62 protein-coding genes and 3 pseudogenes (1 of these 65 only partly in view) are annotated in these 54759 nt (G+C 50.8%); 12 read left to right on the top strand and 53 right to left on the bottom strand.

Translation table 11 applies throughout. From position 1 onward, the window contains the following. Window positions 1–144: the beginning of a helix-turn-helix transcriptional regulator gene (locus ABUA09_RS08045; RefSeq protein WP_002584957.1), read on the bottom strand. Its footprint begins 213 nt before the window's first position; 144 of the gene's 357 nt are visible here — the first part of the coding sequence; the start codon lies at window positions 142–144; the stop codon falls past the left edge of the window. Between the two features lie 398 nt (window positions 145–542). Between ABUA09_RS08045 and ABUA09_RS08040 the strand changes: the two genes are divergently transcribed. The 6 genes from ABUA09_RS08040 (at window position 543) to ABUA09_RS08015 (ending at window position 5248) form a co-directional block, all read left to right on the top strand. After that, window positions 543–728: a cysteine-rich KTR domain-containing protein gene (locus tag ABUA09_RS08040; protein WP_003431289.1), complete on the top strand. Its 186-nt coding sequence runs from the start codon at window positions 543–545 to the stop codon at window positions 726–728. Between the two features lie 16 nt (window positions 729–744). Then, the gene (rlmN, locus tag ABUA09_RS08035) at window positions 745–1728 is read left to right on the top strand and encodes a 23S rRNA (adenine(2503)-C(2))-methyltransferase RlmN (RefSeq protein ID WP_002584956.1); all 984 of its coding nucleotides are present in this window, start codon (window positions 745–747) and stop codon (window positions 1726–1728) included. A gap of 473 nt (window positions 1729–2201) precedes the next feature. After that, complete coding sequence (locus ABUA09_RS08030) at window positions 2202–2639, top strand: sigma-70 family RNA polymerase sigma factor (RefSeq protein ID WP_002604474.1); 438 nt, start codon at window positions 2202–2204, stop codon at window positions 2637–2639. After that, complete coding sequence (locus tag ABUA09_RS08025; RefSeq protein WP_002604473.1) at window positions 2623–2865, top strand: helix-turn-helix domain-containing protein; 243 nt, start codon at window positions 2623–2625, stop codon at window positions 2863–2865. Before ABUA09_RS08030 ends, ABUA09_RS08025 begins: the two co-directional genes overlap by 17 nt. 458 nt (window positions 2866–3323) lie before the next feature. Then, window positions 3324–3497, top strand: a complete 174-nt coding sequence (locus tag ABUA09_RS08020; protein WP_002604472.1) for a transposon-encoded TnpW family protein — start codon at window positions 3324–3326, stop codon at window positions 3495–3497. A 77-nt stretch (window positions 3498–3574) separates the two neighbouring features. Further along, complete coding sequence (locus ABUA09_RS08015; RefSeq protein ID WP_002604471.1) at window positions 3575–5248, top strand: recombinase family protein; 1674 nt, start codon at window positions 3575–3577, stop codon at window positions 5246–5248. On the opposite strand, the gene ABUA09_RS08010 is transcribed toward ABUA09_RS08015, so the two are convergent. From ABUA09_RS08010 to ABUA09_RS07995, 4 genes are all read right to left on the bottom strand, one after another. Next, the gene (locus ABUA09_RS08010) at window positions 5241–5441 is read right to left on the bottom strand and encodes a recombinase family protein (RefSeq protein ID WP_349949270.1); all 201 of its coding nucleotides are present in this window, start codon (window positions 5439–5441) and stop codon (window positions 5241–5243) included. The two genes, ABUA09_RS08015 and ABUA09_RS08010, sit on opposite strands and share 8 nt — an antisense overlap. 120 nt (window positions 5442–5561) lie before the next feature. Next, a complete protein-coding gene (locus ABUA09_RS08005; protein ID WP_349949269.1) occupies window positions 5562–5756 on the bottom strand; it encodes a transposon-encoded TnpW family protein in 195 nt (64 codons plus the stop codon). Then, the gene (locus ABUA09_RS08000) at window positions 5753–6604 is read right to left on the bottom strand and encodes an ATP-binding protein (RefSeq protein ID WP_349949268.1); all 852 of its coding nucleotides are present in this window, start codon (window positions 6602–6604) and stop codon (window positions 5753–5755) included. The genes ABUA09_RS08005 and ABUA09_RS08000 overlap by 4 nt, the downstream gene beginning before the upstream one ends. Beyond that, the gene (locus tag ABUA09_RS07995) at window positions 6601–7329 is read right to left on the bottom strand and encodes a replication initiator protein A (RefSeq protein WP_349949267.1); all 729 of its coding nucleotides are present in this window, start codon (window positions 7327–7329) and stop codon (window positions 6601–6603) included. The genes ABUA09_RS08000 and ABUA09_RS07995 overlap by 4 nt, the downstream gene beginning before the upstream one ends. Window positions 7330–7850: 521 nt before the next feature. On the opposite strand from ABUA09_RS07995, the gene ABUA09_RS07990 reads away from it, so the two are divergent. Together ABUA09_RS07990 and ABUA09_RS07985 are read left to right on the top strand one after the other, a co-directional pair. Further along, a complete protein-coding gene (locus tag ABUA09_RS07990) occupies window positions 7851–8129 on the top strand; it encodes a type II toxin-antitoxin system RelB/DinJ family antitoxin (RefSeq protein WP_022180030.1) in 279 nt (92 codons plus the stop codon). After that, window positions 8126–8416 (top strand): type II toxin-antitoxin system mRNA interferase toxin, RelE/StbE family, encoded by a 291-nt coding sequence (locus tag ABUA09_RS07985; RefSeq protein ID WP_195615463.1) that lies wholly within the window; start codon window positions 8126–8128, stop codon window positions 8414–8416. The genes ABUA09_RS07990 and ABUA09_RS07985 overlap by 4 nt, the downstream gene beginning before the upstream one ends. A 41-nt stretch (window positions 8417–8457) precedes the next feature. Here the strand turns inward: ABUA09_RS07985 and ABUA09_RS07980 are convergent, their stop codons facing one another. Together ABUA09_RS07980 and ABUA09_RS07975 are read right to left on the bottom strand one after the other, a co-directional pair. Further along, window positions 8458–10095 carry a relaxase/mobilization nuclease domain-containing protein gene (locus tag ABUA09_RS07980; RefSeq protein ID WP_349949266.1) on the bottom strand — a complete coding sequence of 546 codons (1638 nt, stop codon included), beginning with the start codon at window positions 10093–10095 and terminating at the stop codon, window positions 8458–8460. Next, on the bottom strand, window positions 10067–10468 hold the full coding sequence (locus ABUA09_RS07975) for a plasmid mobilization protein (RefSeq protein WP_349949265.1): 402 nt from the start codon (window positions 10466–10468) through the stop codon (window positions 10067–10069). Before ABUA09_RS07975 ends, ABUA09_RS07980 begins: the two co-directional genes overlap by 29 nt. 1308 nt (window positions 10469–11776) lie before the next feature. Here ABUA09_RS07975 and ABUA09_RS07970 point away from each other — a divergent pair. Together ABUA09_RS07970 and ABUA09_RS07965 are read left to right on the top strand one after the other, a co-directional pair. Then, window positions 11777–12148, top strand: a complete 372-nt coding sequence (locus ABUA09_RS07970) for a BlaI/MecI/CopY family transcriptional regulator (protein ID WP_279204488.1) — start codon at window positions 11777–11779, stop codon at window positions 12146–12148. Further along, window positions 12145–14139 carry a M56 family metallopeptidase gene (locus tag ABUA09_RS07965; RefSeq protein WP_279204490.1) on the top strand — a complete coding sequence of 665 codons (1995 nt, stop codon included), beginning with the start codon at window positions 12145–12147 and terminating at the stop codon, window positions 14137–14139. The genes ABUA09_RS07970 and ABUA09_RS07965 overlap by 4 nt, the downstream gene beginning before the upstream one ends. Before the next feature lie 110 nt (window positions 14140–14249). On the opposite strand, the pseudogene ABUA09_RS07960 reads toward ABUA09_RS07965, so the two are convergent. The 4 genes and pseudogenes from ABUA09_RS07960 to ABUA09_RS07945 form a co-directional block, all read right to left on the bottom strand. Beyond that, window positions 14250–14528: pseudogene (locus ABUA09_RS07960) on the bottom strand (VirB6/TrbL-like conjugal transfer protein, CD1112 family); the annotation flags it as partial. Window positions 14529–14543: 15 nt separating this feature from the next. Then, a pseudogene (locus ABUA09_RS07955) lies at window positions 14544–14627 on the bottom strand (Maff2 family mobile element protein); the annotation flags it as partial. A gap of 90 nt (window positions 14628–14717) precedes the next feature. Continuing rightward, entirely contained in the window at window positions 14718–16388 is a 1671-nt protein-coding gene (locus tag ABUA09_RS07950) for a recombinase family protein (RefSeq protein WP_349830776.1), read from the bottom strand. Then, window positions 16389–16586, bottom strand: a complete 198-nt coding sequence (locus ABUA09_RS07945; protein ID WP_349949264.1) for a hypothetical protein — start codon at window positions 16584–16586, stop codon at window positions 16389–16391. It abuts the gene before it with no gap. Between ABUA09_RS07945 and ABUA09_RS07940 the strand changes: the two genes are divergently transcribed. Next, a complete protein-coding gene (locus ABUA09_RS07940) occupies window positions 16560–16799 on the top strand; it encodes a tweety protein (RefSeq protein WP_349949263.1) in 240 nt (79 codons plus the stop codon). The genes ABUA09_RS07945 and ABUA09_RS07940 overlap by 27 nt on opposite strands. A gap of 28 nt (window positions 16800–16827) precedes the next feature. On the opposite strand, the gene ABUA09_RS07935 is transcribed toward ABUA09_RS07940, so the two are convergent. From ABUA09_RS07935 to ABUA09_RS07900, 8 genes are all read right to left on the bottom strand, one after another. Beyond that, window positions 16828–18165: a virulence-associated E family protein gene (locus ABUA09_RS07935; RefSeq protein WP_349949272.1), complete on the bottom strand. Its 1338-nt coding sequence runs from the start codon at window positions 18163–18165 to the stop codon at window positions 16828–16830. Next, window positions 18134–18778, bottom strand: coding sequence for a CHC2 zinc finger domain-containing protein (locus ABUA09_RS07930; RefSeq protein ID WP_349949262.1), 645 nt, complete (start codon window positions 18776–18778; stop codon window positions 18134–18136). The genes ABUA09_RS07935 and ABUA09_RS07930 overlap by 32 nt, the downstream gene beginning before the upstream one ends. Window positions 18779–18843: 65 nt before the next feature. Next, window positions 18844–20424, bottom strand: coding sequence for a MobQ family relaxase (gene mobQ, locus ABUA09_RS07925; protein ID WP_349830861.1), 1581 nt, complete (start codon window positions 20422–20424; stop codon window positions 18844–18846). 184 nt (window positions 20425–20608) lie between these two features. Next, on the bottom strand, window positions 20609–21127 hold the full coding sequence (locus ABUA09_RS07920) for a signal peptidase II (RefSeq protein WP_016218015.1): 519 nt from the start codon (window positions 21125–21127) through the stop codon (window positions 20609–20611). Between the two features lie 31 nt (window positions 21128–21158). Further along, entirely contained in the window at window positions 21159–21479 is a 321-nt protein-coding gene (locus tag ABUA09_RS07915; RefSeq protein ID WP_349826471.1) for a TfoX/Sxy family protein, read from the bottom strand. A 294-nt stretch (window positions 21480–21773) separates the two neighbouring features. Further along, window positions 21774–22070 (bottom strand): DUF3847 domain-containing protein, encoded by a 297-nt coding sequence (locus ABUA09_RS07910; RefSeq protein ID WP_002594808.1) that lies wholly within the window; start codon window positions 22068–22070, stop codon window positions 21774–21776. Beyond that, window positions 22063–22404 (bottom strand): replication initiator protein A, encoded by a 342-nt coding sequence (locus ABUA09_RS07905; RefSeq protein ID WP_003020305.1) that lies wholly within the window; start codon window positions 22402–22404, stop codon window positions 22063–22065. The genes ABUA09_RS07910 and ABUA09_RS07905 overlap by 8 nt, the downstream gene beginning before the upstream one ends. Continuing rightward, window positions 22401–22589: a hypothetical protein gene (locus ABUA09_RS07900; protein ID WP_275241749.1), complete on the bottom strand. Its 189-nt coding sequence runs from the start codon at window positions 22587–22589 to the stop codon at window positions 22401–22403. The genes ABUA09_RS07905 and ABUA09_RS07900 overlap by 4 nt, the downstream gene beginning before the upstream one ends. Before the next feature lie 483 nt (window positions 22590–23072). On the opposite strand from ABUA09_RS07900, the gene ABUA09_RS07895 reads away from it, so the two are divergent. Further along, the gene (locus ABUA09_RS07895; protein WP_349826276.1) at window positions 23073–23879 is read left to right on the top strand and encodes a helix-turn-helix domain-containing protein; all 807 of its coding nucleotides are present in this window, start codon (window positions 23073–23075) and stop codon (window positions 23877–23879) included. Between the two features lie 89 nt (window positions 23880–23968). On the opposite strand, the gene ABUA09_RS07890 is transcribed toward ABUA09_RS07895, so the two are convergent. The 34 genes and pseudogenes from ABUA09_RS07890 to ABUA09_RS07720 form a co-directional block, all read right to left on the bottom strand. Then, on the bottom strand, window positions 23969–24385 hold the full coding sequence (locus tag ABUA09_RS07890) for a 2-thiouracil desulfurase family protein (protein ID WP_016222237.1): 417 nt from the start codon (window positions 24383–24385) through the stop codon (window positions 23969–23971). A 49-nt stretch (window positions 24386–24434) separates the two neighbouring features. Continuing rightward, window positions 24435–24812 (bottom strand): TnpV protein, encoded by a 378-nt coding sequence (locus tag ABUA09_RS07885; RefSeq protein WP_349826275.1) that lies wholly within the window; start codon window positions 24810–24812, stop codon window positions 24435–24437. After that, complete coding sequence (locus tag ABUA09_RS07880) at window positions 24772–25134, bottom strand: helix-turn-helix domain-containing protein (protein ID WP_022742028.1); 363 nt, start codon at window positions 25132–25134, stop codon at window positions 24772–24774. Before ABUA09_RS07880 ends, ABUA09_RS07885 begins: the two co-directional genes overlap by 41 nt. A 190-nt stretch (window positions 25135–25324) precedes the next feature. Further along, window positions 25325–26935 (bottom strand): recombinase family protein, encoded by a 1611-nt coding sequence (locus ABUA09_RS07875; RefSeq protein ID WP_002605633.1) that lies wholly within the window; start codon window positions 26933–26935, stop codon window positions 25325–25327. A gap of 100 nt (window positions 26936–27035) precedes the next feature. Continuing rightward, a complete protein-coding gene (locus tag ABUA09_RS07870; RefSeq protein WP_002605634.1) occupies window positions 27036–27218 on the bottom strand; it encodes a transposon-encoded TnpW family protein in 183 nt (60 codons plus the stop codon). Beyond that, window positions 27215–28072, bottom strand: coding sequence for an ATP-binding protein (locus ABUA09_RS07865; RefSeq protein ID WP_002605635.1), 858 nt, complete (start codon window positions 28070–28072; stop codon window positions 27215–27217). Before ABUA09_RS07865 ends, ABUA09_RS07870 begins: the two co-directional genes overlap by 4 nt. Beyond that, entirely contained in the window at window positions 28069–28827 is a 759-nt protein-coding gene (locus ABUA09_RS07860) for a putative phage replisome organizer (protein WP_002605636.1), read from the bottom strand. Before ABUA09_RS07860 ends, ABUA09_RS07865 begins: the two co-directional genes overlap by 4 nt. After that, window positions 28817–29008 (bottom strand): hypothetical protein, encoded by a 192-nt coding sequence (locus tag ABUA09_RS07855; RefSeq protein WP_006058351.1) that lies wholly within the window; start codon window positions 29006–29008, stop codon window positions 28817–28819. The genes ABUA09_RS07860 and ABUA09_RS07855 overlap by 11 nt, the downstream gene beginning before the upstream one ends. Before the next feature lie 186 nt (window positions 29009–29194). Further along, on the bottom strand, window positions 29195–30817 hold the full coding sequence (locus tag ABUA09_RS07850) for a relaxase/mobilization nuclease domain-containing protein (protein ID WP_002602093.1): 1623 nt from the start codon (window positions 30815–30817) through the stop codon (window positions 29195–29197). Further along, window positions 30789–31187 (bottom strand): plasmid mobilization protein, encoded by a 399-nt coding sequence (locus ABUA09_RS07845; protein WP_002602094.1) that lies wholly within the window; start codon window positions 31185–31187, stop codon window positions 30789–30791. Before ABUA09_RS07845 ends, ABUA09_RS07850 begins: the two co-directional genes overlap by 29 nt. Window positions 31188–31720: 533 nt before the next feature. Next, entirely contained in the window at window positions 31721–31924 is a 204-nt protein-coding gene (locus ABUA09_RS07840) for a helix-turn-helix domain-containing protein (protein ID WP_002602095.1), read from the bottom strand. Next, on the bottom strand, window positions 31914–32360 hold the full coding sequence (locus ABUA09_RS07835; RefSeq protein ID WP_002602096.1) for an RNA polymerase sigma factor: 447 nt from the start codon (window positions 32358–32360) through the stop codon (window positions 31914–31916). Before ABUA09_RS07835 ends, ABUA09_RS07840 begins: the two co-directional genes overlap by 11 nt. 204 nt (window positions 32361–32564) lie before the next feature. Beyond that, the gene (locus tag ABUA09_RS07830; protein WP_349949260.1) at window positions 32565–33332 is read right to left on the bottom strand and encodes a class I SAM-dependent methyltransferase; all 768 of its coding nucleotides are present in this window, start codon (window positions 33330–33332) and stop codon (window positions 32565–32567) included. 50 nt (window positions 33333–33382) lie between these two features. Beyond that, the gene (gene tet(W), locus ABUA09_RS07825) at window positions 33383–35302 is read right to left on the bottom strand and encodes a tetracycline resistance ribosomal protection protein Tet(W) (RefSeq protein WP_349949259.1); all 1920 of its coding nucleotides are present in this window, start codon (window positions 35300–35302) and stop codon (window positions 33383–33385) included. Between the two features lie 847 nt (window positions 35303–36149). Then, window positions 36150–36278, bottom strand: a pseudogene (locus ABUA09_RS07815) (Maff2 family mobile element protein); the annotation flags it as partial. A 226-nt stretch (window positions 36279–36504) separates the two neighbouring features. After that, the gene (locus ABUA09_RS07810) at window positions 36505–36633 is read right to left on the bottom strand and encodes a hypothetical protein (protein ID WP_349949258.1); all 129 of its coding nucleotides are present in this window, start codon (window positions 36631–36633) and stop codon (window positions 36505–36507) included. Continuing rightward, the gene (locus ABUA09_RS07805) at window positions 36626–38413 is read right to left on the bottom strand and encodes a VirD4-like conjugal transfer protein, CD1115 family (RefSeq protein WP_349949257.1); all 1788 of its coding nucleotides are present in this window, start codon (window positions 38411–38413) and stop codon (window positions 36626–36628) included. The genes ABUA09_RS07810 and ABUA09_RS07805 overlap by 8 nt, the downstream gene beginning before the upstream one ends. Continuing rightward, on the bottom strand, window positions 38410–38886 hold the full coding sequence (locus ABUA09_RS07800; RefSeq protein ID WP_349949256.1) for a PcfB family protein: 477 nt from the start codon (window positions 38884–38886) through the stop codon (window positions 38410–38412). Before ABUA09_RS07800 ends, ABUA09_RS07805 begins: the two co-directional genes overlap by 4 nt. Before the next feature lie 41 nt (window positions 38887–38927). After that, window positions 38928–39140 carry a DUF5348 domain-containing protein gene (locus ABUA09_RS07795; RefSeq protein ID WP_349949255.1) on the bottom strand — a complete coding sequence of 71 codons (213 nt, stop codon included), beginning with the start codon at window positions 39138–39140 and terminating at the stop codon, window positions 38928–38930. Window positions 39141–39154: 14 nt separating this feature from the next. Continuing rightward, complete coding sequence (locus ABUA09_RS07790) at window positions 39155–40078, bottom strand: DUF6017 domain-containing protein (protein WP_349949254.1); 924 nt, start codon at window positions 40076–40078, stop codon at window positions 39155–39157. Between the two features lie 213 nt (window positions 40079–40291). Beyond that, window positions 40292–40657, bottom strand: coding sequence for a hypothetical protein (locus ABUA09_RS07785; protein WP_279204972.1), 366 nt, complete (start codon window positions 40655–40657; stop codon window positions 40292–40294). 87 nt (window positions 40658–40744) lie between these two features. Beyond that, window positions 40745–41821, bottom strand: coding sequence for an RES family NAD+ phosphorylase (locus ABUA09_RS07780; protein ID WP_279204970.1), 1077 nt, complete (start codon window positions 41819–41821; stop codon window positions 40745–40747). A 4-nt stretch (window positions 41822–41825) separates the two neighbouring features. Continuing rightward, the gene (locus ABUA09_RS07775; protein ID WP_349949253.1) at window positions 41826–42779 is read right to left on the bottom strand and encodes a sce7725 family protein; all 954 of its coding nucleotides are present in this window, start codon (window positions 42777–42779) and stop codon (window positions 41826–41828) included. Between the two features lie 4 nt (window positions 42780–42783). Further along, window positions 42784–43644: a sce7726 family protein gene (locus tag ABUA09_RS07770; RefSeq protein ID WP_279204967.1), complete on the bottom strand. Its 861-nt coding sequence runs from the start codon at window positions 43642–43644 to the stop codon at window positions 42784–42786. Window positions 43645–44264: 620 nt separating this feature from the next. Next, complete coding sequence (locus ABUA09_RS07765) at window positions 44265–45290, bottom strand: sugar kinase (RefSeq protein WP_195614591.1); 1026 nt, start codon at window positions 45288–45290, stop codon at window positions 44265–44267. A gap of 4 nt (window positions 45291–45294) precedes the next feature. After that, window positions 45295–45939: a bifunctional 4-hydroxy-2-oxoglutarate aldolase/2-dehydro-3-deoxy-phosphogluconate aldolase gene (locus tag ABUA09_RS07760; protein ID WP_195614590.1), complete on the bottom strand. Its 645-nt coding sequence runs from the start codon at window positions 45937–45939 to the stop codon at window positions 45295–45297. 15 nt (window positions 45940–45954) lie between these two features. Then, window positions 45955–47139 (bottom strand): amidohydrolase family protein, encoded by a 1185-nt coding sequence (locus ABUA09_RS07755; protein WP_195614589.1) that lies wholly within the window; start codon window positions 47137–47139, stop codon window positions 45955–45957. Window positions 47140–47157: 18 nt separating this feature from the next. After that, on the bottom strand, window positions 47158–48414 hold the full coding sequence (locus tag ABUA09_RS07750; protein ID WP_033117802.1) for a threonine synthase: 1257 nt from the start codon (window positions 48412–48414) through the stop codon (window positions 47158–47160). 43 nt (window positions 48415–48457) lie between these two features. After that, window positions 48458–48895 (bottom strand): RidA family protein, encoded by a 438-nt coding sequence (locus tag ABUA09_RS07745; protein ID WP_033117803.1) that lies wholly within the window; start codon window positions 48893–48895, stop codon window positions 48458–48460. Between the two features lie 38 nt (window positions 48896–48933). Further along, window positions 48934–49887 carry an ABC transporter ATP-binding protein gene (locus ABUA09_RS07740; RefSeq protein ID WP_058117392.1) on the bottom strand — a complete coding sequence of 318 codons (954 nt, stop codon included), beginning with the start codon at window positions 49885–49887 and terminating at the stop codon, window positions 48934–48936. Next, on the bottom strand, window positions 49868–50893 hold the full coding sequence (locus ABUA09_RS07735) for an ABC transporter ATP-binding protein (protein WP_195614587.1): 1026 nt from the start codon (window positions 50891–50893) through the stop codon (window positions 49868–49870). Before ABUA09_RS07735 ends, ABUA09_RS07740 begins: the two co-directional genes overlap by 20 nt. Window positions 50894–50908: 15 nt before the next feature. Next, window positions 50909–51799 carry an ABC transporter permease gene (locus ABUA09_RS07730; RefSeq protein ID WP_033117805.1) on the bottom strand — a complete coding sequence of 297 codons (891 nt, stop codon included), beginning with the start codon at window positions 51797–51799 and terminating at the stop codon, window positions 50909–50911. Between the two features lie 13 nt (window positions 51800–51812). Next, entirely contained in the window at window positions 51813–52736 is a 924-nt protein-coding gene (locus ABUA09_RS07725) for an ABC transporter permease (protein WP_058117394.1), read from the bottom strand. 106 nt (window positions 52737–52842) lie between these two features. After that, window positions 52843–54405 (bottom strand): ABC transporter substrate-binding protein, encoded by a 1563-nt coding sequence (locus ABUA09_RS07720; RefSeq protein ID WP_243276473.1) that lies wholly within the window; start codon window positions 54403–54405, stop codon window positions 52843–52845. Window positions 54406–54759: the final 354 nt, after the last annotated feature.

Raw genomic sequence — 54759 nt, 5'->3', positions numbered from 1 at the left:
GTTCTCGATATTCGCAAGGTAGCGCGGGGAAATATATAACTCGTCGCTTACCTTTTTGCGGCTCTCGCCGTATTCATTTCTCGCGGCTTTTATAGCTGCCCCGAAAGCCTTAAAGTCGTACAATGGTACGGGTCTTTTTGCCATTTTCATTCACCCTGTTACATTTTACAGTTCACCTTTCTTTTTGGATATGTCCACACAATTCATATCATTAGGTTAAATACTTCCTGTTGTGTATTGACAGTAGACTGATTTTCTGATAAAATAAAATTTATGTAAAAGGAGGCGGCGTTTATGTTGCATAGCATGCGTATTAGATAAGCATTGAAAAAAAGGATTTTCCCATTTTCAACATGGGCTTTTTTGTCATGCTTATTTTGCGGATGCTATACAAAAAACTAACGACGTATAGATATAGTATAGACATAGTGCAAGCTATGCCTTAGTTTTGTTGTACTGCTCTGTGCATTATAAATGCAGGTCAATGCTCATGTTGAGGATTGACCTGCATTTTTTTGTGTAAAAAGGACGAGTGAAATATAATGCTTAAAAAATATTGGATAAAATGTCCGATTTGTAACGGAAAGACGAGAGTTCAAGTATTTCATAATACTGTATTAAAAGATTTTCCTCTTTTCTGCCCTAAATGCAAATTGACGCATATCATTGATGTAGAAAAATTAGAGATTGTAATCAAAAATACAGAAAAACAAACTTTTATTATTTAGAAGAAAGGATATAAAAATGAAACGTTTACCTAAATATACGCCTGCGGAAGTACGGAATGATCCATACGGATTTACTTACAAAGAAATGTCGGAAGTTATTGGCGAGAATGAAGCAAAAGCCTTATATGAAGAATTATATAAGCAATTACCACGCAAAAAAAATCTATCAATGTTGGTAAAAAATATTTGCAAAAGCAGTGATACTGAAAAGTATGTTTACGAACTGAAAGACAACAAATACATTGAAACGGTTTTTATCAAGCGGCGAGATGGTGGAACTGTTTGCGTGAGCACACAAGTCGGTTGTCCTGTTGGTTGTATTTTTTGTGAGTCCGGGCGAAATGGCTTTGTTCGTAATCTAACATCGTCAGAAATCGTACAACAGATTATATTGTTGCGTCGAAAAGTAAACCGTATCGTTTTTATGGGTATGGGAGAGCCTTTATTCAATTATGACAACTTGATAAAAGCAATCCATATTCTCCGAGATAGATATGGGCTCAACTTTCCAACCGACGGCATTACCATATCAACAGTTGGTCCGGTCGATCAATTAAAAAAATTGCGCGAGGAACATCTTAAAATTCAGTTGACAATATCTTTACACGCAGCAACACAATCTGCAAGAAATCGTATTATTCCTCACATGCGCATATATGCTATTGAAGATGTTGTTAAGCAAGCCTTATCCTATTCTGAAAGGCATAATCGCAAAATTGTCTTTGCGTATTTGCTTTTACCGGGTATAAATGACCGGCCCTCAGATGTAAGACAACTTGCAAAATGGTTTCGGGGCAAAAAAGTTATGATTAACGTGTTACAATACAACCCAACAAGCAATTCAAGAATTAAAGCACCACAGAAACGGGAAATAGTTGCATTCAAACATCAATTAGAGCAAGCAGGACTTGAAGTTACTATGAGAGTTTCTCATGGCAGAGAGATTAACGCGGCTTGTGGACAGTTAGCTAACACATATAATAAATTCAAAAAAAAATGATTAAAAGTGCCAGACGCATAGACGCAGAGCCGATAACGCATTAGGTCAAAAAACCTATGTGTTATCGGCTTTTTTATTTAATATTGCGCAAAAGCCGCTGTTCCCTATTATAGAATGGATTGCGGGTAGTGTATTAAAGTCGCCCTTTTTTAAGGATACGGCGGTATCGGGGAGGTATCGCCGTGTCCATTTTTATTTACTGTAACCCGCCTAATGCTTTGCGGTCAAAAAAAGCTATGCTCCGCAAGCGGGATATTCCGGCTATGAATGTGAACTGTCAATACATTTAGCTACTGCTTACATTTCCTTTGCGCCCGTCCGCGTCTTGCGGACGGGCGCATTTTGCTTTTTTCAACTTTTTTCTGAAAAGCGCACTCAAGAGCCATCTCCCGAACGGGTACGGAGCGAAAGGGGCAGAGAGGACAAGCCCTTAACTCCCGTCCTCTACTCCACGCGGGAAGGAGGTGAACTCTATGGAGCTATCTTCTTCCGACAAGGAAAGAATACAACATCAGTACGACGCATTAGCAAAGAAAACTTTGGTCGGCGAAGCGAAAAGCCACCGCCGCACTCTTGCGAAACGCGCAGCACGCGAAGTTACTTTTTCGGATTTGAGCGAAAGCGAACTCGCGCAGCTTTTCACAACGGACGAATACGAAAGCGATTATTTCCGTTTTCAAGTGTCCGGCTTTGATGTACTCGTCAAAAATGAACTGCTTGCCGAAGCCCTTAACGCTTTGCCCGAAAGGAAACGCGACATTATCCTTTTGTCCTACTTCTTGGATATGAGCGACGCGGAAATTGGCGAACTGCTGAATGTTGTACGCACGACGGTTTTCCGGCACAGGAAATCCGCGCTTGCGAAAATCAAACAGTATTTGGAGGGAAAAGCAGATGATGAATACCGTTAGGAAGTCTGAAAATCTGTTGCCGTTCCCTGTCATTTCCGCAGCGGCAAACGGCGACACAACCGCCATGTGCGCGATCTTGAAGCACTACGAGGGTTACATAGCGAAACTTTGTACCCGCACGCTGAAAGACGACGCGGGCAATACCTATTCCTATGTGGACGAGGAAATGCGTAACAGGCTGCAAGTGCGCCTTATTACCCGCACCCTTGCTTTTCATGTAGGATAATCTTTTAGCCCATGCGGGGAGCGTGTCCCCTTTCCACGCTTCCCGTTATGGGCTATTTGTCGTTCCGCAAAAGCATATCCGCTGTTGATGTGCTTTTGCAGGCCGACAAAGCCTATTGTTCTTTGACAAAGAAAGCGGCCTTTGGTGCGCAGCATAACAGGCAAACGGGTACATTCCGTCTGTACCGAGCCAGTCGGCGGGTACGCCATGACAGCTTTTCCCCATAGGGGAAAAGCCGAGCGAGAACTACCGCGCCGTAAAACAGGTTTAGCAGCTTGTGGGCGACGACATACAAGGCGGCACAATGATACTCCCGCGTTGAACACCCTCAAAGTATTGCGCGGCGCACCCATAAGCATGGGCCGGGGTGAAACTCCCGTGAGGTTGCAGCTAACAACCGCCCGTTTTTGCCTTTTGACGAATATAGTTTATCCATACAGGAAAAGGAGGTTTTTCTAATGGATAAAAAACAGACAATTACAACCGAACGCAAAATAGGGAAAATCACCTATCTTGTTCAAGCGTTGCCGAGTGAAAAGGCAACCGATACAATCCATAAAAAGATTGAGAAACTCATTGTAAAGGATTTGCAGAAAAAGCCCGGAAATCCGGGATTTTTAGCGTCCGAGTAGTGCATTAGGCGGCGGGATATGGTATAATGATAGCAACACATTATACCTGTTTATTCGGCTGTCGGAAAGGAGGACTAATGTTACAGTCGAATAAAATCACCGCCCTTTACTGCCGTTTAAGTCAAGAGGATATGCAAGCCGGAGAAAGCGGAAGCATACAGCACCAAAAAATGATACTTCAACGCTATGCGGACGAACACCATTTTTTGAACACAAAGTTTTTTGTGGACGACGGATTTTCCGGCGTGAGTTTTGAGCGCGAGGGGCTGCAAGCGATGTTGCAGGAAGTGGAAGCCGGACGAGTGGCGACGGTCATTACCAAAGACCTTTCCCGTCTTGGCAGAAACTATCTGAAAACGGGCGAACTCATAGAGATTGTATTTCCCGAAAACGGAGTACGCTATATCGCGATCAACGACGGAGTTGACACAGCGCGGGAGGATAACGAGTTTACCCCCTTGCGGAACTGGTTTAACGAGTTTTACGCCCGCGACACAAGCAAGAAAATCCGCGCAGTTAAACAGGCACAGGCGCAAAAAGGCGAGCGCGTCAACGGGGAATATCCATACGGCTATATCCCAGACCCGAACAACCGCCACCACCTTATACCCGACCCGGAAACCGCGCCGATTGTCAAACAGGTTTTCGCTATGTTTGTTAGCGGCGTGCGTATGTGCGAAATCCAAAAATGGCTTGCGGAAAACAAAGTCTTGACGATTGGAGCGTTGCGCTATCAGCGTACAGGACAGGCGCGGTATCAGCGGGCAATGATCGCCCCCTATACTTGGCCGGACAAAACGCTCTATGACATATTAGCAAGGCAGGAATATTTAGGGCATACCATAACCGCGAAAACTCACAAGGTATCCTACAAGTCGAAAAAGACCCGGAAGAACGAAGAAGAACAACGCTATTTCTTCCCAAACACCCATGAGCCGCTTGTTGACGAGGAAACCTTTGAACTTGCGCAAAAGCGGATTGCTACCCGCCACCGCCCGACAAAAGCAGCGGAGATTGATATTTTTTCCGGCTTGCTGTTTTGCGCTGGTTGCAGACATAAGATGTATTACCAACAGGGCGTAAATATCGAGCCGCGCAAGTTTTCCTATTCTTGCGGCGCATGGCGCAACAGGGCAAGGACAGGCAGCGAGTGTACCTCTCATTATATCCGCAAAAACGTACTTCTTGATTTAGTGCTGGAAGATATGCGGCGGGTTTTGCGGTATGTTAAGGAACACGAACAGGACTTTATCTGTAAAGCTACCGAGTACGGCGACATGGAAGCGAGAAAGGCATTAGCGCAGCAGCAAAAGGAACTTTTCAAAGCACAGGCGCGTATGACCGAACTTGACACGCTTTTCCGCAAGCTGTATGAGGACAACGCATTAGGCAGACTGACAGATGAACGGTTTGTGTTTCTAACTTCCGGCTATGAGGACGAAAAGAAATCCCTTGCCGCAAGGATAGACGAGTTACAACAGCAGATCGCAACCGTTACCGAGCGAAAAAGGGATATATCAAGGTTTATTCAGATTGTCGGGAAATACAGCGACATACAGGAATTGACCTATGAAAACGTCCATGAGTTTATCGACCGTATTTTGATACATGAATTAGACCGGGAAACCAACACCCGGAAAATCGAAATCCATTATAGCTTTGTCGGACAGGTTGATACCGAGCAGGAGCCGACGCAAGTTGTCAACCATGACCGCCGCAACATGGTAGATGTAAAAAGTATCGCTATCTAACCCCAGCAAAATTCGTACCGCTCCAACCGTCGTCAGAATAGACCGATACATTCGGAAAATTCCGTTCACGGGCATACCGCGTGAGCATATCCTTCTGATGAATGATGGAATTACTGTCCCCGGCAAGATCATCGTCGCGGCTCAAGCGGCAATAGATGGCGGTGATTTTTTCTTGTGACTGTCTGTTGTTCATAACGATACCTCTTTCAGACAGCCAGCTCATTTGTGGCAATTACAGTATAGCCGATTTTCCTGCCGCAGTAAAGCGGACAATGTAAACTTTTCCGGGTTTTCATCGCAATTCCTCGCTTTCTCAGCCTTCGCAGCCCATTTTGATCAGGCGCTTGATTTTGTCGTTCATATCCTCCTTGCCGTTTTCTTTGAAATGCAGCGTCACGCGGTAGGTGGTGTTGCCCACCCTGCGGGTCATCCTTCCGGCAGAGGAAGGAGCGTCAGGCGTGGGACGGCGCACGATTTCTTTTGCGGTCGCGGTGGCGGTATTGTTCATAGGCACTCCTTCTCCTTCATCATCGTTTTTATTTTTTCCAGCTTACTTTGTGCGGCCTGTCTGCGGAAGTTTGTCCCGGTGAACAGGATCGGGGCGCACATTTCCAGCAGCCGGTCATAAATACGGGCGTGGGGTGTGTCCTGCGGATGCTGCAACTCGTCAAGGCTCAGATTGGTGGTGACGATCAGGGGCTTGCCGCTGCGGTAGCGGCTGTCTATCACGTTGTAGACCTGTTCCAGCCCGTATTCCGTGCCGCGCTCCATGCCGAAATCATCCAGAATCAGCAGCGGATAGCGGCACAGGTGGGCGATGTATTGGTTTCTGCCCTCAAAGCTGCCAGACAGGTCATTGAGAACGGCGGCAAAGTTCGTCATGCGGACGGGAATTTCCTTTTCCATCAGGGCGTTGGCAATACAGGCGGCGAAAAAGCTCTTGCCCGTCCCGACGCTGCCCCAGAGCAGATAGCCGATATTCTCTGAGCGCATCGTATCAAAATTGTCGGCATAAAATCTCGCGTGCTTCATTTGCGGATTCGCGCCGTTGTCCTGAGCAAAGCACCAGTCCCGCAGCTTCGGCGTGTCAAAGCAGTCCTTTTTCAGCTCCTTTACGGCGTTCTCATGCTTGCGCTGCTGGTCGGCCAGCCGCTCTTTTTCATAACGTTTTTGCTGACAGGCACAGTTCGTGGGATGCCGGTCACGTCCGAACAGGGCGGCGTGACCATCTTCAAAATAGGCTTCCTTCGGCGTATGGCACTTGCCGCAGTACAGCAAGCCGTCCTCGCCGGTGTAATCGCCCTCGTCGGGTCTGACTTCCATCACTTTGGAAACAACATCGGTAAAATCGTTCATAGGCTTTCTCCCTCCTTACAGGTGTAATCAGGGATGCCCTGTTTCGGGACACCCTTTGCTTTATCGTTCTCTGCCCACCGTCTGATGGTGGCAGCGTGATTCTGATAGCTTCTGCCTGTGGATTCCATGTAGGAGGACAGCTCGGATATGAGTCTGTCCAGCCTGTCGGGAAACTCCCGCAGCAGCTCGGCGTATTCGGTATCAGTCAGGAAAACATTCTCATACCGCCCGTATGTGGCGGGCGCTTCGCTCTCTCTACTCATGTGGTTCTGATTCAGGTTGCTACTACTCAGGTTGTTAGGGGACAGTTTTCTTTCCATCATAGGGACAGCTTTCTGTCCATCAGTCAGACAGTTTTCTTTCTCAATGAAGGACGGATTTCTGTCTGCCTCTTGGAAAGTTTTCTGTCCGTCTGACGGCAGCTTTACATAGATGCGGTTCGGCTTGGAAAAGCCACTTCTGCGCCGCTCAATCAGCCCAGCGTTCTCCAGCTCGGAAAGGGCGTTTTTCACGGTCATGGGGCTTCTGTCCAGCGCGGCGGCAATCTTCTCTATGGGAAACACAAGGTAAATCCTGCCGCCCTCGTCCAGCCAGCCGTTTGCCTGTGAGAGCGTCGCCCGGTCAAGCAGCAGCGCGTACAGCAGCTTCGCCGTCTGGGTCAGATCTGTTTGCAGCAGGAAACGGGGATATGGCAGATACGGCGGCAGCCGGGTATCCGCTCTCATGTACTCAGTGATGGAATGTCACCTCCTTCGTGGGAATTAGAGGTATAACGAATCGTGACAGCCCTCAGTCGGGCGGTTTCCAGCGTTTTGACCAGTAATGCGGACAAAGAACAACGATTGCCCGGAAGCTTTGCTTGCAGCCGTGGACACACCCACGGCAAAGGGGATTGTAGGAAATGCGGTTTCGGTGGTCGAGGAAGAACGACCATTCCAGCCGCCGCTGTTTACTCATTCTCGGCATTTTTACACTCCTATCTGTCGCCAAAGCGTTATGCTCCGGCAGACGGTCAAACTGTAAATCTCGGTATCATTTTCGGAGATTTTTTGCGCTGTACGCTCCACTTGGAGAACGGGTGGTATTGCGGTATGGGTAAGTCCCTTCGGCGCGTTCTGTGCGCTTTCGGGAGGGGCATTTGCTCCTTTTTGGATTTGAAAACAAATTGTATCTTTTTCGTGCGCTGTATTGTATTTCTCGTGCAGATGGCGTATAATAATAGTGCCAGTAGAAAGGGGATGATTTCATGGCTGGAACTACAACAAACATCAGCATCCGAATGGACAGCGACCTGAAAGCACAGGCTGACGCTTTGTTTTCGGAGCTTGGCATGAATCTCACAACGGCTTTCAATATTTTCGTGCGTCAATCGATCCGGGAGGGCGGGATTCCGTTTGAAATCTCCATCAATCAACCTAACAAGGAGACGATTGCCGCCATGCTGGAAGCGGAAAGGATTGCGAAAGACCCGTCTGTAAAGGGCTATAACGACCTTGACGAGCTTTTTGCCGATCTGAAAAAGTGAGAAAGACAAAGCTGACCGTCAAGCCGACCACGGCGTTCAAGAAGGATTACAAGCTGGCAATCAAGCGCGGACTGCAAATTGAGCTTCTTGAAACCGTGATTGAAACGCTTGCAATGGGAAACACGCTGCCGCCTGAGAACAGAGATCATGACCTGACCGGCAACTGGCGTGGACACCGGGAGTGCCACATTCAGCCCGACTGGCTTCTGATCTACCGCGTTGAGGGCGATGTTCTGGTGCTGACACTTTCCAGAACCGGAACGCATAGCGATCTGTTCGGGAAATGAGCATTGTGCCGCATGGGGAAACCTGTGCGGCATTTTGCTTTTTACCGCTCCTGCTCATGGCTGTGTCCTCGCTTCGGCTGCGGCATCGACATCTGATAGTTGCGCTGCATGGTCATCAGCTCATGCAGCCGGTCGCTTTTCTCGCGGTAATCGTTGTAGCACTCGTTTTTCTCTGAAATGAGAGATTGAATCTCCGCAACGACCTCTTTGCGTTTCGGAAGCTGCTTGGGTGCGCCCAGCTTGTCAAGCTGGCGCTTGGCAGCGTCGTTGATGATAAAATCCGCTTCGTGTGCGGCATAGAATTTCTGCCTGTCCTTTTCTTTGCGGATCGCACGATACTCCTTGATAACGGGATAGGTTTTGCGGTAATTGTCCATTGCTTCCAGCATTGCCTTTTTGTCCGTCACTTTGGCAGCGGCAGCGTCATAGCGGCTGCGTGCTTCCCGTGCTTCCGCACCGGCTGCATCAACAGCGGCGCTCAGCTTGTCCGGGGATAGAAGATCATGCTCCTGCAAGTATAGGAAGGTTTTCGACCACGCCTTGAGATTGTGCATCGTCGCCCAGCGGTCATAGCCGATGCCCTTGCCCTCGGCGCGTTTTGCTTCACGGTCAACCATGCGTCCAACGGAGGAGGCTTGCGGTGCGCTCCACTTCGGGGCAGTCTTGTCGGAAGCACCCTCGTTTGAAGATAGGGTGCGGTCAAGCGGAATACCATCATTTAAGGTGAGGGTATTCTCAGGACGCAGGGTGTTTTGCTCCAAAGCGGCAAGCACGGCGGCCTTGTCAAAGCTATCACCCAGCTTCCGCGCCGTGATGGGCTTTGTACGGTCGGGTGTGAGGTAGGAAAACCGCCCGCGACTCTCCTTGACGGTCACGCCGTATTGCAGGAGCTTTTGCGTAAAATCCTCGACGGTGAACGATTCGTTCAGCGTTTTTCGGATGATCTGACGCAGCTTCTCTTTGTCGGTTTCAAAGCGTGTCGGCTTGGTGGGCTTGCCCTCTGCGGCAAGGGCGGCGTTTTCATGATCCAGCGCAGCCTGTCCCTTTTTCCTCGCCCAATACTCGCGCTCAGTGACGCGGTTTGCGCTGCCGTTCAGAAGATCGATCTGATACAGCCCGGCTTCGTGGCACAGCTCCATGACCTCGGATCTGAAATATTCCATTGCCGCGTCGGTGCAGCGGTGCTTGCATCCGGCTTTCGTGTCGGCGGGTCTGTCCATGTAGGGCAGCAGCGGCACATTTTCGATCCGCAGACTGTTGATGACGATATGCACATGGATGTTGCCGGACTGGTTATGCCCGTCCGGGTGGGTGCAGACGATAGCCTGATGACCGGGAAATTGCTCCCGGCAAAACCTCTCGCCAAGCTCCTGCGCCTTGTCCACGGTCAGCCCATTGTCCGGGCCGTCCCGTGGGTCAAAGCTGATGATGTAGTGGTGGCTCTTTACGTCCTCTTTCTTCTGATTTTTTCCATAGCGGAGGTTGGAGCGCATACAGGCAACCGCAAAATCTTCCTCGCCGCAGTTCAGCGTGGAAATGCGGTAATCCTCTCTCGGCACAAGCCGCCCGTCCGCGTCCAGTGTGGGCTTCATGGTGAACTCGTCGTGCGCAAAGGTCAGGTATTTTTCAGCGTCGCCGTAGTTGGCGTTTTTAGAGCTGATATGTTTGAACGTTGCCAACGGCTTCACCTACCTTTTCCAGAACCTCAAACTTCAAGGCGGCAAGGTCGGAAGCCGCCGCTCGTACTTCTGCCGCAAGCTGGGGATAGGGATTGTGCCAGTCGTTGATGGCGCGGGCGATCTGATTGAGGTTATTCCCAATTCTGCCGTATTCGGCGGTCAGCTTTCCGAGCGCGGCAAGCAGCTCGTCGTTGACCGGGGAAACCGTGACAACGGGGCGAATGCTTGCGCCCTGAATGGCTCTGCGGATAAACTCGGACTGACTGATGCCGTAGGGCGCAAGGCGGGCGGCAAAATCGGCGTATTCATCCTCGGTCATGCGGGTCTTGACAACACGGCTGCGGTGCGGCGTGTCATACCTTTTGCGGGGCATTGGCTTCATCTCCTTTCACTTATCGCCGTTTTCGGGGCAAATTTGCACCCTATTACCGGCTCAAACTCACAAGGGTTTTCCAAAACGGAAAGCCCTTTGCTTTATAACTTCTGCTTTCTCAGACTGCCTGACGTTCTCGGCACTCGCTTCAAGCCCGCAATTTACTCATGCGGCCTTTCATCGGATGGTCTGCGACGGTTGTTATCACGCTCGGACGATCCCGGATGGGGAGTAGCTGCCCTCTGCTGTCATCGCCCACCGGGAACGACCCGGCTTTCCCGAAGCTGACGTTGATCGCTCACTCCCACACGGGAGGTCTTGGCGCGTCCTTCGGTTCGGCTATCGCAGAGAGCTTGTTGCCTGAAAAAACTATTCACTTGTCAAGGAACACCGTGCCGCCGGGGTCAAACTGTTACCGGCTCCGGCACGGGAAGGGCTTTCCGGCTTGGAAGCCCCTCAATTTACAACGGACATTTTTTCTCGAAAACTTGGTACTGCCGGAGAAAAAATTCTGAAAACCTCTCCACCTTACCAAGTGAATCAGCCCCCGGTTTTGTCCCAATGTTTTTCTCCTTCACTTTACAACGGACAAAAATCTGCCGTTTGTTGAGTATGGCGGTGAAGAAAGTTTTCTGTGCTGGCTGCGGGCGCTGGTTTCAGCTCAGGCGATTTTCAAAACCTTGCACGGCGATAGAGCTTGCAAAGCTCTGTCGCTGGGCAAGGTTGCCGCAGTCGTCAGGCTGCGTATAGCAGGGTTTGGGGAAGGCACTCCCCAACAAGATTCCGATGGGACAGAATGAGCAAAATGCGAAATCTGGCACCTCGGTAGAATCTTGCTCTCTGCTGCTCCTAACCTCCCTTCACTTTACAACGGACATCTTTCCGGCAAAAAGCAGGGTGTGTATTTGTAAACATTTTGTGAACAAGTTGCCATCGCCCGCCGTTCGTTGCTGCGACTTTTTTTCTGTTTTTATGGCATCGCAGCAGCGGGATTACGACATACCAATGGTGACATTGGCGTTACCATTAGTAAGGCTCGACCGGAGCGTTTTTCCTCCTCTACCCTTACTACAATTTCAAAAACGCTTTTTGGCCACTTCTGCAAATAAAGCGTTTGCGATAAACCGTCCTGCCCACTATTCACCACTACCGCGGCCTGACGTGAGCGGTTTGGCAAAGTCCAGAAAAAAGGCAGCCGCTTTTTCTGCGGCTGCCTGTGTAACTTTTCTGTGAACTCTATTGACTTTGAATGTCTAATCGTGTAGACTAAACACGAAGTCTACTGTCGTAGACAAGGAGGGCTTGCATATGGAGATACCAAAGATTCATGAGGGTGAATATCGGTTCTGTCTGATTATGTGGGAGCATGAACCAATCGCTGCTGCGCAGCTTACAAAGCTATGTCAGGAACAGTTGGGATGGAAGCGAACCACGACTTATACCGTTATCAAACGCCTTGGGGAACGCGGCGTACTGAAAAATGAAGATGGCATTGTGACCGCTCTTGTATCAAAGGATGAAGCGCAGGCGTGTGAGATCGATGAACTGGTGGAAAAGAAGTTTGAAGGCTCTCTTCCTGCTTTTATCGCTGCCTTTACCAAACGGCAGGATTTATCTAATGACGAACTTGACGAAGTGCAGCAGATGATCGACCGCATCCGAAAGGGGGAAGCAACATGAGCGAACTTTTTCTGAAGATCGTCAATATGAGCATATCCGCAAGCTGGGTTGTGATTGCGGTTTTGACATTGCGGTTTTGCTTGAAAAAAGCTCCCAAATGGGTAAATGTTCTGCTTTGGGGCATTGTCGCTGCACGGATGGTTTTCCCGTTTTCGATTGAAAGTGTACTGAGCCTGATACCGAGCGCAGAAACGATTAGCCCAACCATTATGATGGAGCAGTCACCTTCCGTCCAGACGGGTGTTCCTGCCCTCAATCATGTTATCAACCCAGTAATCAGCGGCTCGTTCACGCCCGCACCGGGTGCCAGTGCAAATCCGCTGCAAATATGGATTCCGGTTTTAGCGGGGATTTGGCTTTTCGGAATAGCAGCCCTTTTCCTCTACTCTGCTGTGAGTTACTGGCGTTTGCGCCGCAAGGTCTGCGAAGCGGTAATCCTGCGGGGCAACATCTATCAAAGCGAGAAGGTTTGCTCCCCGTTTGTGCTGGGAATCATCAGACCCAAAATCTACCTCCCGTATCATATGGACAGCCGCGAGATGGGTCATGTAATTGCCCATGAGCAGACGCATATCTGCCGCAGGGATCATTGGTGGAAGCCGCTTGGCTTTCTGCTTCTGACGATCCATTGGTTTAATCCGCTGATGTGGCTCAGCTATGTCCTGCTGTGCCGGGATATTGAGCTTGCCTGTGATGAAAAGGTTATCGGGGAAATGGGCAATGAGCAACGGGCTGATTATACACAGGCACTTGTGACTTGCAGCGTGGGCCGTCGTGTAATTGCAGCGTGTCCCCTTGCTTTTGGTGAAATCGGAGTAAAGGAGCGTGTAAAGTCCGTGATGAACTATAAGAAGCCCGCATTCTGGATTGTTTTGGCTTCCGTAATTGTCTGCGCTGTGATTGCAGTTTGTTTCCTGACAAATCCAATCGGGTTCCAATTCGATGTGTCAGCCAACACTATTGTTTCTGCAAATCACTTTGATATGAGAAATGCGGACGATCCGGTTGCCATTGAAATGACCCCGGCACAGATCGGTGAGTTAAACTCCCGTCTGGCTGGAGTTAAAAACTGCAAGCGTAGCGATAAATATGCCGGACTGACGCCGGGATATCAGATCAGTGCGCAGATGCAAGATGGAAGTTATATCAGAATCAGCGGATATAGCCTTTCTGATAACACAATGGTGGACATTGAGCAAAGTGGCAAGCGGTATGCGGTGTCGGACAGGGAGTTTCAGGAATATCTGAGCCGAATCTGCGCCGGTGGAGATGTTTCTGCGGCATTCGATTTGCAACCGCTTCGTGTGCAGTATCCGGAATACTTCGATCTGGATGCGTCCGCAGGACTGGATGTCTATGTCTGGCAGATGGCTCCGGACAGTTATTACTTTGGCTTGCTTCCGCATACGGCATCTCCAAGAGACAGCACTGCACAGGAATTGCTGGCGCTTCGCGGTGCAAGTAGTGAGCAAATGCGGTACATCCTTGCCGCGTATGCACTCGATCCGGATGATATCCATGTCATTCCGTGGCAAAATCCTATTTCCAGCTATATCCCGGAGTGCTGGATTGTCACTGAAAACGGAGAAAGTCTGGAAGAAAAACAGGCGCAGTACATAGAAACAGTCAGCGCCATGCTTTTTGGAGAAGGGGACACACTGCTGCATAACGACTACCCGATCTACGATTCCATCGTTTTCGACGTAGATGGAGACGGAATAGATGAGGTCTGCGTTCTCGGTTTTGGGCGAACCTCCGGCCTTTTCACCTTCACCTTCCGCGCCGCAGAGATTGGGGCAGACACGCTGAAATACGATACCCTATTCTGCACGGAATGGTATGATTTATCCTTTATCCGCGGGGACGACGGCGTTGTCCGTGTGCAGGGGATTGACCAGAAGGAACCTCCGCAGACGCACCTGTTTGATATTGCCGTTGTTGATGGCAGCATACAGCTAACCGAGGACGGGCAGAGTATTTCGCGCTATTAAGATCCTCCCCATGATGCAATTTCATATTTTGGTCATTCCATTCTGCCACAAATGAGCTGACCATCGTTGTAATAGCGAGGACTTGAAAGTCCTCGCTATTAGCATACATCGTCGTGCATATTGTTCTTTTCCGTTACCATGCTGATTAGCTCGTAGCACAGGACATAGGTAATGACAAGCCCCGCAATGGGGACTATGACACTCTCCGATAGCGTCCGTATCATGGAGAATATGCCAGCGTTCCACCCTTGCGGGGTCTGCCCTACCTCTGCGGCGATTGTGCCGACTTTCTCGTTTACGTCCCCGAACATAGTTGACAGATTACCGTTGATGGCTCCTATCAGGATTCCTTTTATCCATTCGCTAATCGCGTCAAGTATGCTCTGCATAGGTTAGTCCCGCGCTTAACCGAACAGGCCGGAAAGCAGGGGTACGAGGGTCGCGCCGATCAGGGCAACGCCGCCGCCCGCCATGAGCTGTTTTATCCCCAATTAGGTGTAAAACTCTGCTCGATGGCGGGCGGCGGCGTACAAAAAATCTATATGGTGTTGTTAAGAGAACCGTCCCGGCGGGACAGGTCAGGCAGTGACCTGTTCCACCTCCGGGATGGGTTTGAGATTAAAATGAATTTCGATAGAAATGTGTCTTGTTTTATCTTCGTCAATGCGCTCATGCACGACGATTTCTTTGATTAAGCGGTTGAGGGTGGCTGCGTCCAGCTCTGTGATGTTGGCGTATTCCTGAATGGCTTCCACCCATTGTTTTGCGTCATTGGCAAGCTGGACTTCATCGGACAGCCGCTTTCTGCCCTCGGACACTTTTGTTTTAAGCTCCGTCTGCTCGGTCTGTGTCTTTTCCAGCATGGTGTTGAAATTCTGCTCACTGATACGCCCTGCAATCATATCCTCATAAAGCCGCATGACCATTTTGTCCAGAACCTCAATCCGTTCCTCGTCCCTTGTGAGGGAGCGTTCCATTGCTTCCCGCTGTTCCCGCTGCTCGGCTTCACAGGTATTGGTCAGGCGGTCGGCAACCGCTTCCCCGTCCATCAGGGCAGCTCTGGCACATTCCCGGATTTTCCGCAGCACATGGCTGTAAAGGGTGTCATAGTCAATCCGGTGCTGGGTGCAGTGGTTCTTTCCAAAGGCGTTGTAGGTCTTGCAGGAATAAATCCGCTGGGGATGTTTTGCGTTTGTGTAGCGTATCGTCAGCGACTTCCCACACTCGCCGCATTTTACCAGTCCGGCAAACAGGCTGATTTCATTGGTCTGCCCCGGACGCTGGCGGGATTTCAGCTTATTCTGCACAATGTCAAAGCTCATGCTGTCAATCAGCGGTTCATGCTGTCCCTCCACCACAATCCAGTCCTCCGGCTTCTTTTCCCCAATTGTGCCGATTTTGAAACGGTAGTCTTTTTTCTGGGAAGCAATCGCACCGGTGTAGACGGGATTCATCAAAAGGTCTTTGATAACGGAGAAGTCCCACATATACCGCCCGTTTTCCGGGTCTTTCTTTTCCCATTTTGTGCGGGTATTGCGAAGCCCCCGTTCCCGGTTCCACCATGTGGGGCAAGGGATTTTTTCTTCCTCCAGCCGTCTGCGGATATAGTTCGGACCATGACCGTTTAGGGCATATCCGAAAATCAGCCGCACAATCGGGGCGGTTTCCTCGTCAATGAGCAGATGGTTTTTGTCCTCCGGGTCTTTCCGATACCCAAACGGGGCAAGACACCCGGTAAACTGTCCTTTCTGTGCTTTCAGAAGATAAGAGGAATGGACTTTCTTGGAAATATCCTTACTGTACATCTCATTCAGGATATTTTTGAACGGGGCAATATCGTTGTTATCCCGCAGGGTGTCGATACCGTCATTCATGGCGATATAGCGGACACCGTTTCTTGGGAAAAAGTCCTCAATCAAATGCCCGGTTTGCAGATAGTTACGCCCCAGTCGGCTGAGGTCTTTCGTGATGACAAGGTTGATTTGCCTGCGCTCAATGGCTCTCAACATTCTCTGTAAATCAGGACGATCCATATTAAGACCTGTGAAGCCATCGTCCTGATAGACTGCCACAACCTCCCATCCCTGCTTTTCGCAGTATTTTTCCAGCATATCCCGCTGGTTGGCGATACTGGCACTTTCGCCTTGCAGGTCATCGTCCTTTGACAGCCTGCAATAGACCGCTGCACGATAGCCCCCGGCAAGTGCCGAACCGATTGTTCTGTATTCCATTTCGTTCATCATAGCCATTTACCCACACAATCCAGACGGTATCTGGCTCTTTTGAACCTCATCTTCATTATAGCCTATATCTTTCTTTTTAGCAATATATTCTTTTGTATTTGTCTTTCCGTATTTCTGGGAAATCAGGCTGACGAATACATCGGTTGCGTCCAGTTCCCCGTCAAACACAGTAGTCACATGAATCTCTGTTTTGTTTTTTGCCATAGGCAGTTATCCTCCATACATGAAAATAGCCAGACAGAGGGTGTCGGCAACGAAGTCCGGCAACGGGCTTCAAAAGACCTTGCAAACAATCTCAATCTGGCGATGGTTACTATTTATACTTTTCTTTTATTTTTCTGTTGTTTTGGTTGTTATAAGGGAGAAAAGCCCGGAAATAAGGGGTTTTCCCCGGCAAACGGCTCGGCAACGGGATAGCAACAGGGGGTGCAACGGGCGGTCATTTTCAGAATGGAAGCTCCATCTGTTCTGTGACCTCCACAAAACCATCCATCGTTTTTTCAGACGGGTTGCCGGAGTCCGTTGCCGGGTTTTCACGCTCCCAGCCCTTTTGTCTGCCATATTCGGAAAACATTCTTGGGTTCGGGAAGTACCGCCAGCCGGTAATGCACTGGTTCATAATCTCGTTGATTTCCCGGATTTCCCATTGCTTCGGCTCGTCAAAGGTGTGGTTCAAGGCTTCCTTGTAAAGCTGCTTGGAACAGACCATGCTCCCGGTGTACTTATCAAGATACGCCTGTATCATTCCGGCTTTGGTGTCCTCCGGCATAAAATCCCGCTGGTGTTCTTTGAGATACCGCTGCATGGTGGGGCTGAAAGCCAGCTTGAACCTGCCGCTTCGGTAAATCTCCATAGCTTCTGCCCACATCTGCTCGATATAGGCTCTGGAAGCGGCTTCGTCCTCCAAAATGTGAACCTCCGCCTGCTCCGGGTACACCATGACCGGGATAAAACGGCGGTTGCCTGAACGGTCAAGGGGCAGGAAGTCAAGGGCATTGGAAGTGCCGCCAAACACGCACTGACGGGGGCGGTCTGCCGGGTGGGTTTCATAGGGTATCTTGTAAACCTCTTTCTGCCGGCTTAAAAACGACTTGATTTCCTCAATGCTCTTGGCGTTGGCGGTTGCCATCATTTCCGACATTTCGATAATCCAGTGACCTTGCAGCTTACGGTACACATTGTCATCGTCCAGCTTCCGCAAATCATCGGAGAACCACTCGTCCCGGACTGCCAGCAGACGGAAGAAGGTGGACTTGCCAGCCCCCTGACCGCCTACCAGACAGAGCATGATTTCAAACTTGCACCCCGGCTGAAAGACTCGTGAGACTGCACCCAGCAGGAACAGCTTCAACGCTTCATAGGTGTAATCGTCTGCGTCAGCCCCCAGAAAGTGCCGCAGGCAGAAGCGGATTCGCTCTGTACCGTCCCACACAAGTGTATTGAGGTAGTCCCTGATGGGGTGGTACTTGTTTTCATTCGCCACAATCCCGATAGCGTTATCAATCTTTTTCTCATTGGTAAGCCCGTAGGTTTCTTCCAGATAGAGAAGCAGATATTTCATGTCCGTATCGTTTAAGGCGGTGCTGTCCCTGTGGAAGCCGATGAGCTTTATGATGTCCTTGCGGTCGGTCAGGATGTTGTATGCGATAGCCCCGGAAAGCAGCGGGTCACGCTGGAATACGGTCAGGCAGTTCCGTATGCTCTGACGGACACCGCCTTTCTCGGTGGTTTCCAGCCCCGCCTTGATTTCCTCAATGCTCTGGGGCGGCTGCATGGCGTTCATGGTGTTTTTTAGTTCTTGCTGCGTCTGCGGCTGCAAGCTCTGCCATTCGCTGTTCAAGCTGTATCACATCCTTTCCGTAGTCCGTAATCAAAGCCGCTTTTTCCTCTGTCTCCCCGAACAGCAGCACATCCAGCAGATATTCCACATGGGCTTGCTTCTGTAAGGCTTCCACAAACCGGGGATGAAAGACTTCCTCCGGGGAATGCGGGGCGTAGTCCTTTCTCCATGCCCGGAGCAGATGGAGATAATCAGCAAGAATACGGAAGCAGCGGCTCTTTGCTTCCTGAAACTGTTCCTCCGGGGATTTCTGCCGAGGCTTGGGCTTTTTTGCCTTTCCCGGCGGCTTCCAGTCCTCATAGGAAAGCCCGAAGTCATTTGCCAGTTGTATGGCGGCTTCTTTCTTTCCCAGCCCATACAGGGCGGCGGCAAAATCAATCACATCCCCATCCGCACCGCAGCCGAAGCAGTGGTAACGCCGATCCAGCTTCATGCTTGGGGTTTTATCGTGATGGAACGGGCAGCAAGCCATCCCGTTCCGACCTACATGGATTCCATAATGCTCCGCAGCCTGTCTTGTTGTGACGGACTGCTTCACAGCTTCAAATACATTCAAATCTATCCCTCCTTGAAAATAAGAAAAGCACCTGACATTCTCTGATTGAAAATGGCAAGTGCCTGTTAAAGTTCCATATCCTGTTGTCTGTGTTTCGTCTGCGTCGGGGCGGTTCTTTGTGCCTTTTTCTCGTCTGCCTTATCCTGCAAGACTTCCTTGATAGGCTGCTTCCTGGGCGGCTCTTTGCTTTCCTCTGTGCCGGGTGTGGCTTTCCGTACCCAGTAGCGGATGTCCCGCAGCTTCTTCAAATCCTCCTGTACCTCGGTCAGCGGTACTTTCAGCTCTGCGATTTCGCTAAGAAGCGTTTCCTGCTCCTGTTGCAGCTCATTTTTCGTTTTATCCTTATCGTCCGGGTGCTTGGCAAGATAGGCGGCGGCTTTCGCATATCGGGCAACCTCCGGGTGTTCCTGTTTGAATTTCTCCTTTGTTTTCTTGAAAAATATCTTCTGGTACTTCTCATAGACAGGCTTACATTCCTTGCAGTCTGTCCGGCTGGCAAGAATCCCATCAATCACTTTGCTGCGGGCTTCCTTTGGCTTCATCTGATTGCGGTAATCTGCGGCTGATTTCCCGGAAGATTCCAGAAAGGCTTCTAAGTCCTCCACAGTGGAAAGCCCCTTTTGCCGGAGATAGGACAGGGCTTCGCTGACTGCCTTTAAGTCCTGTGAAGTCCCCCGGTTCTGTCCAGCCCTCGTCCAGTCCTTCCGTTCTTCCTTTCGTATCTCCATGTACTTCATCAGCAGATTTGGAAGAAGTGTCGCTTCCTCCGCCGCTTTTTGTGCAAGCAGTTCTTTCCGTTTTTCCCCCAGCTCGGTAATCCAGCCTTTGAGGTTTTGGATAAGTTGCCGGATGGACTTCATCAGGCGGTTGGCGGCTCTGATTTCCCGGTTCAGGTTGCCGATATTCGTCTGGATACCACGCTTTTCCATCTGCCAGACAGCAGTCCCTTCATGGACAGTGGGGATAATATCAAGCCCCTGTCTGGAATAGGAACGCAAGTCCACACGCTCCGGGCGGTCATTGGCTTCCAGATAGCGGTTCTGGATGACCTCCCATTCATGCCGCCAGATTTCACAATACTTCTGGTCGTTCCAGTCCACCGTATCCTCCTTGTGGCTTTTCCACCTGCCAGACGGAAGTTTGATCCGTTCCCCGTTTTCGTCAAGGTCATAAACTTTGCGGCTCTTGGGAAGCCATTTCCCATGTTCGTCCATTGCCCGCATGGTCAGCAGGACATGGGCGTGGGGATTATGTCCCGGCGGATGGGGGTCATGGATAGCAAAATCAGCAATCATGCCTTTGGAAACAAACTGCTTCTGGCAAAACTCCCGGACAAGAACAGCGTACTGGTCGGGCGGTATTTCTCTGGGGATGCTAAGCACCCACCGCCTTGCAAGCTGAGAGTTCCATTGCTTCTCCACCGCTTCGGCGGCGTTCCATAAGGTATTGCGGTCTGCATATTCCTGTGGGGCATTTGCCGGGAGCAGGATTTCATTGTGGACGATACCACGCTTTTCTGGGTAGTGCTTCACTTGCTGGTCGTATTCACAGAACAGCTTTTCGCCACTCTGGTAAGCAGCGGCGGCAACCGCAGACTGCCGCTGGCTGCGCTGAACAATCGTGATTTCGTTGTGTGGACAGGGCATTTCGTGTCCCTCCTTTCGGTAATTGGTGGATGGGGTGGCGTTTTACCACCTCATTTGGGGCAGAAAAAAGCAGGAGACCTTTTCAGATTTCCTGCTCGGTGTGCCGCTGTGTGGGCGGCGGGTATTTAGTTGTAAAAGTTCGGGGCAAGTTGACCCGATGTATAAGAAATAATAAACCAGAAGTTTACAAGCTAAATTTGTTACAACAAAAATGTAAATACTCTTTAACCGATATTTCTTTGCTATTCAAAATTCCAATAGCAACAAATATAACTTCTGCAACTGTAAGATAGCAGTCTTTCAAATCAAAAATAAAAAGGGTAGGTATCTGCAAAAAATCTAAACTTCCACCCCAAAACAGCTTATCAATCAAGCTACATAAACATCCCGATATGCCACAAATCATTATTATTTTTACCCAAAAACTTATATGTGCTCTTTTTGCCTGATATAGCATATATCCTGAAAAAAAGAGGAACAAAACAAACACATTCAATAAAATGGTAACAAACGGACTTGATAATAATTCGAAGAAATTTCCAGCATAAGATAAACGAGTATTTAGTTCTGGATTAAATCTTAAAACTTTGGCTATTATATCAAATTCGCATTTCATAAATACTTTTGAAATTACTATTTTAACCGTCTGGTCAATTAAAACCAATAATGCCACAGGTATAATAAACGGCTTAAACTTTTCCATCAGTAACACTTCCTCTCAAATTATTATTTTATTATTTCTTCTTTTTCGATTTAGGGGTAGGCAATTCCTCATACATAGCATTAAACAATCCTGTCAAAAACTCTTTATTTTCAACTTCATCTACCAACAACATTTCTTTTGCTCCCTCGTAAGGTAACTCATACGAAACCGTTGGCATATAACTTATTGCTGATTTTACTGGTTTAACAAGTAATCTATCATCATAGATACCGCCTACAATCTTACCACGATAATAAATGACAAATTCGCCCATCATAGCTCGATAGGTAATTTCATTCAAGCCAGATAACTGACCTAAAATAAATTCTAAATATTCTTTGCTGGATGCCATAACTTTACCTCAATTTCTAAATTTATTACTGACTTCATTATACTTTATTGCTTATCGAAAAGATAGCATATTTTATGAAACTTGTCGGCTGGGAACAGCTTGCATTGCAAGGTGTCCCCAGATGGCAAGTCCACAAAAGGGTAGCTGGCGGTAGCCAGCGCAGGGGAAGCGTAGCGTCCCCTGTTTGATTTGGAGCAGACCTTGACTGCGGAAAATCACAGCCCTCCGGCGAGGAGCCTTCGGAGAACGCAATGCACCAACCTCTGGGTGGTGTATAATTGCGCCCTTAGTAAACTAAGGGGTTTCCGGCTTCTCCCGTTCCAGCAGTTTTTTCAATAGTTCCTGCGTGTCCTGCCTGTGAAAAATGAGTTTCAACAACAGCATGACATCATCATCTGTCAGGCGTTCCGGCTCTTGCAGAAAACTTTCCAGCATACCGCCACGAGTACAGAGCCGGTGCGTCCGTTCCTTTCGGGTAAGCTGCTTTAACTGGTGCTGCAATGCCTTTTCATCATTGATGGCTTTCCGCAGTTTCTTTTCGCTTTTCTCCAGCTCCCGGTTTAGCTTTTCCAGCTTTGAGGTATCAGGCAAGGGCAGCGTCCTCCTTTCCCGGTATCAGCACATAAATCCTGTTTGGTTCTCCAACGCCCTGACGCACCCGCATGATAAGTCCGGCAGTTTCCAGTTCATTCAGAGAACGCTTGACCGTCATGGGACTGCGGGACAGGACTGCGGCAATGGCTGTGACAGGGAAGCAGACAAACAGGATTCCGTTCTCGTCCTCCTGCCCTTTGGATAACATAGCGTCCAGCATCCGGCAGTACATGACCTTTGCGGTGCTGCTGACTGGAAATCCTGTCAACGCTCTGGGAAAGGGCATACAGGGCGGCAATGGTGTGTCTATCGTCATAAATTCAAAATTCATTCGGTGTGTTTCTCCTTTTTCTTTGCTCGTTTGGATAAGTAACGGGGGCAGTCAACCACAACCGCCCGGAAGCTCTGCTTGCACCCATGCTGGCATTTCCGGCACAATTCGTTGTAAGTGACACGCCCCCGGTCATTGAGGTAAAAGGAAAGCTCATGCTTCCTCTTTTTGCTCATTCTCGGCATATTGTGTTTCCTCCCGTTTTAGTGTATGGTTTCGGGGCGATTTTCGGCAAAATTACAGCCATAGAGCCGCTTAAAATCTCCCGAAGTATCAGCGATAGGGTAGACTGTCCCCCTATCAGATTGTCGTGTTTCGGTATCATTTCGGTGTCAGTTCGCCAGTTCTCCCCGGTGTCGTTCCTCCCCTGAATCTCACAGCGGCGTATTGCTCCCGTTGGTACGCTCGTTTCGGTCAGGGTTTCTCCACATCCCTGCCAAAAGTCATGGCGCTACATCGCCGGGGAAGCATATCCCACACAGGCTGGTCATTCGATTGGAATAATCCATCGATGAACTACCTGTATCATAGAACATTTTTGTGCCCTGTGCCGTATGTCCACAAAGTAGGAATTAAGGATAAAAAGCGGAAATTTCCACGATTGCGGAAAGTGTGATATAATCCAGTTAAGCGACAGCAATGAAACCGTTGTAAAGGAGCGTGCGCCCATGAAAGGAGCAACAAGCATACAGGAACGCCTTTGGGAACTCCGCAAGGATAAAGGCTTAAATCTGGAAGAACTATCAAAGCTGACGGACATTTCTAAATCAGCTCTTGGAAGTTATGAAAAAGAGAATGTTAAGGAAATCAATCATGGCTATCTTGTCACGCTGGCAGACTTCTATGGGGTTTCCGTTGATTATCTGCTGTGCCGGACAGAGAACCGAGAGCAGATCAACACGCCACTAACAGAGCTGCATTTGAATGATGAGATGGTGGCACTTTTGAAAAGCGGTCGGATTAACAACCGCCTGCTCTGTGAGCTTGCCACACATAAAGATTTTATCAAGTTTCTTGCAGACATTGAGATTTATGTGGATGGGATTGCCACCATGCAGATTCAAAACCTAAACGCCCTTGTCGACACTGTCCGGCATGAAATCATTGAACGGTATCGCCCCGGCGAAGATGACCCGCATTTGAAAGTGCTGCAAGCCGCCCATATCAGCGATGACGAATATTTCAGCCACATGGTTCTGGATGACCTCAATCTCATTATCCGGGATATTCGGGAATCTCACAAAAAGGACAGTGAGAGTGCGCCCCAGACCACCGTTGCCGATGAACTGAAAGAAAATCTGGAAGCGGTCGAAAATTTCAAGGGCAGTCGGGATGAAAAGCTCGTTGTCCTTTACTGCAAGCAGCTCGGTATCAACTATAAAAATCTGTCAGACGAAGAATTTCGCTGGCTGATTCGGATTCTCAAAAAATCAAAGAAAATGGGAACGCCTATCAGCCAGAGGAAAAAACGGTAAAGAAAAAACCGCTGTTGCATGGCTTGTTGGCTCCCATGTAGCAGCGGTTTGTGCTGTGGTTATTCAATTAAAATTTCAAAGTGACAAACTTAAACTTCTTCAACATCAATAACATTATATCCTCTTTGCTTTAATGCCTTCGCAAAAAATCCCATTCCAGAAATTAGTTTTCCAGTAAAGCTACCATCGTATATTTGATTTACACCACAAGTAGGACTTCTGGATTGTAATATAACCAAATCAATATCTTCATTTTGAATTTTTGATAATGCCATTGACACTGCTTTATTATATTCAGAATTAACATCATTTCCATTTTCATCTACTACAATCCCATTCACAATTTCTGCACAAGGTCTAGGAATTTTCATGCCAGCTAATACTTCTGGGCAAATAGAAATAACTTCTTTATCCTTTAAGAAATTGATAACTGCTAAATTTTTATTGTTTTTTCCGTTATATTTACAGTTTGTTCCCATAATACAGGCACTAACTAATACCTTCATATTTATCACCCCAAATTAAATTCATTTACATAATCATTCTACCACACCGTTATGAATAAATCATCTCATGCAAAACAATTTCTTCCGCCCGGTTGTGAATGCTATTGCAACGCTGCACCCATTCCATTTGAGAAGTGCACTTTAATTCCTCGGTCACGCCCTCGGCAGCTTTCATTTGCTCCATGATAGTGTCTAACCGTTCCTGTGCCTGTTCGTTCAGGTCTGCAAGGTATGTCCATAACTCCTCGGTCAAGGTCAATGTGTTCAATCTGGCTGGGTGGACTTCTCTTAAATATTCCCGGTGCATCCGTCCATACTTTCCGATAGGGCGGTGTTCCTCCGGCAGTTTCAAGTCCGGGATGTAATAATCTCCGACAAGGATATAATCAATTCCGTTTTCCGTTATTCTTGGTTTCAATTCGCTCATGTTCCTTACCTCCTGTGGAAGCAGGCTCGTCTGGTACTAACTCAATCACATCGGTAATCTCACAATTCAGCGTTTCGCAGATACGGGCTAATGTATCCATGCTGATGTGCTTTCCCTCTTTGCTCATGTTGGCAATCATATTTGTTGTCATACCAGCGGCAAGCCTTAAATCCTCTTTTCTCATATCACGCTCTAACAGTGTGTGCCAGAGTGGTTTATAGCTGATGTGCATATTGTTTTCCTGCCTTTCTATCCATACCACCGGGGCGGCTGCCCCGGCAGGAACTTTTCTCTTATTATAGCACCAATCTTGTGAAATCACAATTTATTCTTGTATCCTGCCGCTGATACCGTCTGGATTGGTTTTTCCTTTCTTTTTGTTCCCTTTAATTAGCCATGAACTGCTTCATGCCCTGGCTTTTTGCTGATGTGTGATAAAGAAGTAGTAGAAGTGTAAAAAATTTTGCCGTTCCTATCCGGCGTTTGCGCATTGCGCCGGATAGGTCGGGCGGTCATTCGGGCAGGTCTACCTTGCCAACGAAAGAGTAATAAATATCAATGTCCTGTCTGCGTGTGCCGTTCTCGTCATAGCTGCACTCATGCACAACGATTTTCTCCACAAACTCACGCAAAAGGGTAGGGGTAAGTTCTTCAAAGCTGGTGTACTTGCGGACAACATTCATAAACTTTTCTGCGTTTACCGTGGCTTCCTGCGCTTTGGAAAGCTCTGCCCGGATAGCGGCGGCTCTCTCTTTCAGTTCTTTCTGCTCGGCTTCATAGTCTGCCGACAGCTCCGTGAAACGCTCGTCTGAAATGCGCCCGGTCACGCTGTCCTCATACAGCCGCTTGAAGATAGCGGATAACTCGCTGATACGCTTCTCGGCGGCTTCCAGCTCCTTTTTCCTTGCGGCGTTCCTGCGCTTGCCCCCGTCCTCGTTCTGCTCGATCAGCAGCTTCATAAACCGGGCTTCGTGCTTCGCTGCATAGCTGGTGACTTTCCGCAGATTGTCGGTCACTCCGGCGGTCAACAGGTCGGTGCGGATAAAGTGCGCCGTACAGTCACGGGTACGCTTCTTGTAGCTCCCGCAGATATAACAATCCTGCTTGCGGGTGGCGTTCTGGTAACGCTGCTGGTAAAGGACGCTGCCGCAGTCGGCACAAAAGAGTATGCCGGAGAATAAGCCCACTTCATCATAGCGGTTCGGGCGTTTGCGCTGCTTGCGTAACTCCTGCACACGCTCCCACATCTGGGTGTCAATGATAGGCTCATGGTGGTTCTCGAAAATCGCCTGTTTCTCAATGGGGTTCTCTACGCTGTGCTTGGTCTTGTAGGACGGCTTCTCCGTCTTGAAGTTTACCAGACAGCCCGTGTACTCCCTGTTTTCAAGGATATGTACCACGGTATTGGTCGCCCACTTGCACTCATAGCCGGGGTGGTAGCGGCGGGTGCTTCCCGTCCGACGGTATTCCAGCGTTCCCGGCGTGGGGATCTCCTGCTCTGTGAGCATACGGGCTATCTTGGTCGGCCCGTTCCCGGCAAGGCACAAGCTGTAAATCTGCCGCACAACAGGGGCGGCTTCCCCGTCAATGATAAAATTTTCGTCCTCGTCCATAAAGTAGCCGTATACGGGTTTGCTCGTGACGGGCTTCCCGCTCATACCCTTAGACCGTTTTACTGCTTTGATTTTCTTGCTCGTATCTCTCACCAGCCATTCGTTAAAAATGTTCCGCAGAGGGGCAAAATCATTGTCGCCCTGTGCGCTGTCCACTCCGTCATTGATAGCGATAAAGCGGACGCCTTTCTGTGGGAAAATCATTTCCGTATACATTCCCACTTGCAGATAGTTTCGCCCTAACCGTGACATATCCTTGACGATAACGGTGCCGACTTTTCCGGCTTCAATGTCCGCAAGCATGGCTTGAAAACCGGGTCTTTGGAAGTTCGCCCCAGAATAACCGTCATCTGTGTACCATTGCAGATTGGAAAAGCCGTTCTGCTTCGCATAGGTTTCAAGAATACGCTTCTGGTTTGAAATAGAATTGCTCTCACCTTGCAGCTCGTCCTCGTGGGATAATCTCGGATAAAGGGCGGTAATAAGGTTTCGGGTGGTCTGTCTTAACATAGTGTCCTCCATTTCCGACAGCCAGCCCCACTATTCCGTATGACTATCATACCACACGCCGGGGCTGGCTGTACAGTCCTTTCTGCTTCTTTACGTCCCGTCAAATTGCCGATTTTTGTGTAGCAGCTTCCGCTTCCAGCACTTTCAGCATTTTATCGGCGGCGGTGGCGGTGGTGTCCTGCTTGAAATAGCCGGAAACGACAAGGACAGAATTACCTATGCGGATTTCCGTCACGCAATCCGGGCGGCGGGTGCTGCGGTCATTCTTTGGGGTGTTGGTCATAGGCGGCTCTCCTTTCTGTTCATCAGCTTTTTCAGTTGTCCCATTTTCTCCTGCGCCGTGGCTTTTCGGAAGTTGCTCCCGGTAAAGCGGACAGGAGAACACATTTCAATCAGACGGTCATAAATGCGGGCGTGGGCGGTGTCCTCCGGGTGCTGCAAGTCCTCCAGCGTGAGATTAGTCGTGACGATCAGCGGCCTGCCGCTGCGGTAACGGCTGTCAATCACGTTGTAGACCTGCTCTAAGCCGTATTCCGTTCCCCGTTCCATTCCAAAATCGTCAAGGATAAGCAGCGGGAAGCTGCAAAGTCGGGAGATATATTCATTCCTGCCCTCAAAGCTGGCGGCAAGGTCACCCAATATCAATGCAAAGTTTGTCATGCACACGGGGATTTCACGCTCCATAAGGGCATTTGCGATACAGCCCGCAAAATAGCTCTTGCCTGTGCCAACGCCGCCCCATAGCAGATAGCCAATGTTGCGCTCTTTCATGGTTTCCCAGTTCTCCACATAGAAATGGGCGTGTTCCATTTGCGGGCACTTGCCGTTGTCGTTCTCAAACGTCCAGCCCTGCATAGCCGGGTCTGTAAAGCCCCGCCGCTTCAACCGCTCGACAGTTTCAAGGTGACTGCGCTGTTTCTCTGCGGCTTCCCGTTCCTCACGCTCTGCCCGCTGGCAGTCACATTCTGCCGGGTGGCGGTCACGCCCCAGCCATGCGGCGGTTTCTTTGGGGAAATAGCCCTCTTTGGGCTTGTGGCACTTCCCGCAGTATAAAAGCCCGTCCTCGCCGGTGTAGTCCTCCGGCTCCGGCGTGGTGTCGGTCATATTCAAAATCATTTCATCAAATCCATTCGTCATAAGCTCTCGCCCTCCTTACAGGTATAATCGGGTATGCCCTTTTTCGGGGCTTTCTTGGCTGCGTCCTCCTGCGCCCACTTGAAAATCGTGGCTGCATGGCTCTTGTATTTCCTCCCGCTGGAAGCGATATGGCAGGATAGGCGGTCAATGTAATACTCCCACTTGCCGGGAAGCTCTGTTTTCAGCCCGTCAAGCTCCGTATCGGAAAGAATGACATTGTGGTATCTGCCATAGGCGGCGGGGGCGGGGTGTCCCGTTTCTAACTCTCTCTCTTTTTCTATTTCTATATCTATCTCTTTCTCTATCTCTATCTCTGGTGGACAAATGTCCGCTCGATATGGTGGACATTTGTCCGCCCCTGTCTGCGGCAGGGCTTTTTGTTCCTGCAAAGCCAGCCGCGCCCTGCGCTTGCGCTCCCCCTCGGTAGAGGACTGGCCGATTAAAAGCTCAATGTTGCTCATGTAGAGTGCGCCGCTTGGCAAAGGCTCCACAAGCCCCAGCTTCATAAAGATTTTCAAAGCTCTCTCTACGGTACCTACCTGCTGGCGGGTAATGGTCGCAATCATCTGGGCGGTGTAGGGGATATTCTCGTCAAGCTGCAATTTCCCGCCGTTTTTCAGCGATTTCAAGTACAGCTTCAAGAGAATGTTGGAATAGATAACGCCGTCCTGCATACTTTCCAGCAGAACGATTGCATCATCGTCAAAATAGCTCTCTTTCAGCTTGAGGTAGTAATATTTGCGGTTATCTGCCATAGGCTGCGTCCTCCTTTTTCCAGCGTTTGGAATAATAGCGAGGGCATAGTATGATAACCGCCCGGAAGCTCTGTTTGCAGTCACGGGTGCAGCCCCGGCATAGGTCGTTGTAAGTGATACGGTTGCGGTGGTTGAGGAAGAAAGACCATTCCAGCCGCCGCTTCTTGCTCATTCTCGGCAATGGTAAGCTCCTTTCTGCCGTTCCTATCGGTGTAGCGGGATAGGGGGCATTTTCTGTATGTTCTCGGTATCATTTTCGGGCTTTTTCTGCCCTGTAAGCCCCGTTTGGAAGTCGGGGAGTATTGCGGTAAGGGTTCATATCATACCTGTATTTTTGTAGGGTTTCGGTATCATTTCGGGGCGGTCTTTAACGCTCCTGTTCACGCTTTTTCTGCTGGCTCGGTGCGCCCCTTAAAATCTGGTCGATATTGCGTCTGACTGTCTGAAGCTCCTGCGCCCGCTGGCGTTTCTCCCGGTAGTCGTTATATCCGGCGTTCTTCTGGACGGTAAGCTGCTCAATCTCCCTTTGCAGGGCTTTGCTGGCTGGCAGCTTGGTTATTCCATGCTCCCGGAAATAACGGGCGGCTGTGTCCGCTATGATAAAATCGCTTTCGTGCTGTTCCCGGTAGGCTCTCCGGGCTTTCTCCGATTTCTGCGCTTTCAGACCGTCACGGGCGGGCTTCGTGCCGATATAGCCCAAAAGGTTGCGCTGCAATTCCTTTTTCTCCCGGATAGCGGCTTCCAGCCCTTTCAGTCCGGCAAGGCTCTCCTGCGTGGCGGTGTTGGCTGCGGAAATGGCAGCGTCCAGCTCGTCCGGGGAAGAAAAGCCATACTGCTGGTAGAGCATGAGGGTAGCCGACATCTGTTTGAGGTTGTGCATGGTCGCCCACTTCTCATAGCCCCGTCCTTTCCCCTCGGCTCGCTTGGCGGCTATGTCTACCATGCGCTGTACAGCGTCATTGTTCGGGGCGTTTTTCGCTTCTTTTTTCGTCCGTAAGCGGTCTTTGATACTGCCGGGGTATTCCGCTATGGCTGCGGGTTTTTCGGCGGCTCTGGCGGCGTTCTGCTCCAAAACGGAGAGGACAGCAGCCCGGTCAAAATCGTCCCCCAGCTTCCGGGCGGTAATTGGCTTCGTCCTGTCCGGCGTGAGGTAACTTAGCCGCCCCCGGCTCTCCTTGACGGTCACACCATGCCGGAGAAGCAGGGCGGCAAACTCATCAAAGCCGGAAGCAGCGGCAAGGGCTTCCCGGATAGTCCGGCGCAGCTTCGCCTTATCCGTTTCAAACTTGGTCTGCCGGGGCGCGATACCGTCCGCAGCAATAGGGGCGTTGGCTCTGTCAAGGGCAGCCTGTCCTTTCTTCTGCGCCCAATACTCACGCTCGGTAATGCGTTCTTTGCTGCCGTTCAAAAGGTCTATCTGGTAAAGCCCCTCGCTGTGGCACATCTCCATGACTTCGGCTTTCAGATAGTTCATAGCTGCGTCCGTACAGCGGTGCTTGCAGCCTGCTTTCCTGTCCGCTGGCCTGTCCATGTGGGGCAGCATGGGAACCTCCGCAATCCGCAGACTGTTAATGACGATATGCACATGGATATTTTCGGTGTGGCTGTGTCCGTCCGGGTGGGTGCAGACAAGGGCCTGGTGTCCGGGGAAATGCTCGGCGCAGAACTTCTCGCCCAGCTCCTGCGCCCGATCAACGGTCAAGCCGTTGTCCGGGCCGTCCCGTGGGTCAAAGCTGATGATGTAGTGGTGGCTCTTTACGTCCTCCCGTTTCTGGTTCTTGCCGTAGCGGAGATTGGAGCGCATACAGGCAACGGCAAAATCCTCCCCGCCACAATTCAGAGAGGATATGCGGTAGTCTACCCTCGGTATGAGCCGCCCGTCTGCGTCAAGGGTGGGCTTCATGGTAAACTCGTCATGCTCGAATGTGAGGTATTTTTCAGCGTCCCCGTAGTTGGCATTTTTAGAGCTGATATGTTTGAGTATCGCCAACGGCTTCACCTACTTTCTGCAAGACTTCAAACTTCAAGGCGGCAAGGTCGGCGGCGGCTCCCCGCACTTCCTTTTCCAGCCCCCGGTAGGGGCTTCCGTATTCGTTCAGGCTCCGGGCAATCTGGTTTAAGTTGCCGCCGATTTTCCCGTACTCTGCCGTGAGCTTGGAGAGGGCGGCAAGCAGCCCGTCATTGACCGGGGAAACGGTGACAATGGGGCGTATGGTCGCTTTCCGTATGGCTTGCCGGATAAACTCGGACTGGCTGATTTCATAAGCCGCCAGCCGCCCGGTGAAGTCGGCGTATTCTTCATCGGTCATGCGGGTCTTTACCACATGACGGCGGTGGGGCGTATTGTATTTCTTTCGCATGGTCTGTGACCTCCTTTCTCGCCCGACAGGGCGCATAGCAGGGTTTGGGGAAGGCACTCCCCAACAAGATTCCCGCAGGGGCAAAAATAAGCGGAGAGCGAATTTTGGCACCTCGGTAGAATCTTGCTCTGAAAAACTCCGGCGTTCCCCGGCTCCCGTCCTTTCCGCTAACAAAACGTTTCAAAAGGGCTTTGCTACCCGCTATTCCGGCTTATCTTGAAAATTTTCCTTTCACTACCTACAACACCACGCAAAGCAAAATGGACGGAGATTTTTAGAATTTCCCCTCTATTCCCTACAACACCACGCAAGCCGGAATAGGCGGACAATGGCAGTATTTTTTTCTTTGATACCCTCTACGGATAAGTAAGGGATTTTGCCAACTGCGGCGGCTATTTTCCCTTTTGTTTTTTCATACTGGGGATTTTCAAAAATGCCAAACAGGAACGAAAAAAAGCAGCAAATCTGTTGAATAGATTTACTGCTTTCTGGTTGCCGGCGAAGCGGCGGTTATTCAGTTGTAGGCGGTAGGGCTATCTCCCAAAGCGGAACTTGAAAATAGCTGTGAGAAGCGTCTGGGTGATGTAGTCCTCTGTATCTTGGTCTACCCGTCCATTCACACGGGCGGCACATTGTATGCGGCGGCGGTAATACTGCAATACAGTTCCCACCGCTTCCGGCTCCCCGCTGGCGGCTTGGACGATTGTTTCATAGGGGAGAAGCCTATTATTTCTCATATGCCATTCCCTCCATTTCCGCTTGGAGCTGCCGTAGGGCTTTTCGGATATGGTAGCCCGCTGTGCTGCGGCTGCGCCCGTACTGTCTGCCAATTTCGTGCTGTGGAATACGCTTGAAAAAGGACAGGTAAATCATTTCCCGCTCCCGTTCGTCCAGCCGTGACAGGGCTTCCGCAAGTAAACCGCTGCTGAAAATGACCGTATCGCCGCAAAGGGTAAGTATGTATTCCTCGTCCGGCTCCGGGGCTTGGAAATATTCATCTGTCGTGCCTAAAGGGTAGTGCTTTTCGTCTGTGAGGTATTCAAGGGATATTTCTCTTTTGTGCTTCCTGCTCCGTGTCCTCGCTGCGTTGATCGTTGCATTTCGGATAACGACTTTGCAAAAGGCATGGAAAGTGTACTCGATATGTTCCCGATATTCTTCTGTACAGGTCATGGAAAATCCCCCTTTCCTCCCAAAAGGGCTGTGGCTGGTTAGTAGTTGCTTTTTATGATAGTAAGGGGCGGCAGCACTTTAGGCTGTCGCTCCTTGACTGCCTAACTGCAAAACCGGGCGGGGCTGTCAACGGCGGGCGAAGCCCGTTCATCTTGACCGTTGACTGGCTCGGCCGGGTTTGCTATTTATCCGGCAAACTTGAATTTATTTTAAGCTATCACGTTTTACCTTTTTAAGCCTTACTATCATTACCATAGGAATTTCTTTATTGTTTTTGAAACATTCTTCATAAAATCCATCAATGACAAATCCAGCTCTGAAACAAAGGTTAAAAATATCTTGTATGGAACGATGATAATAAATCTGCTCCTCCGGCTGCCCTTCGATCGCTATATCATAGTAACTGTGCGGTGTCATATATTTTTCAGTCAATGTGATAAAACAAGGGTGCTGCGTTGCAAAGACAAAAATCCCGTTTTCCTCCAATAGTTCATAAACAGCCATAAAAAGCGGTTCAATATCCGTAATATCCATAATTGCCATATTAGAAACTGCTTTCGTAAAGGCTCGATTTCTTTTTAATCCTAATAAGCTTTCTCTATTGGTCGCATCCGCCACACAAAATTCAATTTGTTTTGCATATTGTGATTGCCGTCTTTTAGCCAATTCTATCATTTTTTTGCTGTAATCAAAAGCGACAACCGAAGCACCTCTTTGTGCAAGATACGAAGAATAATTTCCATTGCCACACGCAATATCCAAAATGTAATCCGCAGGATTAGGAGATAGAAGTTCCGTTACTTTGGGACGCACTACCTCTCTGTGAAATTCATTAGATTCGTCACCCATTGCATTATCCCAAAATTGTGCGTTCTCCTCCCAGATTTTTTTACTTTCCTCTGTTCCCATGTTCTCTCCCACTCCCCAAATTTGCTTTTTTGCTTCCATTAAATCTTCCTTACTATATTCCATTGTTACCCTCCATAACTTCTGATTGTTGCCGTCTTGACGATTATGTATCTTTACATTACCTTCTGAAACATATGGCGCACCTTGTCCAGGCGGCTGTTTGGACGGCGGGGCTGGATGACCGGCTGACCGACAGCGGCCTGATATCCTTTCAGCTCTGTAAGGCATACGCTCCGCCCGTTGGTGTAAAAGGCCAGATCAGTACGGTATGCCTGTATACAGCGGGCGGGAATCTCGCCAGTAAAGACAACTTCATCCTTTTTTACCTGGGCCGTTTCGATGGTGGCACAGTATTTCGGTGCATCATGATAAGCCCTGGAAAGGTATTCCTGGGGCGCATAGAGGATGAAGGAGAGATAAGGTTCCAGCAGCTGCGTCCCCGATTCCTTCAATGCCTGTTCCAATACAATCGGGGCCAATGAGCGGAAGTCCGCCGGCGTGCTGACCGGACTGTAATAAAGCCCGTATTCAAAGCAAATCTTACAGTCCGTTACGTTCCAGCCGAACAAGCCCTGCTCCAGCCCGTAACGGATACCATCCCTGACAGCGTTTTGAAAACTCTGGTTCAAGTATCCCAGCGAAACCCGGCTCTCGTATTGTACACCGGAGCCAAGCGAGAGTGGTGTAACAGACAGTCCTATGGATGCCCAAAACGGGTTGGGCGGCACCTCGATATGGATGGTGTGGCTGGCTGCTTTGAGCGGCCGCTCCATATAAATGACGGAGGGTTCCTTTACCACTGTTTCAAGCTTGTATTTTTCCGACAGCAAAGCGGAAACAACCTCCAACTGCACCCGGCCCAAAAAAGAAAGAATGATCTCATGGGTGATGGAATCCACTTCGCAACGCAAAAGCGGGTCAGTATCCGCAAGTTGCGTAAGAGCGTCCAGCAGCCGTTCTCTTTGCGCTGCCGTTTTCGGCGCAATCGTCGTCCGCAGCATGGGGAGGGGGTCCTCGCGCCACCTTTTACGAGGGAGCCGGGTTGGGTCCCCTAATACATCGTTTAACCTCACGCTGTCGCTGGGAAGGATAACAATTTCACCCGGATAAGCGGTGTCTGTCCGAACAATTTCCCCTTTGGATGGAATACGCATCTCTGTGATTTTCAGCTTTTCTCTCCCGGCCAGGGCCACCGTATCCCGCAGGCGCAGCGTTCCGCTGTATAGCCGTAGATAGACACGCCGCTGGCCGCAATCTGTATACTCCACCTTGAAAACGCTGCCGCATAGGGCGGCGCTCCCCTGTTCCCCAATCGGTTGGAACAGCCCTGTCACCGCATCCATCAACGGTTGAATGCCAAGGCCCTTTTTGGCGCTGCCATAATAGACCGGGAACAGGGAGGCGTCTTGAACCCGCCGCTGTTCCTCCCGCACAAGTTTTTCCCGGCTGATTGGTTCTCCTGCGATATACTTTTCCAATAATTTATCGTTATTTTCGATGACCGCATCCCATGCTTCTATGTCGGTATTTTCCTCCAGGACTATTTCCGGGGACAGCGACACCGTCTGCTTGATGATAATATCGGCGGAGAGCTTATCCCGAACAGACTGAACCACGCTCTGCAAATCAACGCCAGCCTGGTCGATCTTGTTGATAAAGATAACGGTGGGAATGTTCATTTTCCGCAGGGCATGGAACAGAATACGGGTCTGGGCCTGCACGCCATCTTTAGCGGAGATCACCAAGATGGCCCCATCTAAAACAGCCAAAGAGCGGTACACCTCCGCCAAAAAATCCATGTGGCCGGGAGTGTCCACGATATTGATTTTATAATCATTCCAGCAAAAAGAAGTAACCGCTGTCTGAATGGTAATTCCGCGCTGCCGTTCCAAAATCATAGTGTCTGTTCTTGTAGTTCCTTTATCCACGTTTCCTTGTTCCGCAATCGCTCCACTGGTGTACAGCAGGCTTTCCGTCAATGTTGTTTTTCCTGCGTCTACATGGGCGAGAATTCCAATATTGATTATTTTCATGTGATTGTCCTCCTTTTACAGCCCCAAAAGGGCATAAAAATCCCCAGCAGTAAAATACTTTTACCACTGGGGATTATAATTTGCGGACATACACATATACAGCATACACCTGTTTGTGATTGCTGTTTTTCGGATATGTCAAAATTGATAAGGCAAAAGTATTCTTAAATTGGGTACAAAAAACCAAGCCCCCACAAAAGGGACTATCATAATCCTTTGTTCCCACTATTTGATTATAGTTTTATTTAAGAATACCTTGCCGCATATTTTTTACTCCTTTTTTGGAATGATGCTATTATATCACATTAGTTTTAGGAAAGCAAGTACCTAAAAGAAATTTTTCTTCCCCTTATATGTAACAATCATACCGACTTTCTGGCGTTCAGAATGGTTTCTGCTGTCTGCTGTGGTGTTTGGTTGGAATTGTCCAGCCAAAAGCCGATCCGTGGTGTTGTCTGCATAAATGTATCGTATAAGGTTTCAACCGTAAAGCCGGAATAGCCTGTTTTCTCCCTGTATCGTTCCCTTCCTTTTATTGTTTCCACATCTGGACAAAGAACGACAACCTCAACAGGGTATTTATGCGGCACAAAAAATATGTACATGTAACTAATTCAACACATTTATAATTTGAATAGGGACATTATAGCATTTACTAAATACAAATTCAATGTATACGGAAATAAAGATATAAGGAGTGGGAAGGATTCCGCCGTAGTCGGCATTGTAGGAAAATCCAAAAGTTTAGATTTTCCCACAATGCTTATCTTTTGGTCTTTGGTTCGGAATAGTGTAGTGCTGGCGGTCTATCTCTTGTTTTCGGTTGCTTGCTTCCTTACCGTACATGAGCATTTGCGCCGGGGTTGTCGTTGCCGTAGCCCTCAAGCAGATTGATAACGCCCCAAATGCCGAGGCCCGCGCCCAGCGCGATAACGAGGGTCTGAAGAACACCAACCGCAGAATTGAAAAATGCCATAAAAAGCTCCTTTCCTGCCGCTCTATGCGGCTGCCCCAAGAGGGCAAAGGGCGGTCTTGCCGCCAAAAAAGCCGCCGTATTCTTCCGGCGGCTGCGTGGGTATGGAAAACTGCGCCCGGTGGGGGCGCGTATCATGTGGCCAGTGTTTACGTTTCGGATTGTCTTACCACCTCCTTAAAATCTGCTGGATATGGAAAAGGCGCAGACGGGTTTAGCCGCGCTGCGCCTACTGCCGTTCATAGAGCCTTTCACAGGCGGCGATAAACTGCCGGATTTCGGCTTGCCGCTTCTGCTCCCGCCGCTCCCTGGCCGTCATGGGCTTACGGGCGGGAAAAGGAATGATTTTCTTATTCACTGTCCCCGTCCTCCTGTAATTCCTCCGCGTCGATCTCGTAGTAGTCAAAGACTTCATCAGGCTTGACGATGGCGGGGCGGCGTCTTAGGTGCTTCTCCATGTCAAAGGCGTTTTTCGGGTCTGCGTCGGACAGGTGCTTATATTGCGGGTGCTTCGTTATATCAAACTTATCCGAGAAGAACGGGCGCACCCCGCGCACCTGTAAAATGCACTTGCCGCCGTCCATGACGGCAATTTCGTCCTGCGTCATAAGCTCCTTGCCGAGCTTTTGGTAGTTCAGCCCGTGGGACAGCTCCCGCCCCCGCGTTTCGGACGTGTTGAAGCTGTCAATCGTTTCCTTGCCGAGTATTTCCGAGATTTCTTTTAGCGTGGATTTCTCCTTGCCGCCCAAGAAAAGGGTGGTGTCGCAGTTGCCGACTATGGTATCGGCGTTGTCCTTGTAAATGGCCTTTAGCTGCGACTGGCTTTGCAGGATAATAGACGCGGAGATTTCCCGGCTTCGTATGGTGGCAATGAGCTTTTCAAACTTCGGTATCTGCCCGATGTTCGCAAACTCGTCTAACAGGCAGCGCACATGAACGGGAAGCCGCCCGCCGTACACATCATCGGCCTTGTCGCACAGGAGATTGAAAAGCTGGGTGTAGAGGATAGAAACGACAAAGTTAAAGGTGTCGTCCGTATCGGAAATGATAACGAACAGGGCCGTTTTCCTGTCGCCCAGCGTGTCCAGCTCCATTTCGTCGCTCTCCATCAGTTCGCGCAGCTCCCGAATGTCAAAGGGGGCAAGCCGCGCACCGCAGGAAATAAGGATAGAGCTTCGGGTTTTGCCAGCGGAAAGCAGAAACTTTTTATACTGCCGGACGGCAAAATGCTCTGGGTCTTTTTCTTCCAGCCGTTCAAACATGAGGTCAACGGGGCTTTGAAACTCCGGGTCGTCCTCGCGGGCTTCCGACGCATTTATCATTTCAAGCAGCGTGGTAAAGTTCTTTTCGTCCTCCGGGGCTTCGTACCAGATGTAGCCGATCAGGGCGCAGTAAAAAAGCCGTTCTGACTTCACCCAAAAATCCTCCCCGGATTTCTCCCCGTCGCCCTTGGTGTTGGCAATGATGGTATTTACCAGCTTCAAAATGTCCTTTTCGCTGCGGATATAGGCAAAGGGGTTGTACTTCATGCTCTTGCGGAAATTGATGGTGTTTAGCACCTTGATTTTGTACCCGCCCCGCTGCAAGAGCTTCCCACACTCGACTAAGACGATGCCTTTCGGGTCTGTGACAACATAGCTGCTGTGCATTTGCATAAGCGACGGCTTGACGAAAAAACGGGTCTTGCCGCTGCCGGAACCGCCGATTACAAGGATATTTTTATTCCTCGCGTACTTCGGCTGCTTGGGGCGGCTGTTCATGGTAAGCCGTTCCGTCTGCGTCAGGGGGATATTGTTCTCAAATACGGGGTCTATGTACGGCTTTATGTCCTCTGCCGTCCCCCATCTTGCGGAACCGTACTCAATGCCCTTGCGGTACTTCTTCGCGTTTTTGCCTTTGATGTAGACGGCAAGCCGGATAATGAGCGCACCCGCAAGGCCAATCAAGAGGTCTACCGGGTGGAAGCTGGGCGCGTAGCTGGAAAAGGCGGCGGTGAAGCCCTCGCCCATGTGCAGCAGCTTTTGGCTTGCGTCCGCGCCGGGGGCAAGGCGCACCGCTTCGCCCAGCTTGTCAAAGAGGTAGACAAAGAGAAGATAGGGGGCGTTTAGGATAAGCAGCTTCTTGATTTCCGGCTTCATAGCGATACCTCCTGCTCCTTGTTCTTCACCTTTTGGCGGCTGGCGTTAAGCTGCTTCGCCTTGTCCCGGAACGCCGCCAACGCCTTGCGAATAGACGGCTTTTGCTCCTGCGTCAGCTTCTTTGCGGAAAACTCCTTGAAAGCGGCGGTCAGCACGTCAGCGTCCCGCCCCTTGAAAAACACAAGGTAACGGGGCGGCTGCTCTGTCGTGTCCTTTTTCAGCGCATAATCAATGCCGTACTTCTTCGCCGTACTCTCAAAGGCTTTGATATTGCCGTCGGTGATCTCGATGTTGGAAACGCCTGTGTTCTGCTTCATAAGCTGGCGCAAGGTCTGTTTTCCGTGGGGCTGCTTGCCGATCTGCTGCTTGCCCTTGGCTAACAGGGCTTTCATGGCCTTTTGTAGCATTTCGGCGGTGAGCTTCCCGGTTTTGATATACAGGGCAACGGTTTTTTCGTTGATTTCGTCCTGCATGGGTTGTGTCCCTCCTTTCGCTGTGGTCTATGGGGCGGCGGTCAGGTACGCACCCGCAAGCCGCTCAAATCCTCGGCGCGGATTCCCACGAGATACCAGTTTGCGCCGTACTCAATGCGGGTGGGTTTCCACTTGCGGCCTGTGAACACTTCCAGCGTGTCGCCGCAATGCAGCCCGCCGTAATAGTCCCCAAGGCCAAAGCGAATGTCGTAGCGGTCTGTCCGCTCGTCGAAAATCAAGGCTCCCTGTTTCATGCTGTGCGCTCCTTTCAGATTTGCCCCGTCGCCATATCGTGGGCGACAAGGGAAGTGTAGTAGTTGTTGATGGTGGACGGAGCATTAAAAAGCACCGTCCGTAGGTATTGCTTCATGTTGCGGATTTTCGTTGTGTTCTCCCGCATACAGTCAAGCACAAAGCGGATATGTTCGCTGTCCAGCTTCATAAACTTTGACTTTACCAGTTCGGCGGGGTAGTCGTCCCCGGCAATCCGTACCGTCGTCCTCGCGGTGCAGACGGTTTCCAGCATAATGTCCACAAGTTCGTCCAGCCTGTCCCGGTCAACCTGGCTGTCGGTCACGAGAATGTCATAGCTGATGTTCTCCATGATGGTCTCCCGGTAAATCTCAACCGCGCTCTGTGTTGCCGCTTCCTTTCGCTTCCGTTCCGGCGGCCCTGCCGCCATACGCCCCAAAGGTGAGGGGTCAGGGGAAAGGATAGGAATGGAATCGGTACTTGATAAATCCGTACTTGATTGGTCTTTTTTTGGTAAGTCAGTTCTTGATATATCTTTATTTAATTGCGTTGGATTTTCCTGCGTAGGTTTTTCCAACGTAGGCTTTTCCTGCGTTGGATTATCCAATGTTGGATTTTCCAACGTAGGTAAATCCGATGTAGGCGGCTGCGGCTGTTCGTAGATCACATACTCCGCGCCGCGCAAGCGGCCTTTCGCGTCACGCTCCCTTGACCGCACGATATACCCGGCGCGTTCCAATTCCCGCACCGCTTCGCGGATAGCGTCGATCTTCTCCTTGTTGATAAGGGACAGGCCAGCAAGGGTATAGTCCCAATCTTCGGGAAGCGAAAGCATTTGTGACAGCAGCCCCTTTGCCTTTAGGGACAGCTCTTTATTGCGCAGATGGTGGTTTGACATGACGGTGTAGCCACGGTTGCGCTCCACGCGGAAAACTGCCATAGTGTGATACTCCTTTGCGGTAGATTTGTTACGCAGTAGAAGCGCGATTTTGAGGGGTCAGGTATAAACACCTTGCCCCGCCAAAACCGCGCCCGTAAAGCCGCATGGCGCAAGGCTCTTTATGCCCCTACTGCGTAACAAAGGACATAAAAAAGCGGCGTCTCTTTTCTCCTTGTCGTGGGAGTGAAGAAACGCCGCTGTGAAAATGGATTATTAGGCTTCCGCAAGATAGTCCTTGATGATCTCGCCAAAGTCTGCCGTAAAGGAAAAAATGAAGTATTCCAAAACGGCGGGGTCTGCGTCCATAGGCTCGGCTTCCTCGGAAAACTGTAAGCCCATAAGCCCGTACAGCATTTTGATAATCTTGAACAGCTTGCCGCGATCTGCGGGGGTGTTCATGGTAACAAGGGTGTCCGTCAGGCGGTTGATGGTGTCCATATCGCCGCCCGTCGTTACCCATACCATTTCTGCGAATGGCTGCGTGATAGCTCCGGCAACAAGGTTGATTTTATCCTTGCTGATTTCGCCGGATTGGAGTATAATGCCCCTTGCAGTGAGAGTGTTAGAAGTTGTTTGCATCGTATTTCCTCCTTAACTTTTGATAGGCATAAAATAGCGACCATCAAAATGATGGTCGCTATTTTGCCTCTAATTTCTACCGATCTGTTAAATTGGTTTATAATCATAAGAAATTGATTTTACATCGTATACTTTAGTACTTGTACACTTGAACAATGTAGGGTCAAATACCGCCAGGTTAAATCCTTGTTTACGCATAGTGCTTCCATATTCAATTCCATCATAGCCCTTGCTGCGAATATAGTCGCTTATATACTGGGTGGGAAGATAATCTAATGCATTATCGTTTCTTAAAGGTTTCGAAATCTCCTGTGCAATCATTTTAAGATGTTCAATGTTCATTGCATATTGGGTGAGATCAAAACCATAATCTATTCCAATAAATGGACTAATCTGATCAATGTTAGCGAGGTTAATAACCTCAATATCTTTTAGAAGTTTGAAACGCCCCACTGTAACGTAATCATAGACACCAGCGCGGATTTCATACAATGTAGTTTCTGCTTCATCAGCAAGATACAGTATACTAATTCCTTCAGGATTGACACGCCCTCCTTTTGCTTTATCATTTGGGGGTGCTCCCATTTTTTCGCGTTGATACCCTTTCTCATCATGACATATCCTTGAACGAAATAAAATTTCGCCTTTGCGATGTTGTTTTACAGCGCAACGCAAAAATGTGAAAAGCTTGTCCGTATTAACGAAATCGCTATGAAAGCGGTTCTCCCTCTTGATGCCTTTTACAAAATCCGACCAACAGTTATTTTTCAATATGGAGTTTTCCTCTAAGTACTCACGGTCTTGGCTCTGTCTAATTCCCACAGGGCCATCAAAAAGCTCTGGTTGCTCTCTATATCTAATAGAGCATAGTTTTGTAATCAAGCGATATATAGCGTCAGCCTTTAAGTTAAAAATATTCCAGTTAGTAAATAAGATATTTTTCATTAAGTCTGTTTGACTACGGGGAAAGTCACATGGTAAATTAGAGACAGGTGTATAAATATCCAGCAAGCCATCAAAGAGTTCTGTAATCGTTTCATCTTTACCTATCTCGTAAACTGGAACGTTGTGGTTTCCGCAAAAATCGCAGTTGCCTATGGTCTTATTGCCGCAAATAATTGCCTTAATTTCAGTATCAGTAAAACAATTACTACAACAGAACATACTATTAAACCTCACTCAGATATTTGCCCATCAGTTCAAGGTGGTGCATAAGAGAGAGCTTTTTGACAGTTCCAAGGCCTGGATAAGACTGCTGTTCATAATGTTGCAAAAATGCCTTTAACCCCATCGTAAGTATAACTGGGTGTGGATCAGAATTGAACCATGCAACAAGTTTTGAAACCGCCTCATAGAATTTCAGCGCAGGATTTGTAATATCTTCGTTTGAATCAGAAACAAAGTGCCGAACTCGTAGAGTACCGTCTTTGGCAAAATATACGATGTGAATTGCTACTGCATATGGGGCAAAGCCAGCCTCAAGATATTCGTTGCCTACAACAGAATAATCTGAAAACCCAACAAATCCATCTTCTTTATAGTAAAGATGATCGTCCGAGAAGAATTCATCATCTTCATCCTGATAGTCAGCGTTTCGTTCTTGCTTTTCGAATTTATCATCAAGCAACACTTTGTGGTGACGTATTTTGCGCCTAAAAACGCTTTCGTCTGGCATTAATGCAAAACGCGGCACAATCGTACCAAATGTAGTTTCATACAAGTTCAAATAATCGCGATCTGTATTTATAACAAGAAGCTCCGATTTGTTGATACCTTTTTTGTCCCAAAAGGCCAGTAAAGATTTTGCATTTCTTTGCATAATTAAGGATTTGATAATAGCTGGATTCTCGTATTGCTCTGTAAATCGCTGTTTATACACAGCTTCCTTTGTTTCGTCTTGAACGTCCTGCCAGTCAGACATAAATGTACCAACAGCGGGGTTGCGAATAATTGCAATCGAGTGATTGACTTTAATGAAGTCTGCCATCGTATTTACAAGGGTCGGAGATAGTTTAACGGGTTCAACAATGGGGGTGACATAATCTCCGAGCAGATGGTTGGTAGCGAGTTCGCGTAATGCCAAAAGTTCATATTGCCGACCTCGTAAATAAGGGAAATACATCGTCTTAACCTCCATACTTCTTATTTAGAAATTCGCGGAGTTTTTTCCACTCAAGTTTTGTTGGGTTTGCAAAATAAAACAGAGATTTTAATTCATAGGGGACTTGCTCAAGTTCGCTTATTTCTATGTGATTCCGCTGTTTTAACTGCTTCAAAGCCATTGTGTAGGCTTCCAAGATGGGAATTTCTGAAAAGAGTTTAAGACATTCCCCATAGTAAAATGCTTGTGAAGCTTTCGGCAAACTTCCATAATATCGCATCAATATGTTCTCAAATTCGCGTTTGTGTAATATTTTGAAAATAGTAGTGTGATCTAAATGCAAATTATTTTCAAGCGGCTCTTTGCGTAATGTTGAGCTGATTCTATTTTGCGGCGTGAGGACATATATGCCAACAGCCGTATTATCAAGGAGTTCCTTTGCCCTGTTATACTGCCCCTCGGAAGTTACAACGCAAACATAATTGAAACCCTTATAATAATCACGAATCTGTGTTTCAAGACGATCAAACGTATCCAATTCTGTCTTAATTTCGTAAACAACAGCTCTTCCGTTTATCAAAATGAAATCAGCTTTCGATTTACTTATTGGTATTTGTGTTAATGCCGTTGTAGTATTTACACTATGTCGGCCAAGGAGAAGTTTATTAAGCAAAGTATTCTGATAGAAGTACTCATTTCTATATGATTTCGACATGAAACGATATATTTCACTAATTAACGCTCCGTTATTTTTGTCTTCTGGCTCATCTATGAAACGCTTAATTACTGCTCCATACGTGGTATTGTTACTTGCACTTGATTGAATCATGCCAAGGAAAACATTTTGAGTAAAGAGCCGATTTAGAATAAGGTTATTTTCAATCAAGTACTCACCTTCTTTCGGCTAATTATAATTACTCAATTTTATTATAGCACAATTGACGGACATTGGGTACCCATTTTCGAATTTTTTGCACCACTTTTTTGCTGCCCATGGTGCCCAAATGGTGCCCGGACGTAAAAAGCGGCCTTGTAAGAAGCTGTGGACACAAATAACAAGATACGAAAAAAGCCTGATTTTACAGGCTCTTTAGGAACATTTTATGCGGTTATATGTGGAGATATAAGGGATTTTCGCCGTTTCACGCCCCTCGAAATCAAGTTGTCCGCAAGGGCACGTGGGTTCGAATCCCACCCGCTCCGCCATGTCGGAGCAAACGTCATATCGTTTGCTCCGACTTTTTACAAAAGCCAGTTACCGCATTGCGGCATAATGGTCCGTGGCAGAATGGGATTTTTGGAAGGATCGACTCTGTAAAAAGCCATGGGGAACTGTCAAACTTGACAGTTCCCCATGGCTTTTTATGGCCCGATTGTTGACCTCTGGGTATGATCTGAAGGATGTGGCTTCGAAAAGACCGTCCTGTTCCGTACAGTCGGCATGGCGCCGTTTGGTGATGGGATTTCGCTTTTCCAGGAGCCAGTATCACCCGTATGGCGCCGAGGTCACCTCTGCACCCGGCCGGAGCCGTCTCCGGCACAGAGTTTTTCCACTTCGGTGACGGTGACCCGGTTGAAATCCCCCTCTATAGAGTGTTTGAGCGCCGAGGCAGCCACAGCGAACGCAATCGATTCTTGTTCGGACTTGCCGCTGAGCAGAGCATAGATCAGGCCGCCGCCGAAACTGTCGCCGCCTCCCACCCGGTCCACAATGCGCAGGTGATGTGTTCTGGAGAAGTAACAGGAGTTTCCGTCGTAGAGCATGCCTGCCCAGTCGTTGTCACTGGCGGAGAGGGAGGTGCGCAGGGTGATGGCCACCTTTTCAAAGCCAAAGCGATCCGCCAGTTGTTTTGCCACAGACTGATATCCCTTAGTGTTCAGCTTTCCGCCGCGAATATCTGTATCGGCGGCTTCAATGCCAAAGATGTCTTTTGCATCCTCCTCGTTGGAAATGCAAACATCCACGTATTGGCACAACTCCGTCATGGCGGCCCGCGCCTCTTCACGGGTCCATAGCTTCCCTCTGTAGTTGAGGTCACAGGAGACCTTGACGCCTTTGGCTTTGGCGACCTTGCAGGCATCTTCGCAAATGGCTGTCAGGCTGGGACCGAGGGCGGGTGTGATACCGGTAAAGTGGAACCAATCTGCCCCGTCGAAAATAACCTCCCAGTCAAAGTCAGAGGGCTGTGCTTCCTGGATGGCGGAGTGGGCGCGGTCATAAATGCAGACGCTTCCGCGCTGCGAGGCGCCCTTTTCCAAGTAGTAGATCCCCACGCGGTCGCCTCCGCGGACGATCATGGAGGTGTCCACCCCGAAATACCGCAGGGAATCCACCGCGGCCTGTCCGATGGCGTGGGAGGGAAGCTTGGTGACATAGGCCGAGTCAAGACCATAGTTGGCCAGGGAGACGGCCACGTTGGCCTCTCCGCCGCCGAAGGTGGCCTGCATCTGATCGTTTTGGAAGAACCGGTAATAGCCGTTTGGAGCCAGACGCAGCATGATTTCGCCAAAGGTAATCACTCTTTTGCTCATTTTATCATTCCCTCCTGGATAGACCCATTACGATGTCTGCGGCCTTGCGGGAGAGTTGCTCGATCTGGTCAAAGCGTCCCGCGCGGATCAGGGTGTCCTTGACCATCCAGCTCCCGCCGCAGGCCAGCACTTTTGGGCTGGCAAGATAGGTGCCCGCATTGGAGGCATTGATGCCGCCGGTGGGCATAAAGCGCACTCCGGGATAGGGAGCGGCCAGGGATTCGATCATAGGCAACCCGCCGGAGGGTTCTGCGGGAAAGAATTTGAGGACATCCAGGCCCAGCTCCAAGGCGGCTTCAATCTCTGTAGGGGTGACTACGCCGGGCAGAACAGGGACCCCGAGCTCCTGGCAGCGGTGGACCACACGAGGGTTTGTGCCGGGGCTGACGATGAATTGGGCACCGGCGTTTACGGCCTGTGTCACCTGTTCACAGGTGAGTACTGTGCCGGCGCCGATCAGCATTTCAGGCAGCTCAAAGGTCATACGCCGTATGGCCTCGGAAGCAACAGAGGTCCGAAAAGTGATTTCTGCTGCGGGCAGTCCACCGGAGACCAAGGCACGGGCAAGGGGAACGGCATCACCGGCGTCCTCCAGCTTGACCACAGGGATAATACCGGTCAAGCGGATGCGGTTTAAAATGGGATGCATGAAATCCCTCCTTTTTCATTTGCTGGGACAGACGGGGCACCAATCGGGACGCAGGGGCGTAAGCGCCCCGCCTTGGATTACCGCCACGGGCTCGATCACCTGCTCCACGGGAATTTCAGAGCAGTAGGCGTCCAGGAAGGGCGGGTCCCCCGGACTGACCGGACGGAGCCGGAAAAGGGTGGCGCGCTGCGAGATCGGCTCCAGCCATCCGGCAAGACCGAGCTGTCGGGCCGGGATAGTGGTAACGGCAGCTACAACTTCATCCAGACGCATTCCGAGAGCGAGAAATTTGCTCATGGTGTGGGGAAGGCTGTGCACCACGGTGTCGACATTGCGGATATGGGCATCGGTGCTGATGGAGAAGGTACGCAGGCCGGCGGAGATAGCCGCCCGGGCCACGTTCTGATCCAGACTGGCCGCCCCATGGCCCACGTCCAGAAATACGCCGCGGCGGATGGCGTCCGCTAGAGGAGGGATGGGGGTTCCGTCGGGATTCCACATAAGGTTGGCCATGCTGCAATAGCGCAAGTCGGGTGCCGCGCCCTTGCCGGCCCTCCGGTTGGCCTCCAGATTGGGAGCGCCATGGAAAATATGTGTGATGATGTCACCGGGGCGCAGAAGGGGAAGGGTCTTATCGTTGGAAGGGGGGCCCTCCACCAGGTGGGCCATGACGGGACGGCTCAAGAGCTCCCCTGTCTGAATGGCCAGGCGCAGGGGGGCCATACCCGCATCCTCTACCACGAGGCCGCTGGAGAGGACCTTGATCCCGAGAAGCAGACCGCTGGTGTCGCTGCGGATGCACTCCACTGCGGACTGAAGATCCAGATTCCTGCGGTCAAAATAGGGCTGCTTGGTGATAAGACCCACCCGGCTTATGTTCAGAAAGGAGCGCACCTCGGTCTGAAAGGTGGGGAGCACATACTGCCGGAAACAGGGGAAGCTGGTGCTGCCTGCGCTGCCGGCATCCACTACCAGATGGACGCCGGTGGACAGGCCCACCCGGTCGGCAGGGATCCCCAGATCGGTAGCGCCGGGATAGACATGGGCGTGGCTATCAATAAAGCCGGGCGCCATGAAGAGGCCGCTGTCGCCCAGACGGCGCTCCTCCAGGCCCAGGCATCTGCCGCCCTCCAGGTGAAGCAGGGCTGGTACAAAGGAACCGCTGGAGCTTTGAAAGGCTTGGACTGGGATGGCAGTCATTCGTGTCTCACCTCCGGGTCAGAGGAGCTTCAGCCGCACCAAAAGCCCCTTTAACTGATCCACATCGGCACGTATGGTGTATTTGGGCAGAGCGGCAATGTGTTCCACCACGCTGGGCTGCTTGAATGCGGTGCCGGTAATGACGCAGACTACGGTGTCGGAGGAGGATATCTTCCCGGCTTTTACAGCCTGCTTGAAGGCCGCTACCGTGGAAGCGGAGGAGGGCTCTGCACCAATGCCCTCATGTCCCAGGTCCACCATAGCTGCGAGAATCTCGTCGTCGCTGACCGCCATGGCGGCGCCGCCCGATTCCCGTACCGCGCGAATCAACCGCCGTCCGCCCTGAAGCGGGCTGTTGCCGGAGATGCTCTGCGCGATGGTGCGGGTGCTGTCGCCGTACATCTCAGCCACCTCGGCGCCGCTGTCCACCGCGCGCTTGAGCCAGCACACGGCCTCCGGCTGTACAGGCACCATATGGGGGACCTTGTCCGTCACGCCCATGGCGGCCAACTCGTTATAGCCCTTCCAAGTGCCCCAGACCCCGCCTCCGGTCCCCATGGGGTGGAAGGAGAAATCAGGGACGCGGCCCAGCTCGGAGAAGATTTCATAAGCATAGGTCTTCATGGCCTCGTGGCGTATGGGGTTGATGAAATTTACAAACACATAACAGCCCAGGTCGGTAACAGCCTTGTCCAGCATGGTTTCGATCTGGGCAAAATTGTCGAAATCCAAGACAGCGGTATTGGCGCCATAAAGCATAATCATGGTCTTTTTCATGGGACTTGCCTGATATTCCACCATCACCACACCTGGAAAACCGGCTCTGGCGCTGTACGCAGCAAAGGAGGCACCGGCATTCCCGGAGCTGTAAGTGATGCCTCGCTTGACGCCGATGTCCATGGCATAGCTCACGGCCAGGGAATAGCCCCTGTCCTTGAAGCTGCCCGTCGGCATGAGGGTATCGTTTTTGAAATAAAGGTTTTCTATGCCCAGGGTTGGACCGAGGTATTTGGATTTGACCAGGGGCGTCCCGCCTTCACCCAGTGAGACAATGTTTTGGTCGGAAACTTTTGGGAAAAAGTCGCGATAGTACCAAATGGGGCCGCGGACATATTCACGAAACAAATGTGCGGAACGCTTCAGACCGTTAAGATCATATTGGACCTCCAGAAGGCCGCCGCAGCGGGGACACAGGTTGACCGGTTCACGCAGGTCGATCTCAGCGCCGCAGGAGTCGCAGCGGAAACAAAGAGCATTTCCTTTTGTAGAAGACATGATAGAGGTTTCCTCCCGAACGTTAAATTCCGGTATCCCGGCTTTACTTGAGCGTGAAGATCGCTTCGATTTCCACGCTGAGATTGGAGGGGAGGGTGTTGACGGCGATGGCGGAGCGGGCGTGGCGGCCCTGCTCTCCCCACAGGTCCAGAAGGAGCTGGGATGCGCCGTTGACAACGGCGGGCTGCTGATAGAAGCCGTCGTCGCTGGAGACAAAGGCCAGCAGCTTCACCACCCGCTGGATGCGGTTCAAATCTCCCAGGTATTCTTCCAGCACGGCCAGGGTGTTGAGCATACAGTAGCGGGCGCCCAGCCGGGCGTCCTCCAGTGTGACGTCCCTGCCCACCTTGCCCTCGATTCTGTGTTCGCCGAAAAAGCTGCCCTGGCCGGAGGCGTAGAGCATGTGGTCCACCTGGTTGACGGGGACGAAAAGACCGACGGGGGTGGGAGCCTTGGGAAGTGTGATCCCAAGTGATCTCATTCTCTCATAAATATCCGTAGGAATTCCTCCTTATCAGTTTACTCCTGGCACAGAACGCAGGCTGCGTAGTGTCCGGGGGAGACCTCCCGGAGCGCCTGCGGCTCCTTGCACCGCTCACAGGCATAGGGGCAGCGGGGGGCGAAGCGACATCCCGGCGCCGGGTTAATGGGATTGGCGACCTCTCCGGCCAGAGCGTGGCGCTTTCGGTTCCGGCGGTTGAGATCGGTGGTGGGGATGGCGGAGAGCAGTGCCTGGGTATAGGGGTGGGCCTGATGGAGAAAAAGCTCCTCTTTGGGTGCGTACTCCACCACTTTGCCCATATACATCACCATGATATTGGTACTGATATGCCGCACCACACACAGATCGTGGGTGATGAACATATAGGACAGGCCCTGTTTATCCTGCAGATCCATCAGCAGGTTGAGGATCTGTGCCTGAATGGAGACATCAAGGGCGGATACGGGCTCGTCACAGACGATGAACTTCGGATCAACTGCCAGTGCACGGGCCAGCCCTACTCGCTGCCGCCGCCCGCCGTCCAGCTCATGGGGATAGGTGTTCACATAGCGGTCGGGCAGGCCACATACCTCCATGAGTTCGCACACCTTGTCCCGAACCCCCTGCTTGCTTTTGATGGTGCCGCAGACCCTGATCGGTTCGGCGATGATGCTGCTGATGGACAGACGGGGATTCAGCGAGGTGAAAGGGTCCTGAAAGATCATCTGCATATTAAGGCGGACCTGCTTCATCTGGGGCCTGGGATAGGAGAGGATGTTTTCCCCGTTATAGAGCACCTCTCCGCTGGTTGCCTCCAGCAGGCGCAGGATGGTCCGGCCGAGGGTGGATTTGCCGCAGCCGGACTCTCCCACCACGCCCAGGGTCTCTCCCGCGTTGATCCGGAAGCTGACGTCGTCGACGGCATGGAGGATACCGGCGGGAGTTTTAAAGTATTTTTTCAGGTTTTTCGCTTCAATCAGTGGTATCGGCATTGTGCGTCCCCTCCTCTCTGAACAGGTGACATTTGATTCCGTGTCCGCCCATATAGTACATCTCCGGAGCCTCACTGGCACAGCAGTCCATGCAGTGCGGACAGCGAGGGGCGAACTTGCAGCCCTCAGGCAGGTCGGTGGGGTCGGCCATAAACCCGGGGATGGGGTCCAGACGGGGGGTGGTGGTGTAAAGATCGGGGATGCAGTTAAAAAGTCCGGCCGTGTACGGGTGGTTCTTACGACGGGCGTAGATCTCTTCCACGCTGCCGTACTCAATGACCTCTCCAGCATAGACAATGGCCACATTGTCACAGAACTCAGCCACCACGCCCAGGTCGTGGGTGATGAGGATCATGGCCGAATTGAACTTCTCCTTGAGCTGCTTCATGAGCTCCAGGATCTGGGCCTGTATGGTGACATCCAATGCGGTGGTGGGTTCATCTGCCAGCAGGAGCTCGGGCTCGGCCACCAAGGCCATGGCGATGACGATCCGCTGCTTCATTCCACCGGAGAACTGGTGGGGATATTCATGCTTCCGTGCCGCGGGAATCCCGACCATCTGCATCATCTCGTCCACCCGGCGGTCCTTCTCTTCTTTGGTCATATCCGGAAAGTGGAGATTGAGGACCTCCAGGATCTGATCGCCTACGGTGGAGACCGGATTCAGGCTGGTCATAGGATCCTGGAAAATCATCGAAATACGCTCGCCCCGCAGCCCCAGCATTTCTTTGGGAGACGCGTGAAGAATGTCCGTTCCGTCATAGAGAATGCTGCCATGGGTGATCTGTCCTACCCGGGGCGGCAGGAGCCGCAGAATGGACAGAGCCATTGTGGTCTTTCCGGCGCCGGTCTCGCCTACCAGCCCTAACTTCTCGCCGCGGTGCAGGGTCAGATGAAAGCCGTTAAGGGCGTGGACCACCGCGTCGTCTGTATTGTACTGCGCGTAAAGATTCTTGATTTCCAGTAGGATATCCCCACCGGCGCTGTTTTGCAGTGCGTTATCCATAGTCGAGACACCCCCTTAATTCTTGGTTCTGGGATCCAGCGCGTCGCGGAGTCCGTCACCGATGAAATTGACGGCCATAACCGCCAGCGCGATACAAATGCCCGGAATTAGGCCCAAGTAGGGATAATAACGGATGTGCACCTTGTTCTCTGAGAGAATGGTGCCCCACTCCGGCGTGGGGGAGGAGACGCCGATGCCCAGGAAGCCGAGGGATGCGATGCTGAGGATGACCTGCCCCAGGGTTAGGGTGGCTGATACGATAACCGGTCCCATGCCGTTGGGCAGAATATGTTTGAGAATGATGCGCGCGGAACTGGTGCCGCAGCACTTGGCGGCCTCGACAAACTCCTGATTGCGCAGCGTCATGATGGACGAGCGCACCACGCGGGTGAAGCGAGGGATCTGAGAGATAGACAGGGCGACCAGCAGCTTGTCCACGCCGGTGCCCAGCGCGGCCACCACGGCCATGGACAGCAGCATGGCGGGGATCGCCATGAACATGTCTACGATGCGCATGATGACGGAGTCGACCTTGCCGCCGAAATACCCCGCCGCGCCTCCCAGCGCACAGCCAGCCACAAAGGAGATCGCCACCACGGCAAGGCCCATAAACAGCGAGATACGCCCGCCGTAGACGATCCGGGCAAAGAGGTCGCGGCCGAACTGGTCGGTGCCGAACCAATACTCCGCACAAGGCGGGGTGAATTTGTCCACAATATTCTGCTTGACCACCTGTTCGTAAGGGACGTACAGGGGAGCGGCCAGGATGGCGAGCATCATGAGCAGGAGCAGGAAAAGCCCTGCCATGGCTAACTTGTTTTTTCGAAAGCGAAACCAGACCATGCCCCAGACGCTGCGTCCGCTTACAGGCCGCACAGAGGGGGTCTTATCCGTATGATGTTTCATATCAAAACCTCCTCTATGCGGTAAGCTTGACGCGGGGGTCGATCAGGGCATAAATGACATCCACGATCAGATTCACGATACCCACGAAGATAGCAATAAAAATTAACGTGCCCATCACCACCGGAATATCCCGGCCCTTGACTGCGTTGATGAGCAGAGAGCCGATGCCCGGAATGGAGAAGACGGTCTCTGTAATGACGGAGCCCCCCATGCAGGAAGCAAAGGAGATGCCAACCTGTGTGACGACTGGCAGCATGCCGTTGCGGAGCACGTGGTGCGCGACGACCCGGCGCTCATCGGCGCCCTTGGCGCGGGCAGTGCGGATGTAGTCCTGTTTGATGACATCCAACATACTGGTGCGCGTCATTCGGAGCTGTGAGGCCAGAATATTGGCACCCAGTGTGATGGAAGGCAGGATAAAATGTGCCAAGGAGCCAACGCCGGCGGCGGGCAGCCATCCCAGCGTCAGGCAGAACAGGATCTGCCCCATCATGGCAAACCAGAAAGAGGGCAGGGAGAAGAGGATCAGCGCCAGGGCCAGGGAGGCATAGTCCACAAAGTGATACTGGCGGATGGCGGCGATGATTCCCAGGGGAATCCCGATGATAACGGCGACGAACATGGAAAGGGAGCCCAGCAAGATGGTGTAGGGGATGCGGTGGAGAAACTCGGGGAGCACCTCATAGCCGCTCAGCCAGGAGGTTCCGAAGTCGCCGCGGAGAACGCCGGCAATATAGCGGATGTACTGGATGACGATCGGTTGGTCGAGCCCCATCTCGGCTCGTTTGGCGGCCAGTGCCTCGGCGGTGGCGTCCTGGCCCAGTATCATGGCGGCGGGGTCGCCTGGAGCGAGGTTCAGTACCACAAAGATGATAAACGTGATTCCAAATACCACTGGGATCAGAAGCAGCAGACGCTTTATGATATATTTCAGCAAGTTTTTCCCTCCCGGAATAAGGGCCGTTTCCGGGCACATCGCCGTGCCCGGAAGCGGCCTCTCAGCTATGCTTGCTCAGTCTTTGCGGGGCCATGCCCCGAAAGACTTACCAGGACCAATCGTAGAAATAGACCACGCCCAGAGGATAGACCTTCATGCCCTGGAGTGCGGAGCGGTAGGCCATGGTGCTGGGATTGGAGAACAGAGGCACCTCGTAGGCCTCCTCCGTGCAGATGTCCACCATCTGGAGATAGAGTTCCTTGCGCGCATCGCCCTGGGCTTCCCGGGCCTCCATGCCCAGATCGTAGATCTCCTGGGTGCGGGGATACTGGTTGTTGAGCGTCTGGGCATAGTTGGCCTCGGTAGCCATGAAGTAGTTTAGGAAGCCGTCAGCGTCCAGCAGAGAGCTGCTGGTGTTGCGGATCATGGCGCCGAAGGTGCCGGCATACCAGAGGTCATTGAAGGTGGGAGTATCCACCGCGTTGATGGTACAGTTGATACCGATCTCCATCAGTTGGGCCTGGATGATCTGAGCGGTGGTGTCGCTGACGGTGCCGGCCTCCACAATGATCTGGAACTCCTCGTTGTTATAGCCGGAGGAGGCCAGGAATTCCTTGGCCTTTTCCACATCCTGCTCTACCACCTGATAGCCTGAGGGGTGGCCGGAGTAGGAGGGGCACATGTCGATGTCAATGATTGTGGCGTAGCCCTCTGTGGCGCCCTGTACCACGTCCTCTTTGTTGACAGCGGATTGAACGGCCTTGCGGAAATCGGCGTTTTCACCGGGCTGGCCGCTGTTGGCGCTGATATACATGGTCACACGGCCGGCGGAGTCCGCGCTGGCCCAAGTGGCGCCGGAGGCCTCATTTAGGTTCAGGCAACTGCTGATGGAGGGGGAACGGATGGCGTCAATATCGCCGTTTTCCAGGGCGATGATCTGAGTGCTGGCGTCGGTCATTGTCTTGATATAGATGGTCTTGATGGCGGCAGGCTCGCGCCAATAGCCCTCGTAGGCCTCCAGGGTAATGGTGTCTCCGCTGACAGCGGAGACAAACTTGTAGGGTCCAGTACCGATGGGGGCGGACTGGTAGCCGTCCTCGCCCGCCTGCTCATAGTAGGCCTTGCTGATGATGCCGCCGGCCCGGGAGGCGCAGCCGTTCAGGAAGGCCGCGTAAGGCGCGGTGAGGTAGATATTTACGGTGCTATCATCCACAGCCTCGGCGCGATCATAGTTGATGATGAGGGCCTTGCCGGTGGAATTCTGCACGGAGAGATCATAGGTAAAAACCACATCCTCGGCGGTCAACGGGGTGCCGTCGTGGAAGGTGACGCCCTCCTGGAGATGGAAGGTATAGCAGAGGCCGTCCTCAGAGACGCTCCACTCTCTGGCCAGACAGGGCTGAATGGTTCCGTCCGCGTCCAGAAAGACCAATGTATCATAGATGTTGTTGAGGACCAGATAGTCGTTGCCGTTGGAACCGTCGGCACCGCAGGGGAAAAAACGGGTGGGCTCCCCGCTGGTGGCCAAAATGGCGGAATCCTTCTGGATGGGGGCTGTGGAGCCGGAAGAAATCGTCTCGGAGGGGGAACCTCCGCCGCCACAGCCGGCCAGCAGAGTAAGGGATATGGCGCCGGCCAGAACCAGAGTAAGGGACTTTCGCATGTTCATTTTCAAGTTTATTCTCTCCTTTTTCTTGTAAATGGGCGATAGACAGATGCTTTCTCAGCAAGGGAACGGCGGAGTTCACACGGCAGTGGATGTCCCTCCTTCCATCTGGAATCGTACGGTATCAATCTGCTTTGCCGTGAAACACCGTGATCTAGGTGATGGAGTCAAGTCAAATTTAGAACCAGCAAGTTAGATGCCAATATGTGCCCTTTTTCGAGGAATCCTAAAAAATAATATGCGGACGGAGATTTTCCGGTGGCTATGCCGCCTTGGAAAGTGTAGGGCAGTCTGAAAATGACAATAGCGCCGTGGGCCTTTTTCCCCGTTTATATTTGAAAATGGGGAATAGGGTCA

Origin of the sequence: Intestinimonas sp. RTP31139st1_F5_RTP31139_211217, assembly GCF_040226735.1 — a bacterium.
GTDB lineage: Bacteria > Bacillota > Clostridia > Oscillospirales > Oscillospiraceae > Intestinimonas > Intestinimonas butyriciproducens.
Note: the sequence above shows the minus strand (reverse complement) of the source record. Positions and strands in the feature narration are given on the sequence as shown.

What these genes read in the sequence shown, in the direction of transcription:
- ABUA09_RS07870 (WP_002605634.1), bottom strand. Translation starts at nt 27,218, where the DNA reads ATGACCAACACCCCAAAGAATGACCGCAGCACCCGCCGCCCGGATTGC.
- ABUA09_RS07990 (WP_022180030.1), top strand. Translation starts at nt 7,851, where the DNA reads ATGGCTGGAACTACAACAAACATCAGCATCCGAATGGACAGCGACCTG.
- ABUA09_RS07750 (WP_033117802.1), bottom strand. Translation starts at nt 48,414, where the DNA reads ATGTCTTCTACAAAAGGAAATGCTCTTTGTTTCCGCTGCGACTCCTGC.
- ABUA09_RS07730 (WP_033117805.1), bottom strand. Translation starts at nt 51,799, where the DNA reads ATGAAACATCATACGGATAAGACCCCCTCTGTGCGGCCTGTAAGCGGA.
- ABUA09_RS07915 (WP_349826471.1), bottom strand. Translation starts at nt 21,479, where the DNA reads ATGGCATCCAGCAAAGAATATTTAGAATTTATTTTAGGTCAGTTATCT.
- ABUA09_RS07740 (WP_058117392.1), bottom strand. Translation starts at nt 49,887, where the DNA reads ATGCCGATACCACTGATTGAAGCGAAAAACCTGAAAAAATACTTTAAA.
- ABUA09_RS08040 (WP_003431289.1), top strand. Translation starts at nt 543, where the DNA reads ATGCTTAAAAAATATTGGATAAAATGTCCGATTTGTAACGGAAAGACG.
- ABUA09_RS07900 (WP_275241749.1), bottom strand. Translation starts at nt 22,589, where the DNA reads ATGCCGAGAATGAGCAAAAAGAGGAAGCATGAGCTTTCCTTTTACCTC.
- ABUA09_RS07845 (WP_002602094.1), bottom strand. Translation starts at nt 31,187, where the DNA reads ATGCGAAAGAAATACAATACGCCCCACCGCCGTCATGTGGTAAAGACC.
- ABUA09_RS07840 (WP_002602095.1), bottom strand. Translation starts at nt 31,924, where the DNA reads ATGAGAAATAATAGGCTTCTCCCCTATGAAACAATCGTCCAAGCCGCC.
- ABUA09_RS07800 (WP_349949256.1), bottom strand. Translation starts at nt 38,886, where the DNA reads ATGCAGGACGAAATCAACGAAAAAACCGTTGCCCTGTATATCAAAACC.
- ABUA09_RS07920 (WP_016218015.1), bottom strand. Translation starts at nt 21,127, where the DNA reads ATGGAAAAGTTTAAGCCGTTTATTATACCTGTGGCATTATTGGTTTTA.
- ABUA09_RS08020 (WP_002604472.1), top strand. Translation starts at nt 3,324, where the DNA reads ATGGATAAAAAACAGACAATTACAACCGAACGCAAAATAGGGAAAATC.
- ABUA09_RS07860 (WP_002605636.1), bottom strand. Translation starts at nt 28,827, where the DNA reads ATGGCAGATAACCGCAAATATTACTACCTCAAGCTGAAAGAGAGCTAT.
- ABUA09_RS07835 (WP_002602096.1), bottom strand. Translation starts at nt 32,360, where the DNA reads ATGACCTGTACAGAAGAATATCGGGAACATATCGAGTACACTTTCCAT.
- ABUA09_RS07970 (WP_279204488.1), top strand. Translation starts at nt 11,777, where the DNA reads ATGGAGATACCAAAGATTCATGAGGGTGAATATCGGTTCTGTCTGATT.
- ABUA09_RS07780 (WP_279204970.1), bottom strand. Translation starts at nt 41,821, where the DNA reads ATGTTCTGTTGTAGTAATTGTTTTACTGATACTGAAATTAAGGCAATT.
- ABUA09_RS07765 (WP_195614591.1), bottom strand. Translation starts at nt 45,290, where the DNA reads ATGAGCAAAAGAGTGATTACCTTTGGCGAAATCATGCTGCGTCTGGCT.
- mobQ (WP_349830861.1), bottom strand. Translation starts at nt 20,424, where the DNA reads ATGCCCTGTCCACACAACGAAATCACGATTGTTCAGCGCAGCCAGCGG.
- rlmN (WP_002584956.1), top strand. Translation starts at nt 745, where the DNA reads ATGAAACGTTTACCTAAATATACGCCTGCGGAAGTACGGAATGATCCA.
- ABUA09_RS07890 (WP_016222237.1), bottom strand. Translation starts at nt 24,385, where the DNA reads ATGAAGGTATTAGTTAGTGCCTGTATTATGGGAACAAACTGTAAATAT.
- ABUA09_RS08030 (WP_002604474.1), top strand. Translation starts at nt 2,202, where the DNA reads ATGGAGCTATCTTCTTCCGACAAGGAAAGAATACAACATCAGTACGAC.
- ABUA09_RS07795 (WP_349949255.1), bottom strand. Translation starts at nt 39,140, where the DNA reads ATGAAACAGGGAGCCTTGATTTTCGACGAGCGGACAGACCGCTACGAC.
- ABUA09_RS07735 (WP_195614587.1), bottom strand. Translation starts at nt 50,893, where the DNA reads ATGGATAACGCACTGCAAAACAGCGCCGGTGGGGATATCCTACTGGAA.
- ABUA09_RS07755 (WP_195614589.1), bottom strand. Translation starts at nt 47,139, where the DNA reads ATGACTGCCATCCCAGTCCAAGCCTTTCAAAGCTCCAGCGGTTCCTTT.
- ABUA09_RS07895 (WP_349826276.1), top strand. Translation starts at nt 23,073, where the DNA reads ATGAAAGGAGCAACAAGCATACAGGAACGCCTTTGGGAACTCCGCAAG.
- ABUA09_RS08025 (WP_002604473.1), top strand. Translation starts at nt 2,623, where the DNA reads ATGATGAATACCGTTAGGAAGTCTGAAAATCTGTTGCCGTTCCCTGTC.
- ABUA09_RS08015 (WP_002604471.1), top strand. Translation starts at nt 3,575, where the DNA reads ATGTTACAGTCGAATAAAATCACCGCCCTTTACTGCCGTTTAAGTCAA.
- ABUA09_RS07945 (WP_349949264.1), bottom strand. Translation starts at nt 16,586, where the DNA reads ATGGCAAAAAACAAAACAGAGATTCATGTGACTACTGTGTTTGACGGG.
- ABUA09_RS07745 (WP_033117803.1), bottom strand. Translation starts at nt 48,895, where the DNA reads ATGAGATCACTTGGGATCACACTTCCCAAGGCTCCCACCCCCGTCGGT.
- ABUA09_RS07830 (WP_349949260.1), bottom strand. Translation starts at nt 33,332, where the DNA reads ATGGAATATAGTAAGGAAGATTTAATGGAAGCAAAAAAGCAAATTTGG.
- ABUA09_RS07975 (WP_349949265.1), bottom strand. Translation starts at nt 10,468, where the DNA reads ATGCCCCGCAAAAGGTATGACACGCCGCACCGCAGCCGTGTTGTCAAG.
- ABUA09_RS07775 (WP_349949253.1), bottom strand. Translation starts at nt 42,779, where the DNA reads ATGTATTTCCCTTATTTACGAGGTCGGCAATATGAACTTTTGGCATTA.
- ABUA09_RS07760 (WP_195614590.1), bottom strand. Translation starts at nt 45,939, where the DNA reads ATGCATCCCATTTTAAACCGCATCCGCTTGACCGGTATTATCCCTGTG.
- ABUA09_RS07885 (WP_349826275.1), bottom strand. Translation starts at nt 24,812, where the DNA reads ATGAGCGAATTGAAACCAAGAATAACGGAAAACGGAATTGATTATATC.
- ABUA09_RS07995 (WP_349949267.1), bottom strand. Translation starts at nt 7,329, where the DNA reads ATGAGAGCGGATACCCGGCTGCCGCCGTATCTGCCATATCCCCGTTTC.
- ABUA09_RS07940 (WP_349949263.1), top strand. Translation starts at nt 16,560, where the DNA reads ATGAATCTCTGTTTTGTTTTTTGCCATAGGCAGTTATCCTCCATACAT.
- ABUA09_RS07805 (WP_349949257.1), bottom strand. Translation starts at nt 38,413, where the DNA reads ATGAAGCCGGAAATCAAGAAGCTGCTTATCCTAAACGCCCCCTATCTT.
- ABUA09_RS08010 (WP_349949270.1), bottom strand. Translation starts at nt 5,441, where the DNA reads ATGAACAACAGACAGTCACAAGAAAAAATCACCGCCATCTATTGCCGC.
- ABUA09_RS07785 (WP_279204972.1), bottom strand. Translation starts at nt 40,657, where the DNA reads ATGCAAACAACTTCTAACACTCTCACTGCAAGGGGCATTATACTCCAA.
- ABUA09_RS07790 (WP_349949254.1), bottom strand. Translation starts at nt 40,078, where the DNA reads ATGGCAGTTTTCCGCGTGGAGCGCAACCGTGGCTACACCGTCATGTCA.
- ABUA09_RS07950 (WP_349830776.1), bottom strand. Translation starts at nt 16,388, where the DNA reads ATGGCTATGATGAACGAAATGGAATACAGAACAATCGGTTCGGCACTT.
- ABUA09_RS07865 (WP_002605635.1), bottom strand. Translation starts at nt 28,072, where the DNA reads ATGACGAATGGATTTGATGAAATGATTTTGAATATGACCGACACCACG.
- ABUA09_RS08005 (WP_349949269.1), bottom strand. Translation starts at nt 5,756, where the DNA reads ATGAACAATACCGCCACCGCGACCGCAAAAGAAATCGTGCGCCGTCCC.
- ABUA09_RS08000 (WP_349949268.1), bottom strand. Translation starts at nt 6,604, where the DNA reads ATGAACGATTTTACCGATGTTGTTTCCAAAGTGATGGAAGTCAGACCC.
- ABUA09_RS07720 (WP_243276473.1), bottom strand. Translation starts at nt 54,405, where the DNA reads ATGAACATGCGAAAGTCCCTTACTCTGGTTCTGGCCGGCGCCATATCC.
- ABUA09_RS07965 (WP_279204490.1), top strand. Translation starts at nt 12,145, where the DNA reads ATGAGCGAACTTTTTCTGAAGATCGTCAATATGAGCATATCCGCAAGC.
- ABUA09_RS07905 (WP_003020305.1), bottom strand. Translation starts at nt 22,404, where the DNA reads ATGAATTTTGAATTTATGACGATAGACACACCATTGCCGCCCTGTATG.
- ABUA09_RS07935 (WP_349949272.1), bottom strand. Translation starts at nt 18,165, where the DNA reads ATGAACGCCATGCAGCCGCCCCAGAGCATTGAGGAAATCAAGGCGGGG.
- ABUA09_RS07875 (WP_002605633.1), bottom strand. Translation starts at nt 26,935, where the DNA reads ATGTTAAGACAGACCACCCGAAACCTTATTACCGCCCTTTATCCGAGA.